At 68.0% G+C, this 50,371-nt stretch carries 43 protein-coding genes, 1 tRNA gene and 1 riboswitch; of the genes, 18 read left to right on the forward strand and 26 right to left on the reverse strand.

All coding sequences use genetic code 11. The features are described from left to right. The first annotated feature begins 201 nt into the window (after nt 1-201). Nucleotides 202-1,713, forward strand: coding sequence for a lysine--tRNA ligase (gene lysS, locus LG391_RS29970; protein ID WP_225771977.1), 1,512 nt, complete (start codon nt 202-204; stop codon nt 1,711-1,713). Nucleotides 1,714-1,934: 221 nt separating this feature from the next. Here lysS and LG391_RS29975 read toward each other — a convergent pair whose 3' ends face one another. From LG391_RS29975 to LG391_RS29995, 5 genes are all read right to left on the reverse strand, one after another. Continuing rightward, nucleotides 1,935-5,171, reverse strand: coding sequence for an error-prone DNA polymerase (locus LG391_RS29975; protein WP_225771979.1), 3,237 nt, complete (start codon nt 5,169-5,171; stop codon nt 1,935-1,937). Between the two features lie 343 nt (nt 5,172-5,514). Next, entirely contained in the window at nt 5,515-7,050 is a 1,536-nt protein-coding gene (locus LG391_RS29980) for a DNA polymerase Y family protein (protein ID WP_225771981.1), read from the reverse strand. Next, on the reverse strand, nt 6,965-7,702 hold the full coding sequence (locus tag LG391_RS29985; RefSeq protein WP_225771983.1) for an ImuA family protein: 738 nt from the start codon (nt 7,700-7,702) through the stop codon (nt 6,965-6,967). The genes LG391_RS29980 and LG391_RS29985 overlap by 86 nt, the downstream gene beginning before the upstream one ends. A 101-nt stretch (nt 7,703-7,803) precedes the next feature. After that, the gene (locus LG391_RS29990) at nt 7,804-8,178 is read right to left on the reverse strand and encodes a YciI family protein (protein ID WP_225771984.1); all 375 of its coding nucleotides are present in this window, start codon (nt 8,176-8,178) and stop codon (nt 7,804-7,806) included. A gap of 71 nt (nt 8,179-8,249) precedes the next feature. After that, nucleotides 8,250-8,675, reverse strand: a complete 426-nt coding sequence (locus LG391_RS29995) for a DUF5818 domain-containing protein (RefSeq protein WP_225771986.1) — start codon at nt 8,673-8,675, stop codon at nt 8,250-8,252. Nucleotides 8,676-9,004: 329 nt separating this feature from the next. Here LG391_RS29995 and LG391_RS30000 point away from each other — a divergent pair, with 329 nt between their 5' ends. Continuing rightward, nucleotides 9,005-13,870, forward strand: a complete 4,866-nt coding sequence (locus LG391_RS30000) for an NAD-glutamate dehydrogenase (RefSeq protein WP_225771988.1) — start codon at nt 9,005-9,007, stop codon at nt 13,868-13,870. Between the two features lie 97 nt (nt 13,871-13,967). On the opposite strand, the gene LG391_RS30005 is transcribed toward LG391_RS30000, so the two are convergent. Both LG391_RS30005 and LG391_RS30010 read right to left on the reverse strand, forming a co-directional pair. Next, nucleotides 13,968-14,459, reverse strand: a complete 492-nt coding sequence (locus LG391_RS30005; protein WP_225771990.1) for an Lrp/AsnC family transcriptional regulator — start codon at nt 14,457-14,459, stop codon at nt 13,968-13,970. A gap of 165 nt (nt 14,460-14,624) precedes the next feature. After that, nucleotides 14,625-15,347: a haloacid dehalogenase type II gene (locus LG391_RS30010; protein WP_225771992.1), complete on the reverse strand. Its 723-nt coding sequence runs from the start codon at nt 15,345-15,347 to the stop codon at nt 14,625-14,627. Nucleotides 15,348-15,548: 201 nt separating this feature from the next. Then, a riboswitch (cobalamin riboswitch) is annotated at nt 15,549-15,759 on the forward strand. A 109-nt stretch (nt 15,760-15,868) separates the two neighbouring features. Here LG391_RS30010 and LG391_RS30015 point away from each other — a divergent pair. Together LG391_RS30015 and LG391_RS30020 are read left to right on the forward strand one after the other, a co-directional pair. After that, nucleotides 15,869-17,119 carry an aromatic ring-hydroxylating dioxygenase subunit alpha gene (locus tag LG391_RS30015; protein WP_225771994.1) on the forward strand — a complete coding sequence of 417 codons (1,251 nt, stop codon included), beginning with the start codon at nt 15,869-15,871 and terminating at the stop codon, nt 17,117-17,119. 12 nt (nt 17,120-17,131) lie between these two features. After that, on the forward strand, nt 17,132-18,205 hold the full coding sequence (locus LG391_RS30020; protein ID WP_225771996.1) for a hybrid-cluster NAD(P)-dependent oxidoreductase: 1,074 nt from the start codon (nt 17,132-17,134) through the stop codon (nt 18,203-18,205). 4 nt (nt 18,206-18,209) lie between these two features. Here LG391_RS30020 and LG391_RS30025 read toward each other — a convergent pair whose 3' ends face one another. The 6 genes from LG391_RS30025 to LG391_RS30050 form a co-directional block, all read right to left on the reverse strand. Continuing rightward, nucleotides 18,210-18,791: an NAD(P)H-dependent oxidoreductase gene (locus LG391_RS30025; RefSeq protein WP_225771998.1), complete on the reverse strand. Its 582-nt coding sequence runs from the start codon at nt 18,789-18,791 to the stop codon at nt 18,210-18,212. A gap of 197 nt (nt 18,792-18,988) precedes the next feature. Next, nucleotides 18,989-20,395, reverse strand: coding sequence for an FAD-binding oxidoreductase (locus LG391_RS30030; protein WP_225772000.1), 1,407 nt, complete (start codon nt 20,393-20,395; stop codon nt 18,989-18,991). Further along, nucleotides 20,392-21,729, reverse strand: coding sequence for a cytosine deaminase (locus tag LG391_RS30035; protein ID WP_225772002.1), 1,338 nt, complete (start codon nt 21,727-21,729; stop codon nt 20,392-20,394). The genes LG391_RS30030 and LG391_RS30035 overlap by 4 nt, the downstream gene beginning before the upstream one ends. A 2-nt stretch (nt 21,730-21,731) precedes the next feature. Further along, a complete protein-coding gene (locus LG391_RS30040) occupies nt 21,732-22,598 on the reverse strand; it encodes an ABC transporter permease (RefSeq protein WP_225772004.1) in 867 nt (288 codons plus the stop codon). Beyond that, a complete protein-coding gene (locus tag LG391_RS30045; RefSeq protein ID WP_374200807.1) occupies nt 22,595-23,299 on the reverse strand; it encodes an ABC transporter ATP-binding protein in 705 nt (234 codons plus the stop codon). The genes LG391_RS30040 and LG391_RS30045 overlap by 4 nt, the downstream gene beginning before the upstream one ends. A 118-nt stretch (nt 23,300-23,417) precedes the next feature. Further along, nucleotides 23,418-24,440 carry an ABC transporter substrate-binding protein gene (locus LG391_RS30050; RefSeq protein ID WP_225772008.1) on the reverse strand — a complete coding sequence of 341 codons (1,023 nt, stop codon included), beginning with the start codon at nt 24,438-24,440 and terminating at the stop codon, nt 23,418-23,420. Between the two features lie 282 nt (nt 24,441-24,722). On the opposite strand from LG391_RS30050, the gene LG391_RS30055 reads away from it, so the two are divergent. After that, nucleotides 24,723-25,124, forward strand: coding sequence for a RidA family protein (locus LG391_RS30055; protein ID WP_225772010.1), 402 nt, complete (start codon nt 24,723-24,725; stop codon nt 25,122-25,124). A 145-nt stretch (nt 25,125-25,269) separates the two neighbouring features. Then, the gene (locus LG391_RS30060) at nt 25,270-26,070 is read left to right on the forward strand and encodes a creatininase family protein (protein WP_225772012.1); all 801 of its coding nucleotides are present in this window, start codon (nt 25,270-25,272) and stop codon (nt 26,068-26,070) included. Here LG391_RS30060 and LG391_RS30065 read toward each other — a convergent pair. Genes LG391_RS30065 through LG391_RS30090 form a run of 6 tightly spaced genes read right to left on the reverse strand, consistent with a single transcriptional unit; the run spans nt 26,067 to nt 30,239 of the window. After that, a complete protein-coding gene (locus tag LG391_RS30065; protein ID WP_225772015.1) occupies nt 26,067-27,314 on the reverse strand; it encodes an adenylate/guanylate cyclase domain-containing protein in 1,248 nt (415 codons plus the stop codon). The genes LG391_RS30060 and LG391_RS30065 overlap by 4 nt on opposite strands. Continuing rightward, nucleotides 27,304-27,693 carry a gamma-butyrobetaine hydroxylase-like domain-containing protein gene (locus LG391_RS30070; RefSeq protein WP_374200805.1) on the reverse strand — a complete coding sequence of 130 codons (390 nt, stop codon included), beginning with the start codon at nt 27,691-27,693 and terminating at the stop codon, nt 27,304-27,306. Before LG391_RS30070 ends, LG391_RS30065 begins: the two co-directional genes overlap by 11 nt. Before the next feature lie 4 nt (nt 27,694-27,697). Beyond that, nucleotides 27,698-27,946, reverse strand: coding sequence for a Trm112 family protein (locus tag LG391_RS30075; protein ID WP_225772016.1), 249 nt, complete (start codon nt 27,944-27,946; stop codon nt 27,698-27,700). Between the two features lie 27 nt (nt 27,947-27,973). Continuing rightward, the gene (locus tag LG391_RS30080; protein ID WP_225772019.1) at nt 27,974-28,633 is read right to left on the reverse strand and encodes an LON peptidase substrate-binding domain-containing protein; all 660 of its coding nucleotides are present in this window, start codon (nt 28,631-28,633) and stop codon (nt 27,974-27,976) included. A 13-nt stretch (nt 28,634-28,646) separates the two neighbouring features. After that, entirely contained in the window at nt 28,647-29,564 is a 918-nt protein-coding gene (gene trxA / locus LG391_RS30085; RefSeq protein WP_225772021.1) for a thioredoxin, read from the reverse strand. A 60-nt stretch (nt 29,565-29,624) separates the two neighbouring features. Next, nucleotides 29,625-30,239: a prolyl-tRNA synthetase associated domain-containing protein gene (locus LG391_RS30090; RefSeq protein WP_225772023.1), complete on the reverse strand. Its 615-nt coding sequence runs from the start codon at nt 30,237-30,239 to the stop codon at nt 29,625-29,627. A 168-nt stretch (nt 30,240-30,407) separates the two neighbouring features. Here LG391_RS30090 and LG391_RS30095 point away from each other — a divergent pair. From LG391_RS30095 to LG391_RS30125, 7 genes are all read left to right on the forward strand, one after another. After that, a tRNA-Gly gene (locus tag LG391_RS30095) sits at nt 30,408-30,482 on the forward strand. Between the two features lie 290 nt (nt 30,483-30,772). Then, a complete protein-coding gene (locus LG391_RS30100; RefSeq protein WP_225772025.1) occupies nt 30,773-31,075 on the forward strand; it encodes a hypothetical protein in 303 nt (100 codons plus the stop codon). Then, complete coding sequence (locus LG391_RS30105; protein WP_225772027.1) at nt 31,075-31,503, forward strand: type II toxin-antitoxin system VapC family toxin; 429 nt, start codon at nt 31,075-31,077, stop codon at nt 31,501-31,503. Before LG391_RS30100 ends, LG391_RS30105 begins: the two co-directional genes overlap by 1 nt. Before the next feature lie 298 nt (nt 31,504-31,801). Next, entirely contained in the window at nt 31,802-32,152 is a 351-nt protein-coding gene (locus LG391_RS30110; RefSeq protein ID WP_225772029.1) for a DUF2958 domain-containing protein, read from the forward strand. 366 nt (nt 32,153-32,518) lie between these two features. Then, nucleotides 32,519-34,465, forward strand: coding sequence for a ParB/RepB/Spo0J family partition protein (locus LG391_RS30115; RefSeq protein WP_225772030.1), 1,947 nt, complete (start codon nt 32,519-32,521; stop codon nt 34,463-34,465). Between the two features lie 337 nt (nt 34,466-34,802). Then, nucleotides 34,803-35,570, forward strand: a complete 768-nt coding sequence (locus tag LG391_RS30120; protein ID WP_225772032.1) for a hypothetical protein — start codon at nt 34,803-34,805, stop codon at nt 35,568-35,570. Nucleotides 35,571-35,963: 393 nt separating this feature from the next. Next, on the forward strand, nt 35,964-37,895 hold the full coding sequence (locus LG391_RS30125) for an ATP-binding protein (RefSeq protein ID WP_225772034.1): 1,932 nt from the start codon (nt 35,964-35,966) through the stop codon (nt 37,893-37,895). Between the two features lie 812 nt (nt 37,896-38,707). On the opposite strand, the gene LG391_RS30130 is transcribed toward LG391_RS30125, so the two are convergent. Further along, the gene (locus LG391_RS30130; protein ID WP_225772036.1) at nt 38,708-39,934 is read right to left on the reverse strand and encodes an IS91 family transposase; all 1,227 of its coding nucleotides are present in this window, start codon (nt 39,932-39,934) and stop codon (nt 38,708-38,710) included. 6 nt (nt 39,935-39,940) lie between these two features. After that, nucleotides 39,941-40,798: a site-specific integrase gene (locus tag LG391_RS30135; protein ID WP_225772038.1), complete on the reverse strand. Its 858-nt coding sequence runs from the start codon at nt 40,796-40,798 to the stop codon at nt 39,941-39,943. A gap of 276 nt (nt 40,799-41,074) precedes the next feature. On the opposite strand from LG391_RS30135, the gene LG391_RS30140 reads away from it, so the two are divergent. Together LG391_RS30140 and LG391_RS30145 are read left to right on the forward strand one after the other, a co-directional pair. Then, nucleotides 41,075-41,866, forward strand: a complete 792-nt coding sequence (locus tag LG391_RS30140) for an NYN domain-containing protein (protein ID WP_225772041.1) — start codon at nt 41,075-41,077, stop codon at nt 41,864-41,866. Between the two features lie 349 nt (nt 41,867-42,215). Continuing rightward, nucleotides 42,216-43,193 (forward strand): fatty acid desaturase, encoded by a 978-nt coding sequence (locus tag LG391_RS30145; protein ID WP_225772043.1) that lies wholly within the window; start codon nt 42,216-42,218, stop codon nt 43,191-43,193. 63 nt (nt 43,194-43,256) lie between these two features. On the opposite strand, the gene LG391_RS30150 is transcribed toward LG391_RS30145, so the two are convergent. The 3 genes from LG391_RS30150 to LG391_RS30160 form a co-directional block, all read right to left on the reverse strand. Further along, entirely contained in the window at nt 43,257-43,691 is a 435-nt protein-coding gene (locus LG391_RS30150; protein WP_225772045.1) for a hypothetical protein, read from the reverse strand. Between the two features lie 173 nt (nt 43,692-43,864). Then, on the reverse strand, nt 43,865-44,299 hold the full coding sequence (locus LG391_RS30155; protein ID WP_225772047.1) for a tetratricopeptide repeat protein: 435 nt from the start codon (nt 44,297-44,299) through the stop codon (nt 43,865-43,867). Nucleotides 44,300-44,918: 619 nt separating this feature from the next. After that, entirely contained in the window at nt 44,919-45,779 is an 861-nt protein-coding gene (locus LG391_RS30160; protein WP_225772050.1) for a transglutaminase family protein, read from the reverse strand. Between the two features lie 531 nt (nt 45,780-46,310). Between LG391_RS30160 and nhaA the strand changes: the two genes are divergently transcribed. Next, complete coding sequence (gene nhaA, locus LG391_RS30165) at nt 46,311-47,624, forward strand: Na+/H+ antiporter NhaA (RefSeq protein ID WP_225772052.1); 1,314 nt, start codon at nt 46,311-46,313, stop codon at nt 47,622-47,624. 187 nt (nt 47,625-47,811) lie between these two features. Here the strand turns inward: nhaA and LG391_RS30170 are convergent, their stop codons facing one another. Continuing rightward, nucleotides 47,812-47,970 carry a hypothetical protein gene (locus LG391_RS30170; protein ID WP_225772054.1) on the reverse strand — a complete coding sequence of 53 codons (159 nt, stop codon included), beginning with the start codon at nt 47,968-47,970 and terminating at the stop codon, nt 47,812-47,814. A 19-nt stretch (nt 47,971-47,989) separates the two neighbouring features. Then, entirely contained in the window at nt 47,990-48,490 is a 501-nt protein-coding gene (locus LG391_RS30175) for a hypothetical protein (RefSeq protein WP_225772056.1), read from the reverse strand. Nucleotides 48,491-49,172: 682 nt separating this feature from the next. Here LG391_RS30175 and LG391_RS30180 point away from each other — a divergent pair. Next, nucleotides 49,173-49,931, forward strand: a complete 759-nt coding sequence (locus LG391_RS30180; protein ID WP_225772058.1) for a hypothetical protein — start codon at nt 49,173-49,175, stop codon at nt 49,929-49,931. 125 nt (nt 49,932-50,056) lie between these two features. Beyond that, nucleotides 50,057-50,344, forward strand: a complete 288-nt coding sequence (locus tag LG391_RS30185) for a co-chaperone GroES (protein WP_225772060.1) — start codon at nt 50,057-50,059, stop codon at nt 50,342-50,344. Nucleotides 50,345-50,371: the final 27 nt, after the last annotated feature.

The following is a 50,371-nucleotide window of genomic DNA, read 5'->3' on the forward strand; positions in this document are numbered from 1 at the left end:
GGTACGGTGCCGGCTTCAATACGGAAGTATGACTCAATTTCTCATAAACAGGTGTGGAACATTCGGATATCGAAAACGCTTGCCGCCGCGAGAAGAGAAGGGGGCCATGCGCGGAACCGGCTTGCACCCCCGGGATGCGGCGGGTAGAGGACGCGATCCCCGTTCATCCGTCATGCCGTTTCCTGCCCTGGAGTCCCGATCATGTCCGACAGCGTCGAGAGCGTCCGCGCCCCGCACGACGATGCCGACAACCCGCTGAAGACGCCGCGGCTGGAGAAACTGCGGGCGCTGCGGGCGAAGGGGATCGACCCCTACCCCTATCATTACGAGAAGACGGCGGACGCCGTCGGGCTGCAGGCGCGCTATGCCGAGCTGCCGGCCGAGGCGGAAAAGCCGGAGGACGTGGTCCGCATCGCCGGCCGCATCCGGGCGTACCGCAACAGCGGCATGTTCATCGACCTGCACGACGTCAGCGGCAAGATCCAGGTGTTCTGCCACAAGGACTATGCCGACCCGGCGACGCAGGAGCTGGTCGGGCTGCTCGACATCGGCGACCTGATCGGCGTCGAGGGCTTCATCCGCCGCACCAAGCGCGGCGAGCTGACCATCAACGCCCAGCATGTCGACCTGCTGGCCAAGACGCTGCTGCCGCTGCCGGAGAAGTATCACGGCCTGACCGATGTCGAGGCGCGTTATCGCCAGCGCTATCTCGACCTGATCATGAGCGAGGAGAGCCGCGAGACCTTCCGCGCCCGCAGCCGGATCGTCGCCGACATCCGCCGGCTGATGCAGGATCGCGGCTTCCTCGAGGTCGAGACGCCGATGCTGCACCCGATCCTGGGCGGCGCCTCGGCCCGGCCGTTCGTGACGCATCACAACACGCTCGATATGGACCTGTACCTGCGCATCGCGCCGGAGCTGTACCTGAAGCGGCTGATCGTCGGCGGCGTGTCGGAGCGGGTGTTCGAGATCAACCGCAACTTCCGCAACGAGGGCATCTCGACCCGGCACAATCCGGAGTTCACGATGCTCGAGCTGTACCAGGCCTATGCCGACTACACCGACATGATGGCGCTGGCCGAGGACATCTTCGCCGCGGCGGCGAAGGCGGCGACCGGCGGCACCACCGTGACCTTCGGCGAGCACCAGATCGAGTTCGGCGGCCAGTACCGCCGCGCCCCGATGACCGAGCTGGTGAAGGAAGCGACCGGCGTCGACTTCCTGCAGATCGAGGGCGCCGAGGCCGCGCGGGAAGCCGCTCGGGGCCTTCAGCTCAAGGTCTCCGGCAAGGAGAATTGGGGCCAGGTGGTGGAGCTGGTGTTCGGCGAGACGGTCGAGCACACGCTGATCCAGCCGACCCATGTCACCGACATGCCGAAGGAGATCTCGCCGCTGGCCAAGGCGCACCGCACCGACCCGCGCCTGACCGAGCGGTTCGAGACCTATGCCAATGGCTGGGAGATCGCCAACGCCTTCTCCGAGCTGAGCGACCCGCAGGACCAGTATGAGCGCTTCGCCGCCCAGGTGGCGGCGCGCGACGCCGGCGACGACGAGGCCCAGATGATGGACCGCGACTACGTCACCGCCCTGGAATACGGCCTGCCGCCGACCGGCGGCATGGGCATCGGCATCGACCGGCTGGTGATGCTGGTCACCAACTCCGCCTCGATCCGCGACGTCATCCTGTTCCCGACCCTGCGGCCCAGGAAGTAGGGGCGTTCGGGCGGCCCTTCCATCCTCCCCCTCCCCTTGCGGGAGGGTAGGGGAGGGGGCTCTCGGCCCGATCCAGGCTGGCCACACCCGACGCCGTTTTCTGACTGACCATTTGCGCGCGGACGCGCGCAGACCCCCCTGCCCCCCTCCCGCAAGGGGAGGGGGAGAGTGAAAGCCTGGGCGGGCTGGTGATTGATGTTGCCAGGGCCATTGCTTGTCCGTCACTTGAAATCCCGGCTCTTCAGCGTCACCCGGTGGCCGCGTCCGGCGGCGGCGCGGGGGCGGCCCTGGGGCGCGGGGTCCAGCACGACCTGGTCGGTGCCGCGGGCCAGGACCGGCAGCTGGTCGCTCCAATCGACGAAGCGCTCGGCCACCACATGGATCACCATGTGCTCGCCCTCGCCCACCTTCTGCACCCGGCCTTCGCAGGCCAGCAGGCGGCCGGCATAGACGGCGCGGCGGTGCTGCTCCGACACATGCGACCAGACCACGATGTTGGCGGCGCCGCTCTCGTCCTCGACGGTGACGAAGATGGTGCCGTTGGAGGTCTGCGGCCGCTGCCGGAACAGCACGATGCCGGCGACGCGGATGCGCGCGCCGTCGCGGGTCTCGTCGTCGCGCAGGCTGCGCGCCGGGACGATGCCGAGCCGATTGAGCACCGGGCGCAGCAGCGCCAGCGGATGCCGCGTCAGCGACAGGCCGATGGTGGCATAATCCTCCAGCACCTCGAGGCCCGGCGGCAAAGGCGGCAGCTCTGCTTCCTGCTCCTCGAACAGCGCCAGCTGGGCGGGCCGGGCGGCGAACAGCGGCAGAGCCTCGCCTTCCACCCCGGAGACCGCCCATAGCCCCTGCTGCCGGTCGAGGCCCATCGACCCGAAGGCGGCGGCCTCGGCCAGCCGGTTCAGGGCGCGGGCGGAGACGCCGGCGCGGCGGGCGAGGTCGGCCGGCGAGGCGTAGCCGGCGCCGCGCCGTTCCACGACCCTCTGGCCCTCCTCCTCGTTCAGCCCCTTCACCAGGCGCAGGCCCAGGCGCACGGCATGGTCCTCGCCGCCGGTGGGTTCCAGGGTGCAGTCCCAGTCGCTGCGGTTGACGTCGACCGGCCGGATCTCGACGCCGTGCTCGCGTGCGTCGCGCACCAGCTGGGCCGGGGCGTAGAAGCCCATGGGCTGCGAATTGATCAGGGCGCAGCAGAACACCTCGGGGTAATAGTGCTTCACCCAGGCGCTCTCATAGACCAGAAGCGCGAAGGAGGCGGCATGCGCCTCGGGGAAGCCGTAGCTGCCGAAGCCCTTGATCTGGCTGAAACAGCGCTCGGCGAAGTCGCGCTCATAGCCGTTGGCGACCATGCCCTCGACGAAGCGCTTCTCATATCGGCCGATGGTGCCTTCGTTCTTGAAGGTGGCCATGGCCCGCCGCAGGCTGTCGGCCTCGGCCGGGCTGAACTTGGCGGCGACGATGGCCAGCTTCATGCCCTGCTCCTGGAACAGCGGCACGCCTTTGGTCTTCTCCAGCACCTCCCGGAGCTCGTCCTTCGGGTAGGTGATCGGCTCGATGCCATCGCGGCGGCGCAGATAGGGATGCACCATGTCGCCCTGGATCGGGCCGGGGCGGACGATCGCGACTTCGATCACCAGGTCGTAATAGGTCTGTGGCTTCAGCCGCGGCAGCATCGATTGCTGGGCCCGGGATTCGACCTGGAACACGCCGATCGAATCGGCCCGGCTCAGCATGTCGTACACGGCTTTGTCGGTCGGCCGGCGGCCCAGCTTCGGCCGTTCGCGGAAGTCCTCCGGATAATGCGCGTGCATCAGATCGAAGCAGCGTTTGAGCGCGGAGAGCATGCCGAGCGCCAGCACGTCGACCTTCAGCATGCCCAGCGCTTCGATATCGTCCTTGTCCCAGCAGATGACGGTGCGATCCTCCATCGCTGCATTCTCGATCGGCACCAGCTCGTCCAGCCGCTTGCGGGCGAAGACGAAGCCGCCGGTGTGCTGGCTGAGATGCCGGGGAAAGCCCATCAGCTCGAAGGCGAGATCCAGGGTCAGGCGCAGTCGGGGATCAGTCGGATCCAGCCCGGCCTCGCGCACCTGGCTCTCGTCCAGCCCGTCCATGCTCCATCCCCAGATCGAGCCGGTCAGGGCACTGACCATGTCCTCCGACAGGCCCATCGCCTTGCCGACGTCGCGCAGCGCGCCACGGGTGCGGTAGCAGATCACGGTGGCCGTGAGGGCGGCGCGATCGCGGCCGAACGTCTCATAGATGTGCTGGATCACCTCCTCGCGCCGCTCGTGCTCGAAATCGACGTCGATATCGGGCGGCTCATGCCGCTCCTCGCTGATGAAGCGCTCGAACAGCAGGTTGACCTCGGTCGGGTTCACCGCCGTGATTCCCAGGCAGTAGCAGACGATGCTGTTGGCGGCGGAGCCGCGGCCCTGGTTCAGAATGCCTCGGCTGTTCGCGAAGGCGACGATGTCAGCCACGGTCAGGAAGAAAGGCGCGTATTCGCGCCGGCCGATCAGACCCAGTTCCTTTTCGATCTGGCTGTGCAACTCGGCCGGCACGCCTTGCGGGTACAGCCTGGCCGCACCCTCCCAGGTCAGCCGTTCCAGACGATCCTGCGGGGGTTCGCCGTTCGGCGTGATCTCCTCGGGATACAGATATTTCTTGGACAGCTCATCCAGGTCGAAGCGGCAGCGCTCGGCGATCTCGATCGTCCGCTCCAGCGCATAAGGATGATCGCGGAACAGCCGCGCCATCTCGTCGGGCGTCTTCAGGTGCCGCTCGGCATTGGCCTCCAGCCGCCAGCCGGCATTGTCGATGGTGCAGTGCTCGCGGATGCAGGTCAGCGCGTCCTGCAGCCGCCGCCGCTGCGGCACGTGATACAGCACGTCGTTGGTGGCGACCATCGGTGCTCGGGTGCGGAAAGCCACCTCCCGCAGCTCCTCCAGCCGCCGCGCATCGTCGCCGCGATAGCGGTGGCTGGCCGCCAGGAAGACCCGCTTTCCCATGTCCGAGCGCAGCCGGTCGAGATGCGCGACGAAGCCGCCGTCGATCCGGTCGGGCGGCAGCACCGCCAGGACTTGGCCGTCGCTGAACGGCAGCAGGTCGGCGTGGTACAGCAGGCATTCGCCCTTCTTCGCCCGGAGATTCCCCTGGGTCAGCAGCCGGCACAGCCGGCCATAGGCGTCGATATCGGTCGGATAGCACAGCAGGCTCGGCGCATCGACGAAGTCCAGCCGGCAGCCAACGATGTAGGGGATGCGGCAGGCCTTCTGCCGGTTCTGGTCGCGATTGGCGGCGATATGGCCGCGCACGATCCCGGCCAGGCTGTTGCGGTCGGTCACCGCGATGGCGGACAGGCCCAGCAGGATCGCCGTCTCCACCAGCTCCGCCGGATGCGACCCGCCGCGCAGGAAGGAGAAGTTGGTGGTGACGTGCAGCTCGGCATAGGCGGTCATGGGACGGCCCTCCGCCAGGATTCCTTACCGAGTCCCCCCTCCCCTTGCGGGAGGGGGGCAGGGGGAGGGGTCTGCGCGCGTCCGCGCGCGAAAGGGATTTTTTCAGAATCCTCCTCACCGTCATTGCGAGGAGGCGAAGCCGACGAAGCAATCCAGAGGCCGTTGCGTGGGGTCCCTGGACTGCTTCGCTGCGCTCGCAATGACGGTGAGGGAGCAACGCTCTGCGGATACAGGCGCTGACGATATCGCGCCGCCGGCTCGGGACCCCGACAACCCCTTCTACCCCTCCCGCGAGGGGAGGGGGGACTCAAAATATGCAGCGCTCTGAGGACCACCCCGGCCATCAGTCGAACATCCCGTGCAGGTACCAGCGGGCGGTCTCGCCCTCGCGGTACAGACCGGCGCGGTAGAGCCAGAAGCGGCGGCCGGTCTCGTCCTCCACCCGGTAATAGTCGCGGATCATATCCGGCTCCGCCCGGTCCTGCGGCCGGGCCTGGCGCCACCATTCATAGGCGATGCGCTCCGGCCCGTCGGCACGGCGCACGCGGTGGGTCTTGCCGGCCCATTGGAAGCTGGTCGGCGGGTCGTCCGGGATCTGGGCGATCGCCTTGATCGGCTCCGGCCGGCGCAGGAGGCGCAGAGGGCGGATCCAGCTGGACGGCCAGGGCTTGCCCTGATCCGGGGCCAGCGGCGGGCGGGGGGCGACGCAGCGCTCGGGCAGGTGGCGCTCCACCGCGGCCGGACGCCAGATCCGGTCGAAGCCGATGCGGTTGCCGACGATGTCGACGAAGCCGGCCAGATCCGCGATCCCGGCGCTTTCGCCCTCCAGCGTGCTCAGGCCCGATTGGCGTCCCGCCACCGGCGCCACCCGGTCGGCGCGCAGCGTCGCGACCTCGATGCCGAAGCCGGGGTCGACCCGGTCCAGCCGGTCGGCCAACAGGCGCCCGACCCGCGCCGGGTCGCGCACCGGCAGGGCGGTGCGGATGGCGATGGTCTGGCAGCGGCCGTCGACCCTGTGGAAGGCGGCGATGAACTGCGCCGCGCCCATCATCCGCGCCTCCAGCCGGGCGCAGAGATCGGCGGCCAGCGCGGCGATGGCGCGCTGCAGGTCCTCCGGCGTGCCGATCGGCTCGGCGAAGGCCAGGCGGGCGAACCAGGGTGTCGGCGGCCGGCGGAAGCCGACCGTCTCCTCGGCCCGGCCCAGCGCCTGGTCCAGCCGCAGCAGCGGGCCGGCGCCGAAGCGGCGGGCCAGGCCGGCGCGCGGCGCCGCCAGCAGCTCGCCGATCCGGGTCAGGCCGATCCGCCGCAGCGCCGCGACCTCGTCCTCGCCCAGCCGCAGCGCCGCCATCGGCAGCGGGGTCAGGGCCTCGTGCTCGGTGCCGTCCGGCAGGATCCGCCGATCGGCCCGGTCGTAATGCGCCAGCGCCCAGGCGGCGCCGAAGCTGCCGGCGACGGCGATGCGGGCGGGCAGGCCCCGGCGTTCCAGCCGCCCGGCCAGGTCGGCCAGCAGCCCGTCCTCGCCGCCCCAGAGATGGGCGCAGCCGGTGATGTCGAGCCACAGCCCGTCGGGCGGGCAGGGGGCGACGGCGGGGCTGTAGCGGCCGGCCCAGCGCACCAGCCGGGCCAGGGCCCGGGCATCGGCGGCAGGATCGGCCGGGACCAGGGCCAGCGCCGGCAGCACGGCGCGGGCGTCGGTCGCCTTCTGGCCGGGCCGGATGCCGGCGGCCCAGCCGCGGCCGTCCACCGCCACCACCTGGCGCCGCTGCTCGACGGTCTCGACGATCGCGACCGGCTCAGCCGGCCAGGCGTCGGGAGGCGTGGTCAGCCGCAGCCGCGTGATCGGCCAGTTCGGCAACCACAGCGAGACGATCCGTCCCATCCTCGGTCTCCACGATCCAGCGGCCGGGCCGGCCGCCGCGGCTGTGGGTCAGAGCCAGCTCCCAGCGCGCCGGGCCGACCCAGGCGGTGGCACCGCCGCTCGGCGCCGGGGCCACGGTCCAGCGCGTCACCGCGGCGCTGGCAGCGGTGCGGCCTGGCCGCAGCGCGACCGGCCGGCGCTGCAGCAGGAAGGCGGTGGTGCCGTGCGCCTCGCAGGCCAGCTGCAGCCGCCGCTCGGCTAAGAGCTCGGCCCGCGCCGCCTCGGCCAGCACGGCGCCGAATCCGCGGGTGCGCAGCGCCTCCTCCGCCACCGCCAGGACGCCGGTCTCGTCGCGCGGCCGGACCAGGACCAGCCGGTCGGGATCCAGCCCCAGCGCGGCCAGGGCCGGCGGGTACAAATCGTCGGCCGCGGCGCACCACAGCACCGGCCCGCGCTTCTGCAGCCGGGCCAGGAGCCGCGCGGAAAAACCGGTGGCCGCCGCCCCGGCCGGATCGTCGCCGGCGCCGGCGATCCGGTGCAGCCGGCCGAGCGCCAGCCCGCCGCGCGGCAGGCGGTCATCGATCGGAGGCAGGGCGAGCGGCAGGACTCCCGGCTCCTCGACAGCGGATCCGTACCGGTTCAGGCGCTCGCGCAGGGCAGCGAGGGCGGACATGGCGGGGCATGGTTGTTCCGTATTTGTTCCAATATGAATCCACCGCCGAGCCCGAGAGTCAAGCCGGGTTGGGCCGCCCCATGAATCCGGGCGGCCCGCGGTCAGGCTGCGCGGGTGCCGGGCAGGAACAGCCGGACCGGCCGGATCTCGTAGCCGCCGGCGCCGGGATTGGCCTGCGCCAGGTCCTGGGCGATGGCCACCGCCTCGTCCCGCGACTCGCAGTCGACCACGTAGAAGCCGAGCATCTGCTCCTTGGTCTCGGCATAGGGGCCGTCGATCACCAAAGGCGGCTCATGGCCCTTCATCAGCGTGGTCGCGGCGCTGGTGAAGGCCAGCCGCGCCGCCGGGCCGAGCCTGCCCTCGGCGGCCAGCCGACGGTGGACGACGTCGAGCCGGGCCATGACCGCGTCGTCCTCCGCCTGGGTCCAGGCGCCGACGGCCTCTTCCGAGTTGTAGCAGAGAATGGCGTAGAGCATCCGGGCCTCCCCTTCCCGTGTCCGGGCGGGAGTATGCCTGAGTCGGGCTGCGCCGGCATCCCGGCTGGCGGTCAGGGCGTCGGCTGCACCACCACGGCGCCGGGGGCCACGGTCACGGCCGTGCCGCCGGCCGCCGGCAGATAGGCGCTGGTCATGACGTCGACCTTGTCGGCGCGGATCGTCTCCAGCGTCTGGCACAGCGACCATTTCGCGGTCGGGCCGGAGACGGTGACGCGGTCGCCGATCCGGACCGGGACGGGCTTGCCCTGGATCGCCACCTCGCTGCCGTCGTCGCGGCGCAGCACGGTGCAGGGCCGGCCGACCTGGAGCGTGCCGGTGTAGACGACGCTGATGCCGTCATGCCACTGGGTCGACACCTTCGGGAAATCGTAGGGCGGGATCTGGGCCTGCTGCTGGGCGGTCTGGCAGGCGCCCAAGAGGGTCGCCGCGGCGAATGCGATGAAGAGGGTCGGCGAGGGGCGATGACGGGTCGACAACACGCGCTCTCTTTCTCGTTTTGGCGGCGGAATCATTTCTTCCAATACGGTTTCTTCCATACAGGCGAAGCGGGGCCGCCGTCCAGCCGGCGTTACAAGCGAAGGTTCCGGACCAAAGACGGGTTATTTCAGACCGGATTGCGGGGACTTTGTGATCCGGTGTGTCCTAACCTCTGGAATTGTCTGACGAAATCGTCCGGGAATGCCCTCGAACCGTCACGGTTCGGCGGTTTCCTTTTGCCCGGGTTGATTGTATGCCCTTGGGGCCCTGATGCGGCCCGACACGGTTTCGAGAGGGGCCGGGCCGCACGCTCTCTGGAGTCTGCAGGATGTCGAAGGCCGATCAGCACAAGGCCGAAATCGTCGATGGCGTCGTGGCCCTGGCCAAGCAGCGGCTCGACCCGGCGAAGGGAGGAATGGCCGAGCGGTTCACCCGCCTGTACTTCCGCAACGTGCCGCCGCACGACGTGCTGCGCGAGGGCACGGACACCCTCTACAGCGTCGCCCTCGGACTGCTGCAGTTCGGCGGCGAGCGCCGCAAGGGCGAGGTCAAGATCCGGATCTTCAACCCGGTCTATGACGATTACGGCTGGCGCAGCCCGCACACCGTGATCGAGATCATCAACGACGACATGCCGTTCCTGGTCGATTCGGTGACCGCGGCGCTGTCCGAGCTGGGCCTGACCGTGCATCTGGTGGTCCACCCGATCCTGGCTGTGACCCGCGACGCCCAGGGCCGGCTGACCGATGTGCAGGATCCGGCGGAGGCGCCCGAAGGCACGCCGGCCGAGAGCTTCATGCATGTCCAGATCGACGAGCGCACCGACCAGGCGACGCTCGACCGGATCGCGGCGACGCTGCGGGCGGTTCTGGCCGATGTCCGCGCCGCGGTCGAGGACTGGGGCGCGATGCGCCAGCAGATCCGCGCCGTGCTGGAGGAGCTGGACCACGAGGCGCTGCCGGTCGACCCGGGCGAGACGCGCGAGATCATCGCCTTCCTGGAATGGCTCGAGGACGACCACTTCACCTTCCTGGGCTATCGCCGCTACGACTTCGCTCGCACCGAGGACGGGCTCGAGATCGCGATCGTGCCGGGCAGCGGCCTGGGCATCCTGCGCCAGCAGGATGTCTCGGTGTTCGACGGCGCCCGCCGCTACGACCGGATGTCGGAAGAGGCGCAGTCGATGCTGCGCAGCACGGCGCCCTTGACCGTCACCAAGGCCAGCCTGAAGGCGACGGTGCACCGGCCGGTGCATCTCGACGTCTTCACCGTCAAGATCTTCGACGAGGCCGGCGAGGTGGTGGGCGACCACATGTTCGTCGGCCTGTTCACCTCGGTCGCCTACAGCCGCAGCGCCCGCGACATCCCCTATCTCAGGGCCAAGGTCAGCCGCACCCTGGCACGCGCCGGGCTGGACCCGCGCAGCCATGACGGCAAGGCGCTGGGCCATATCCTCGACACCTATCCGCGCGACGAGCTGTTCCAGATCTCCGACGAGCAGCTGCTCGACATCGGCATGGGCATCCTGCACCTGCAGGAGCGGCAGCGGACGGCGCTGTTCGTGCGCCGCGACCCGTTCGGGCGCTTCGTCTCCTGCCTCGTCTACGTGCCGCGCGACCGCTACAACACCGATCTGCGCCACCGCATCCAGAAGATCCTGCAGAAGGCGTATGGCGGCCCGGTCACGGCCTTCACCACCCAGATGACCGAAGGGGCGCATGCCCGCGTCCACTTCCTGATCAAGACCGAGCCCGGCCAGGGCACCGACGAGCCGGTCGACGTGATCGAGGAGCGGCTGGTCGAGGCCGGGCGCAGCTGGTCCGACCTGCTGCAGTCGGCCCTGGTCGAGAAGAAGGGCGAGGAGCAGGGGCTGATCCTGCTGCGCCGCTACGCCGAGGCCTTCCCCGCCGGGTATCGCGAGGAGACCACGCCGGCCGCGGCGATCGTCGACATCGAGCGGATCGAGGAGATCGACGAGGACGGCGAGATCGGGCTGCACCTGTTCCGCCCGATCGAGGCGGCGCCGAACGAGCTGCGCTTCAAGCTGTACCACCGCGGCACGCCGGTGCCGCTGTCCGACGTGCTGCCGATGCTGGAGCATCTGGGATTCAAGGTGGTGTCGGAGCTCCCGACCGAAGTCAACATCCAGGCGATCGGCCAGGCCCACGGGCCGGTCTGGATCCATGATTTCGAGATGCGCAGCCGCAGCGGCGACCCGATCGACCTGAACCGCCTCAAGGCCGTGTTCCAGACCGCCTTCGAGCGGATCTGGACCGGCGACATGGAGGACGACCGGCTGAACCGGCTGGTGCTGGCCGGCGGGCTCGACTGGCGGTCGATCACGCTCCTGCGCGCCTACGCCAAGTTCCTGCGCCAGGCCCGCTTCGCCTTCAGCCAGGAGACGATCGAGGACACGCTGGTGGCGCATCCGGAGATCACGCGGGCGATCGTCCGCATGTTCGCCACCCGCTTCGACCCGGACCTGACCGGCGACCGCGAGGTGGCGATCCGCGGCCTGCTGGTCGAGATCGAGCACGCGCTGGACGCGGTGACCAACCTGGACGAGGACCGCATCCTCCGCCGCTACCTGAACCTGGTGCGGTCGACGCTGCGCACCAACTACTTCCAGACCGACGGCCAGGGCCGGCCGAAGCCGTATCTGTCGCTGAAGCTGGACAGCCTGTCGGTCGAGGAGCTGCCGTTGCCGCGGCCCTGGCGCGAGATCTTCGTCTACAGCCCGCGCATGGAGGGCGTGCATCTCCGTGGCGGCAAGGTCGCCCGCGGCGGCATCCGCTGGTCCGACCGGCGCGAGGATTTCCGCACCGAGATCCTGGGGCTGATGAAGGCGCAGATGGTGAAGAACACCGTCATCGTGCCGGTCGGCTCGAAGGGCGGCTTCGTGCTGAAGCGGCCGCCGGCCCCCTCGGCCGGGCGCGAGGCGTTCCAGGCCGAAGGCGTCGAATGCTACAAGATCCTGATGCGCGGGATGCTCGACATCACCGACACCATCGTCGGCGGCGAGACCGTGCATCCGGAGCGCGTGGTCCGGCATGACGAGGACGATCCGTACCTGGTCGTCGCGGCCGACAAGGGCACGGCCACATTCTCCGACATCGCCAACGGCGTCAGCCAGGACTACGGCTTCTGGCTGGACGACGCCTTCGCGTCGGGCGGCTCGGCCGGCTACGACCACAAGAAGATGGGCATCACCGCCCGCGGCGCCTGGGAATCGGTGAAGCGCCATTTCCGCGAGCTGGGCACCGACATCCAGAGCCAGGACTTCACCTGTGTCGGCGTCGGCGACATGTCGGGCGACGTGTTCGGCAACGGCATGATCCTGTCCGAGCACACTCGCCTGCTCGGCGCCTTCAACCACCTGCACATCTTCGTCGACCCGGACCCGGACGCGGCGACCAGCTTCGCCGAGCGCAAGCGACTGTTCGACCTCGGCCGCGGCTCCTGGGACCAGTACGACGCGGCGAAGCTGTCGCCCGGCGGCGCGGTCTATGAGCGCAAGGCGAAGTCGGTGAAGCTGTCGCCCGAGGTCCGCGCCCGCTTCGGCATCGAGCGCGAGACGGTGACGCCGAACGAGCTGATCCAGGCGATGCTGAAGGCCGAGGTCGACCTGTTGTGGTTCGGCGGCATCGGCACCTATGTGAAGAGCAGCCGCGAGAGCCACGCCGATGTCGGCGACAAGGCGAACGACGCGCTGCGCATCAACGGCCGCGACGTCCGCGCCCGGGTGATCGGCGAGGGCGCCAATCTCGGCGTCACCCAGTTCGGCCGCATCGAATACGCCCGCATCGGCGCCGGCGGCTCGGGCGGCAAGCTGAACACCGACTTCATCGACAACTCGGCCGGTGTCGACACCTCGGACCATGAGGTCAACATCAAGATCCTGCTGGGCGCCGTGGTCCAGGCCGGCGACCTGACGCTGAAGCAGCGCAACCAGGTGCTGGAGAGCATGACCGAGGAGGTCGGCCAGCTGGTGCTGCGCGACAACTACCTGCAGAGCCAGGCGCTGTCGCTGGCGGTCGGCGAGGGCTTCGAGGTGCTGGACCAGCAGGCCCGCTTCATGCGCGGGCTGGAGAAGGCGGGCCGGCTCGACCGCGTGATCGAGATGCTGCCGACCGACGAGGAGCTGACCCAGCGCTCCGGCAACCGCGAGGGGCTGACGAGGCCGGAGCAGGCGGTGCTGCTGGCCTATGCCAAGATCACCATCTACGACGCGCTCCTGGCCAGCGACCTGCCGGACGACCCGGCGCTGGTCGACGACCTGGTGCTGTACTTCCCGACGGCGCTGCGCGAGCGGTTCAAGGACGCCATCCCGCACCACCGGCTACGGCGCGAGATCGTCGCGACGCACGTCACCAACAGCATGGTGAACCGGGTCGGCGCCACCTTCGTGTCGGAGCTGGCGGACAAGACCGGCATGGGCGTGGCCGATATCGCCCGCGCCTATCTGATCGTGCGCGACAGCTTCAGCCTGCGCGACATCTGGGCGGCGGTCGAGGCGCTGGACAACAAGGCCCAGGCGCAGGCCCAGATCCGGGCCATGCTGGCGACGCGGCGGCTGATCGAGCGCAGCGTCGCCTGGATCCTGCGCCAGCAGGGCCGCGGCCTCGACATCAGCCAGGACGTGGCGCATCTCAAGCCCGGCCTGGCCGAGCTGGAGAGCCAGCTGGACGCCGCGATCTTCGACGACGCCCGCGCCGTGATCGACGCCCGCGCCCGGGGCTTCGTCGAGGCCGGCTTCCCGGAGGATCTGGCCCGGCGCGTCGCCCGGCTGAACCTGTGGGCGGCGGGGCTGGACATCATCCGCATCGCCGACCAGGCCGGGCGCGGCGTCACCGAGGTCGCTTCGGTCTATTTCGAGGCCGGCCGCCGGCTGGGCCTGGCCTGGCTGCGCGACGGCGCCAGCCGGATGCCGGCCAGCAACCACTGGCAGAAGCAGGCGGTGGGGGCGATCGTCGACGACCTGTACACGCTGCAGGCCGACTTGGCGGTCCGCGCCCTGCAGGACGCGCCGGCGGGCGCCGCCGGGGCCGATGTGGTGGAGGCCTGGGTCGGCCACCGCCGCGCCCCGGTGGACCGGATCGACCAGCTGGTCTCCGAGCTGAAGGCGCTGGACCAGGTCGACCTGTCGATGCTGGCCGTCGCCAACCGCAACCTCCGCGGCTTGGCGACGGGGTGAGGGCGGAGGCGCCCTTACTCCTCGTTCATAAGGGTATGTCTTTTTTAGTCCCCTCTCCCCTTGCGGGAGGGGGACTCAAAGAAGTCGCGTCGAAGAGCTACTCCGCCCGCAGCAGTTTCTGCAGCGGGGCGGCCTGGCGCAGGATCGGCGACTTGATGACGATGTAGCTGAAGTACTTCTCGATGCCGAGCCGCCGGTCCAGCAGCGCCTCCATCACCTGCTGGTAATGGGCGATGCTGCGGGTCAGGAAGCGCAGCAGATAGTCGTAGCCCCCGCTGACCATGTGGCACTCCAGCAACTCCTCGACCGTGGCCAGGCCGGCCTCGAAGCGGATGAAGTCCTCGCGCCGGTGGTCACTCAGCGTCACCTCGGTGAACACGGTCACGGTCTCGGTCAGCTTCGCCAGGGCGATGCGGGCGCCGTAGCCGGTGATGTAGCCCGCCGCCTCCAGCCGCTTCACCCGCTGCAGGCAGGGGCTGGGCGACAGGCCGACCGCGTCGGCCAGCGCGGCGTTGGTGATCCGCCCGTCGGCCTGCAGCCGGGCCAGGATGGCGATATCGATCCGGTCCAGCTTCGGCGCGCCCGTCATCCTTCCCTCGTTCAACCCGTGCCGGCAGCACCCGGGGTCTCGCCCGAACGTCGATCCGGTGAGTCAGCTGGCGTGGTTTCCGAGAACCGGAGCGCAGCGGACATAGGTCCGTGAGCACCGGAAGCGCAGGAAACCGCGTCAGATGGCCGCCGGGCGGCGTTCGGGCTAGCCCCGCAGCGCCTCCTGGTGAGCTTTGGCAAGTTCCGCCATGCTGGTGAAGCGGAAATCGACCTTGGGCTCGGTCGCCGGCTTCATGGTGGCGCCGAAGCCGCCCTCGGCGTGGCGGCGGTGGATCCAGCAGGTGGCCAGGCCCGCCGCCGTCGCCGGCTCGTGGTCGTGGAACAGGCTCTCCGCCGTGTGCAGCACCTCGCCCTTGGCGATGCCCATGCCGCCCAGCTTCTCCAGCATGTAGTCGAAGTTGCGCGCCGACGGCTTGTAGCTGCCGATGTCCTCGGCGGTGAAGATGGCGTCGAACTCGACCTGCAGCCGGACGTTGCTCAGGGCGAAGCTGGCATTGTCGACATTCGAGAGGATCGCCAGCTTGTAGTACTTCTTCAGGTACTGCAGCGCGCCGGCGGTGTCGGCGAAGGCCGGCCAGTCCTTGATCGAGCGGCCATAGGCCAGCGCCTCCTCCCAGCTCGCCGCCACGCCCCACTCCTCGGCCAGGCGCTTGTAGACGATCGCCAGCAGCTCGCTGTAGCGCCGCGCCGGGGTCCAGCGCTGCTGCGCCGATTCGTGCCGGGCATGGGCCTCCAGGATCTGGTCGCGGGTCAGCGGCGCCTTGGCGCGGGCGGTCAGCGGCGCCAGCCCGTTGACCATGCCGGTCTCCCAGTCGATCAGCGTGCCGTAGCAGTCGAAGGTCAGGATCTTGAAGTCGGTCAGCTTCATGGCGGGTCTCCGGTTTCGGTCTCCCCGATTATCCGCGGCCGCGCCGGCAGGGGCTGCGCATTCGCGTTCCGCGGCCGGCAGAGGCTGGCGCGGCGCGGCCGTCCGGCAGCAGAAAATGCCGAGTCGCAGCCGGTCCGGGATGGGTGTCGCAGCCGCGTCATGGCGTGTCGGCTCTGGAGCGTGCGGGGCCGCGGAGTCGCGCCATGATCCCCGCCAAGAGGTGCCGGCCGATGCCGCCGATCAGAAGCGGCGGGCCGGAGAATTGGGAAGCCGGTGAGACTCCGGCGCTGCCCCCGCAACGGTGACGGCGGTGAAGGTGCGGCAGGGGCCACTGGAGCGATCCGGGAAGGCGCCGCACCGGGCCGGGAAGCCCGCCGGAGCCCGGAAACCAGCCTCGACGGAGTCTGTTCGGTGATCGCGGTGGGCGGTCGGCGGGCATGTTCGCGACGGGCCGGTCCGGTCCCCGAGCGCGCGTACCCGGATGCCACATCTGCGACCGTGCCCAGAGGAGAGGATCGGGTATGGAAGCGCGTTCGGCCATGTTGATGGATCTGCTCTCCCGCGCGCCGGGCTTCAGCCTGAAGCGGGATTTCTACACCAGCCCCGCCTATCACGCTCTGGACCTGGAGCACATCTTCTACAAGGAGTGGCTGTTCATCGGCCATGCCTGCGAGGTGACGCGGCCGGGCGATTTCCTGACCGTGCAGATCGGCGAGTATCCGGTGATCGTGGTGCGCGGCCGCGACCGCGCCATCCGCGCCTTCCACAATGTCTGCCGCCACCGCGGCTCGCGCCTGTGCACCGACGAGCGCGGCTCGCGTCCTCGCCTGGTCTGCCCCTATCACCAGTGGACCTACGACCTCGAGGGCAAGCTGATCTTCGCCCGCGACATGATGGACGCGATCGACCCGGCCGAATTCGGGCTGAAGCCGGTGGCCTGCCGCGAGGTCGGCGGCTGGATCTTCCTGTCGCTGGCCGACCAGCCGCGCGACTTCGAGCCGTTCCGGCGCATGGTCGAGCCCTACATGGCGCCGCACTTCCTCTCCGAAGCCAAGGTCGCCCACAGCTCGACCATCGTCGAGCGCGGCAACTGGAAGCTGGTGATGGAGAACAACCGCGAATGCTACCACTGCTCCGGCAACCATCCGGAGCTGTGCCGCGTCTTCTCCGACCAGCCGACCCTGACCAGCGGCCAGAAAGGGATGGAGGAGAACCCGGAGATCCTCGAGCACTGGCAGAGCTGCGAGGCGATCGGCCTGCCCAGCCGCTACCAGATCTCGGACGACATGCAGTACCGGGTGATGCGGGTGCCGTTCATCAACGACGCCCATTCGATGACCATGAGCGGCCAGCCGGCGGTGAGGCGCCTCCTGGCCGACTTCCCGACCACCAGGCTGGGCTCGATGCTGCTGTACCACTACCCGAACAGCTGGAACCACCTGCTGGCCGACCATGCGCTGAGCTTCCGCATCCTGCCGATCAGCCCGACCGAGACCGAGGTCACCACCAGATGGCTGGTGCACAAGGACGCGGTCGAGGGTGTCGACTACGACCTGCAGGCGCTGACCGAGGTGTGGACCGCGACCAATGACGAGGACCGCCGCATCGTCGAGGAGAACCAGCGCGGCATCCTGTCCCCGGCCTATGAGCCCGGGCCGTATTCGCGGATGCATGAGGGCGCGGTGATCCAGTTCGTCGACTGGTACGCCGACACCATCACCCGCCGGCTCGGCGGCGGCACCGCCGCCACCCCGATCCGCGACGTGGCGTAAGGGCGGCGGGACGTGCCCGGCCCTCTGACCGCCACGCCGAAGCTGTGGAACGCGAAGACCGCGCGGCTGCGCTGCATCGGCATCCGCGAGGAGGCGCCGGACGTCCGCACCTTCCGCTTCGAGGCGGAGGACGGCAGCTGGTTCTCCTACCGCCCCGGCCAGTTCGTGACGCTGGAGCTGCCGGTGGGGGCGGAGCCGGTGCTGCGCACCTACACCCTGGCCTCGACCCCGTCGCGGCCGCACCACGCCAAGATCACCGCCAAGGTGCAGCCGGGCAGCGTCGCCACCCGCTGGCTGTTCGACCGGCTCAAGGTCGGCGACGCGCTGACGGCGCATGGCCCATCCGGCCGCTTCTCGCTGCTCGACCACCCGGCCGAGCGCTACCTGTTCCTGTCGGCCGGCAGCGGCGCCACGCCGATGATGTCGATGGCGCGCTGGCTGTTCGATACCGCGCCGCAGACCGACGTGGTCTATGTCCATTTCGCCCGGCGGCCGCAGGACCTGCTGTTCCGGTCGGAGCTCGGCTACATGGCCGAGGCGGCGTCCGGCCTGCGCCTGCGCTTCGTCGTCACCGGCGCGCCGGCGGGCGAGGGCTGGGCCAGCGGCCGGCTGGAGCGGGCGCTGCTGTCCGCCCTGTGCCCGGATTTGGCCGGGCGGACGGTGTTCTGCTGCGGCCCGGACCGGTTCATGGACGCGGCCAGGCGCGTGGCGGGCGAACTCGGCGTGCCAGCGGCGCGCTGGCATGAGGAGAGCTTCGGCGCCACCCCGGCGCCAGTGCCCGTCGCGGCCCCGGTCGCGCCGCCGCCCGCGCCGGCGGGGGAGGGGATGCAGGTAGCCTTCACCCGTTCCGGCCGCAGGGCGGCGGTGCTGCCGGGCCAGACCGTGCTGGAGGCGGCGGAGGGCTGCGGCCTGCGCATCCCGACCGCCTGCCGCCAGGGCCTCTGCGGCACCTGCCTGGTGCGCAAGCTGAAGGGCGAGGTGCGGATGGAGCACAATGGCGGCATCGCCGACGACGAGATCGCCGAAGGCTGGATCCTCGCCTGCTGTTCCCAGCCCGAGACCGCGCTGGTCGAGGTGGAGGTTTAGCCGGCTACAGCCGCTCCGCCGCCGCGACCACCTTGGCCAGGAAGGCGTTGCGGTCGGCGTCGCTGGCCCGGTTCATGCCGTAGAGGGCGAGGTAGCGCACCGGCGCCCAGGGGCGGATCAGTCCGCGCAGCCAGCGCCGCACCAGCTTGCGCGGCGGGTCGCCCATCAGCAGCGACGCCCAGCGCGTGCCGCCATAGGAGACCACGGCGGTCAGACTCCGGATGTGCTGCAGATTCGGATAGGCCCGGCCGTCGCGCATGACAAAGGACACGCCGGGCAGCATCACCCGGTCGAACCAGCCCTTCAGGATCGCCGGGAAGCCGAAATTCCACACCGGCGCCATGATCACCAGCGCCTCGGCCCGCAGCAGCCGGTCGACATGGGATTCCACCGGCCGGCGGTTGGCCGACAGATCGTGGTACTGCAGCCGCTCCTCCCGGGTCAGGATCGGATCGAAGCCCGCGGCATAGAGGTCGCAGTCGTCGACCTCGTGCCCGGCCCGACGCAGCGCGTCGACCATCGCCTGGTGCAGCGCGGCGTGGAAGCTGGTCTCGACCGGATGCGCGAACAGCACCAGCACGCGCATCGGTCAGGTTCCGCCGGGCGGAGAGGCCGGAGCCGCCCCCTCACCCGAAATCGCTGCGCGATTTCGACCTCTCCCCGGGGGAGAGGTGAACGAGTGCCGCGTCTCTTCCCCTCTCCTCGGGGAGAGGGAGGGACCCATTCGCGTTGGCGAATGGGAGGGTGAGGGGGACGGCGCCGGCCAATAAGGACGAACCATCCTCACCCCGTCGCCTGCAGCCCCGGGAACAGGTAGATGCGGCCGGAGTTCAGGTCGTAATCCGGGTCGTCCCAGCCGATCATCTTGCCGGGGTTCAGCAGGCCGCGCGGGTCGGTCTCGCGCTTGAACTCCAGCTGCACCGCGTCGGTGCGCTTCATCCCGCCCTCCTCCAGCGTGTAGCGGTGCGGGTTGAAGATAAGGCAGCCATGGTCCTCGTGGATGCGGATGATCTCGTCCAGCCGCTCCTCGGTGGTGAAGCGCACGATCGGCAGGCCGGAGCAGGTAACGTTGCCGTCGAAGCGGATCACCTCGAGATGCCCCGGCACCTCGTCGCCGAAGATCCGGGTCATCTCCTCGACCAGCCGCAGATGGTCGGGGAAGGGGTACAGCACCTGCAGATAGGTGATGGTCGGATCGATCTTGATCGCCCGCAGCGTGGTGTGGTTCCAGGTCAGCTCGTAGAGCGGCGGCAGGCCGCGCTTCTCCTGGTCCGTCGCGGTGTCGGCGCGGAACAGCACCTCGCCCTTCGACCGCTTCATGAAGGCCTCGAAGCCGCCCATGGCGAAGTCGGCCACCATCAGCAGCGCCACCGACTGGTCGCGGCGGATAAACTTCCGGTGCTTCAGGAAATAGTCGTGCGGCACCGGGGCGGCGACCGGCGCGATCTCCTTCAGCAGCAGCCCGTCGGCCCGGCCGATCTCCTCGCAGAAGCGGACCGCGTCCATCCAGTCGTCGAAGCCGACGACGACGTCCACCCACTCCGGCGCCGCGGCCAGCGGGATCTCGACTTCGGTGATGATGCCGTTGGTGCCGTAGGCGTGCAGCGCCTTCAACAGGTCCTCGCCGGTCAGGTCGAGGATGCGCGGCTCCGCCTCCATGGTCACGAGCCGCACCCGCATGACGTTGCCGAGGTTGCGCAGGCCGCCCCAGCGGATCGACCCGACGCCGCCGGAGCCGCCGGCCAGGAAGCCGCCGATCGTCGCCATCCGGTAGGTGGAGGGGAACAGCCGCATCTCCTGCCCGACCCGGGCCCGGGTCTGCACGTCCATCTGGGCCAGCACGGCGCCGGCCTCGGCCGCCACCGCGCCGGGGCGGATCGCGGTGACCCGGTTCATCCGCGCCAGGTTCAGCACCATGCCGCCCGACAGCGGCATGGCCTGGCCGTAATTGCCGGTGCCGGCGCCGCGCGGCGTCACCGGCACGCCATGGGCATAGGCGGCCTTCAGCGCCTGCACCACCTCGGCTTCCGAGGTCGGGGAGACGACGAGGTCGCCGGTGACATGCTCCAGCTGCCGCTTCAGCACCGGCGAGTACCAGAAGAAATCCTGGCTCTTCTGCTTCACCAGCACCGGGTCGTCGGTGACCCGCAGCCCCTCCAGGTCGCGCTTCAGCGCCGTGAGGTCGGTCATGCCTGCTCTCCTTCGGGCGCCAGCAGCGCGTCCAGCTCGCGGTAGTCCGGCGGGGTGGTGTCGATCGCCCGGCCGTTCCGGACCACGATCCGGTCGGCCTGGGGGCGGGACAGCAGCTCGGTCCAGCTGCGGGCGCGCAGCAGCACCAGGTCGGCGCCGCCGCCCGCGGCCAGGCGGCCGAGATCGGGCCGGCCCAGCACGGCGGCCGGGGTCGCGGTCACCGCCCGCGGCCAGTCGCCGACCGGGTGGTCGAGATGCAGGATGCGCGTCGCCTGGGCGTAGACCTCAAGCGCGTCGAGATCGCCATAGGCGTAGAACGGGTCGCGGGTGTTGTCGGAGGACACCATGACGGGAATGCCGCGCGCCTTCATCTCGTGCAGCAGCGTCACGCCGCGCCAGCGTGGCGTGGTCCCGGCCTTTCGGTCCTGCAGATACATGTTGCACATCGGCAGCGACACCACGGCGAGGCCGGCCTCGGCCACCAGGTCCAGCGTGCGGTCAATGACGTCGTCCGGCTGCCGGGCCAGGGAGCAGCAATGGCCGACCAGCACCCGGCCGCGGAAGCGGTGGCGGATCGCGGCCTCGGCGATCAGCGCCAGCGACCGCACCGCCGGGTCGCCGGTCTCGTCGGCATGGACGTCGAGGTCGAGGCCGTGCTCGATCGCATGGCGGAACAGCCGGTCGATGCCGGCCTCCAGCCCCGGCACCGGATAGGCGACGGCGCCGAGAATGCCGCCATGGGCGCGCACGGTGCGGCTGAGGTCGTCGAAATACGCATCCTCCAGCACCCGGTCGATGCCGACCAGGGCCGAGCCCTGCAGCTCAATCCGCCCGGCCCATTCGTCCCGCAGCGCGGCGAAGACCGGCCAGGAGACGCCGTGCTGCGGCGGGTCGCTGTCGATATGGGTGCGGATCAGCCTTGTGCCGTGGGCGAAGGCGCAGCGCAGGCTGAACTCCATCCGCGCCCGCACATCCGCCGCCGACCAGTGTGCCGCCCGGTCCGCCCGCACGGCGGCGAGCGCACCGTCGAAGCTGCCGTCCGGGTTCGGCCCGCGCGGCCAGATATGCCCCTTGTCGAGATGGGTGTGCGCCTCGACCAGGGCCGGCCACACCATGCCGCGGTCCAGGTCCAGCGCCGGCAGCGCCGCGCCGTCGGGGTCGGGGCCGCCGGCCGGGCGGATCGCGGCCAGCGTGCCGCCGTCGATGGTCAGGTCGGCCCGCGCCAGCCCGTCGCGGTCCGGCGCCAGATCCGTGCCCTCGACCAGGCAGGCCGGCACGGTGGCGTTGGTCAGCCGGTAGCGCCGGGCGTCCGGCAGGACAGCAAAACCGGGCATGCTCAGTTCTCCCGCCGGATCGCGCTTTCATGCCAGCGCCGCAGCAGCAGATGCGACACCAGGCTGGTCAGGGCGAAGATGGCCAGGCCGGTCAGGGTGATCAGGATCAGCGCCGCGAACAGCCGCGGCACGTTCAGCCGGCGCCCGGCCTCCAGGATGCGGAAGGCCAGGCCGGACTGGGCGCCGGCCGACCCGGCCGCGAACTCCGCCACCACCGACCCGATCAGCGCGAGGCCGCCGCCGATGCGCAGGCCGGTGGCGAAATAGGGCAGCGACGCCGGGATGCGCAGATGCAGCAGCGACTGCCAGCGCGACGCGCCATACAGCTCGAACAGGTTCAGCAGGTTGTGGTCGGTGCTCTTCAGCCCCTGGGTCATGTTCGACAGGATCGGGAAGAAGGCGACGATGAAGGCGCAGATCAGCAGCACCGATTCGGTCGACGGCGCGTAGATGATGATCAGCGGCGCGATCGCCACGATCGGCGTCACCTGCAGCACCACGGCATAGGGGTAGAAGGCCAGCTCCAGCCAGCGCGACTGGACGAACAGGATGGCCAGCGCCACGCCGCCGACCAGCGCCGCGGCCAGGGCGGCGAAGGTGATGGTCAGCGTCACCGCCAGGGCCGAGGACAGGATCGGCCAGTCGCTCACCATCGTGGCCGCCACCTCGGTCGGCGCCGGCAGGATGTAGCGCGGCACCTGATAGGCGGTGACGTACCACTGCCACAGCGCCACGAAGGCGGCGAAGGCGGTCACCGGCACAGCGATCCGCGCCGCCAGCGCCCGGATGCGGCCGGGGTCGGCCCGCCGGGCCTCGGCGATGGCGGCCTCGTCCTCGGCCGCGCCGGTCTGCAACTCGATCTCAGTCATCGCTGCCCCGCCGCCCCCATGATCGCCCGCATCAGCGCGTCCGACACGGTGCGGCAGCGCTCGTTGTAGGGCGTGGACATCCGGTATTCGTTGCCGCGCGGATAGGAGGCGTCCACCGCCACCTCCTCGATCACCCGGCCCGGCCGCGCCGCCATCACCACGATCCGCGACGACAGGTAGACGGATTCGAACACCGAATGGGTGACGAAGACGATAGTCCAGTTCTGCCCCTGCCACAGCCGCAGCAGGTCGTCGTTCAGCTTGATCCGGGTGATCTCGTCCAAGGCCGCAAAGGGCTCGTCCATCAAGAGCAGCTTCGGCCGTGTGACCAGGGCCCGGGCGATCGACACCCGCATCTTCATGCCGCCCGACAGCTCGCGCGGATAGGCGCCGGCGAAGCGGTCGAGCCCGACCATCGCCAGCGCCTCCATCACCCGGTCGCGCGCCGCCGCCCGCGACAGGCCCTTCAGCCGCAGCGGCAGCCAGACATTCCTGAACACCGTGGCCCAGGGCATCAGCGTCGGCTCCTGGAACACGAAGCCGACCTCGCCGTCCGTCGCGGCGCGGCCCCCGTTCGGCCAGCGGATCGCGCCGGCGGAGGGCGCGCCGAGGCCCGCGATCAGCCGCAGCGCCGTCGACTTGCCGCAGCCGGAGGGGCCGAGCAGGCTGACGAACTCCCCCTCCCGGATGTCGAGCGTCATGGCGGAGAGGGCGAGGGTGCCGCTGGCGAAGCGCTTCGACACCCCGTCCAGCGACACCAGCACCCGGCCGCCCTCGGCGGCGTTCTGCCCGGGCGTGGCCAAGGCGACCGAATCCACCTCAGCCGCCGGCCAGCGTCTTGTAGACATCGAGGCCGATACCCTTGCACACGAAGCGGTTGGTGAAGGCCTTGCCCACGTCCAGCCCGGCCTCCAGCACGCCGGCCTTGACCATGCTGTCGTAGAAGCGCTGGTACCGCTCCGCGCTCTGGCAGCCGATGCCCTTGGCCTCGGCGTCGCCGGCGATGATGATGTGCTGGGCCTTGAGCTGCTCGCGCCCATAGGCCAGCTGCTCGTCCGTCATCTCCGGATTGTCCTTCTTGATCAGGGCGTTGGCCGCCGCCGGGTCGCCGAAGAGATAGTTGTACCAGCCGATGATCGAGGCATCGACGAAGCGCTGCACCAGGTCCGGGTTCTGGTCGATCAGCGACTGCTGCACCGCGATGGTGGTCGAATAGGCCTCGTAGCCGTTGTCGGCGAGCAGGAAGACCTTGGGCTTCCAGCCGGCCTGCGCCTCGATGTCCCGTGGCTCGGAAGTCAGGTAGCCCTGCTGGCCGGATCTCGGGTCGGCGATGAAGGGGGCGGGGTTGAAGGTGTAGGGCTTGTACTGTTCGTCCCGGAAGCCGGGATAGGCCGATTTCAGCCAGCGGAAATAGGTGTCGTAGCCCTCGCCGGACAGGAACAGCGTGTCCAGCTTCGCCAGGTCGCCGATGGTCTCGATCCGCCGGTCGGGATGGGCCATCAGGATCTGCGGGTCCTTCTGGAAGATGGCGGCGACGTTGATCACCGGCACGCCTTCCTTGACCGAATCGAAGGCGTCCAGCGTGCCGCCCATGAAGAAGTCGATCTGGCCGGCCACGAGGCGCGCCCGGTTGGCCGCCTGCGGCCCGCCCATGACGATGGTGACATCGAGGCCGAACTTGGCATAGGTGCCGTCCGCCACCGCCTGGTAGTAGCCGCCGTGCTCGGCCTGGGCCAGCCAGTTGGTGCCGAAGCTGACCTTGTCGGCCGCCGAGGCCGCACCGACCGACAGCGCGGCCGTCAGCCCGAGGGCGAGAGCGAGGACCCGTCCGAAAAGTTGCATGAAGCCGATCCCTATGTCGTTTTTTTATGCCGCAGCGCCAAAGACGACAGGAAGCAACGGCCGTGCCATCCGCCTCCGATTGGAAGAGGCGCCGCGGCCGGCCGGCGATCCGCGGGGTATCGTTCCCGCCGGGCGCCGGACGGCGGTGCGCCGCGGCCGACGCCCTTCCCTCCGGTTGCCCAACGAATGGGCAGCCTAGTCCAGTTTTCCGGCACGCGGCAACCTTGCGCCGGCCCGTCGCCGGTCCTACGGTTTCCTGCCTTTTCCGGGAGACGAATCCCCTTGTCGCGCCCCATCACCCCGGCCGGAATCCGGCCGCCCTTCGCCCGCTACAGCCATGCCGTCGAGGTGCCGGCGGGCAGCCGCCTGGTGGTCTGCTCCGGCCAGCTCGGCATCGGCCCGGACGAGGCGGTGCCGGACACGGTCGAGGGCCAGGCCGAGCTGTGCTTCGAGAACATCCGGGCGATCCTGGCGGCGGCGGGGATGGACCTGTCGCACATCATCCGGATCAACGCCTTCGTCACCGGGCGGGAGCATCTGAAGGGCTACATGGCGGTGCGCGACCGCGTCGTCGCCGACCCGCCCCCGGCCTCGACCCTGATGATCGTCTCCGGCTTCTCCCGGCCGGAGTTCCTGGTCGAGGTGGAGGTCATCGCCGCTGGGCCGGCAGAGGCCGTTGAATGACCTATTTTGTTGTCATGCCCGGGCTTGACCCGGGCATCCAGAAGGTGTCGACGCTCTCTGGATTGCCGGGTCAAGCCCGGCAATGACAGCAAAGGGATGGACCGGTCTCTTCCCTCCGATGCCCGCCGCCTGAAAGGACTCACCGATGCTGCCGAAGCGTTACTGGTACGAGATGACGACGCTCGACTTCCGGGAGGGATCCGAGGGCTGGATCGCGGTGCAGCCGGTCTGCGCCATCGAGCAGCATGGGCCGCACCTGCCGGTCTACACCGACACCTGCATCGCCGAGGGCATGGTGCGGCGGGGGCTGCAGCTGCTGCCGGCCGACCTGCCGGTGACCTTCCTGCCCACCCAGGCGGTCGGCAAGTCGAACGAGCACATCGCCTCGCCCGGCACCCTCACCCTGTCCTGGGAGACGCTGACGCAAGTCCTGATCGAGATCGGCGAGAGCGTGCGGCGGGCGGGGCTGCGCAAGCTGATCCTGATCAACTCCCACGGCGGCAACGTGCCGATCCTCGACGTGGTGGCGCGCGAGCTCAGGGTCCGGCACGGCATGCTGGCGGTGCATTCGGCCTGGTCGCGCTTCGGCAACCCGGACGGGCTGTTCCCGCCCGAGGAGTCGACCTACGGCATCCATGGCGGCGACATGGAGACCTCGGTGATGCTGCATCTGCGCCCCGACCTGGTGAAGATGGAGCTAGCCGAGGATTTCCGGTCGACCCAGCTGGACTTCATCCGGGAGTTCGCGCATCTGCGGGCGCATGGCGTGTCGCAGTTCGGCTGGATGGCGCAGGACCTGAACCCCGGCGGCGCGGTCGGCAACGCCGCCAACGCCACGGCGGAGAAGGGGCGCCAGGTCGTCGACCACCAGGCCGCCGCCTTCGTCGCCCTGTGCCGCGACGTGCACGGCTTCGACCTGTCGCGGCTGTGGGAGCTTGGCGCCTAAGCCGGCGTGAACACCTCGACCGGCACCCGCACGCCGCGCAGGGTCTGCGGGCCGAGGCAGCGGAACAGCTGCGGCGCCGCCAGCGCCTCGACGAAGCGGCGGCTGACCACCATCGGCACGCCCAGCGCGCCGCACAGGGTCTCCAGCCGGGCGGCCTCGTTCACCGCCGGGCCGATGATGGTGAAGTCCAGCCGCTGGCCCGAACCGACATTGCCGTACAGCACGTCGCCGACATGCAGCGCCACGTCCAGCGTCAGCACCGGCGCGCCCGCTTCGGCCCGGCGGAGGTTGATCGCGGCGATCCGCTCCAGCGCCTCGGCCGCGGCGGCCAGCGTCCGGCCGCAGGTCTCCGCCGGATCCGCCTCGGCGAAGGCGAAGGTGGCCAGCAGGCCGTCACCCATGAACTTCAGCACCTGCCCGCCGCGGGCCTCGACCGGCGTCGCCAGCGCGTCGAGATAGTCGTCCAGCATGGCGACCAGCTGGTCCTGCGGCAGGGCATCGGCCAGGGCAGTGAAGCCGCGCAGGTCGCCGACCAGGATCGCGGCCGAGATGGTCTCGACCGAGCCGCGGCGGATCTCGCCGTCCAGCACCCGCCGGCCGACGTCGCGGCCGAGATAGGTGCCCAGCACGGTGCGGAAGGCGGAGAGATCGATGCCGGCGCGGATGGCGGCGCCGAACACCGGCATCAGGTCGTCGAGCGCCCGCACCTCGGCCTCGGTGAAGCCGCTGGGCCGGTCGGTCGCCAGCGTCACCGAGGCGCCGGTGCGCAGCGGGTGCAGCGTGCCGTCGAAGCCGAAGGGGATGATGAAGCAGAGATAGTCGGTGGCGCCGGCATCGCGGAACTCGGCCAGGACCGGGAAGCGGTCCACGCCCTCGCCCCGTTCCAGCCGGTAGCGGGTCAGCGGCACGATGTCCTCGGCCTTGGCGGCGGCCGGATCGGCGGCGGCTTCCCGGGCGGCCAGCACCGCCTCGTAGATCGGGCTGGGGCTTGCGATCCTGCCCCAGGAGCCGTGGCCGTACTCCTCCCTCTCCCGGACGCCGTCGCGGGTCCAGATCAGGCCGAACGCCTCCATCTCCGGATGCAGGGTGGTGGCCGAGAGATAGGCCCGCCACAGCGGGATGCCGGCTTCGAGCAGGCCGTCGGCGAAGCCGCAGGCGACGTCCTGCACCGGCCCGGCCATCAGCGCCTGGTTGCCCAGCCAGCGCCGAAGGCGGGCCAGGGCGGCGGCGGTCCTATCGATCACGCGACAGGCCGCGCGCTTCCAGCGCGGCGAGATAGGCGCGCCACAGCTCGTCCTGCCGGGTCGCCAGCTCGTGCAGCCAAGTCCAGGAATAGATCCCGGTGTCGTGGCCGTCGTCGAACACCAGCCGCACCGCATAATGGCCGACCGGCTCGACCGCGGTGATGGCGACGTTGCGCTTGCCGCCGACGATGGTCTTCTGCGACGGGCCGTGGCCCTGGACCTCGGCCGACGGGCTCTCGACCCGCAGCAGCTCGGCCGACAGGGTGACGTGCAGCCCGTCGTCGAAGCGCAGCTCCAGCACGCGCTCGGCCCGCTTCAGCCGGATCTCGACCGGCCGGGCGGCGCTGCCGGTCAAAGGCGGGCTGCCCATGTCGGTCATGGGGTCAGCGCCGCGCGTCGGGGTCGAGCGGCCGGGCCTCGTCGATCAGCATGATCGGGATGCCGTCGCGGATCGGATAGGCCAGCCGCGCCTGGTCCGAGATCAGCTCCTGCGCTTTGGCGTCATAGCGCAGCGGCGCCTTGGTCAGCGGGCAGACCAGCATCTCCAGCAGCCGCGGGTCGACCGCCGTCGGGCTGCTGGGGGCGGGGCTGCTGGAACCGGCTGGGCTGCCGGAATCGGATGTATCGCTCATGGGCACGGGGTCCGGGAACAGGGGCCGTCAGTGGCGCACGCGGCCGGCATGGCCGCCATGGATCGCCATCCGGATGATCGATAGCATGACTTGGGTGCGCTCGCAGAGATCCTTCGCCTCGAGCAGCGCCTGCTTCTCCTGCGGCTCGAACGGGCAGATCATGGCCAGCGAAGTGACCAGGCGCTCGTCCGGGGTCTGGCCGATCGCCTCCCAGTCGGCCGACAGGCCGGCGATACGGAAATAGTCGGTCAGGGCCCGGTTCAACCCGGCGCGGTCGATCTCCGCCGCAGACGGCTCGGCCATGTCGGCGGCGAAGCCGGTCCAGCCCGGCCGCACCCGGCGATAGCCGCGCCGCTCCTCCAGCTCCTCTTCGACCCGGAACCGGCACAGCCCGGTCAGGGTGATCAGGTAGCGGCCGTCATCGGTCTCGTCGAAGCTGGTGATCCGGCCGGCGCAGCCGACGGCGTAAAGCGGCGGCGGCGCCGCGCCCCAGTTGCCGGGGCGCGGCTGGATCATGCCGATCATCCGGCCGCCGGCCAGCGCATCCTCGACCATGGCGAGGTAGCGCGGCTCGAAGATGTTGAGGGGCAGGAGGCCGCGCGGCAGCAGCAGGACCCCGGGCAGGGGGAAGACCGGCAGGTCGGTGCCGAGGTCCTGGAAGGCGGGCGCGCGCGGCCCCCTCTTCATGTTTCGATCCGGCTCATGAAAACAGGAGCGAGGACAACCGACGCCGGCCGGACAGGGTCAGGGGGTCGGTCGGGCCCAGCGCCTCGAACAGCTTGACCAGCTGCTTGCGCGCCGCCTGGTCGTTCCACTCGCGGTCGCGGCGGAACAGCTCCAGCAGCTCGTCCACCGCCGCGTCCTGCTGGCCGGCGCCGTAGAGGGCGGTCGACAGCTCGTAGCGGGCCTCATGGTCGTTCGGGTTGGCCTCCAACCGCTGCCGCAGCCCGGCCAGGCCGGCGATGGCGGCGGCGCTCTGCTCAGCCAGCTCCAGCGCGCTCTTCGCCGCCAGCACGTCCGCATGGCGCGCCAGATCGGGGCTCAGGCTCTCCAGGAACTGCTTGGCCTGCTCGGTCTCGCCCAGCGCGATCAGGCAACGGGCCAGGCCGGCCGCGGCGGCCGCGCTGTCCGGGGCATGCGCCAGGACATGCTGGTAGATGCCGGCCGCCTCCTCGATGTTGCCGCTGTCGAGCACGCTCTTGGCCTCGGCCAGCAGCTGGTCGACATGATCGTGGGCGTCGTGCCCGGCCAGCTGCACCAGCTTGTCGATGAAGCTCTTGACCTGGCTCTCCGGCACCGCGCCCATGAAGCCGTCGACCGGGCGGCCCTGGTAGAAGGCGTAGACCGTCGGCACCGACTGGATGCGCAGCTGCGCCGCCAGGGCCTGGTTCTGGTCGATGTCGACCTTGACCAGCCGGACCTTGCCCTGGGCGGCCTGGACCTGCTTCTCCAGGATCGGGCCCAGCGTCTTGCACGGGCCGCACCAGGTGGCCCAGAAGTCGACGACGACCGGCACCTCCATCGAGGCCTCGATCACGTCGGCGCGGAAGCCGGCGGTGTTGCTGTCCTTGATCACCGGTGCGGCGCCGCCGGAAGCGGCATTGAGAAGGGCGTCCATGGCGTTGTCCCAGGTCTGGTATTGATCTGTGCCGAAGGCCGGCGGCGGCAAGCGGCGGCGTCAGCCGCCGGCAGGCGCATCCTCCGCCGATGGCGTGATGGTGGCCGGCTCCGCCGGCAGGGTGACGGAGTCGAGATCGACGATATGGGGTTCATGGCCGCAGCTGGCAATGAAGGCCAGCAGGCCGGCCGGCTCGATCGCCGTGGTCATGGTGTTGACCAGCGGATGGAAGTGCAGGGTGCCGTGCCGCATCATGTCGGCGTCCAGCACGATCGTCACCCGCCGGGCGTCGTCGTTGATGATGGCGAAGGGCGTGACCGAGCCGGGGGTGACGCCCAGCGCCTCCATCAGCCGGTCGGGCGAGCCGAAGGACAGCCGGCCGGATCCCAGCAGCTCGCCCAGCGCCTTCAGGTCGACGCGGCGCTCCTCCTCGCAGACGACGAGCCATTCCTGGCCCTTCTTGTTGCGCAGGAACAGGTTCTTGGAGTGCCAGCCGGGCAGCAGGCCGCGCAGGTGGCGCGATTCCTCGACCGTGAACACGGCCTCGTGCTCATGCGTCGCGACCTCGACGCCGAGCGAGCGCAGCCGGGCGAACAGGTCCGCCGAGGTCGCGCAGGGGCGGGCTGCGGCGGCGGGCAGGGACGATTCGGGGGCGGTGCTGTCGGGCGCGGTCATGGGCGGTGTTATACGAGCCCGCAGCCGCGCTTCCAAGCCCGCCCCGGCCGTCGCTTCGCCGCGGTGTCGCGCGGCGCGAAAAATTTCCGCATTTAGATGCTTGCAAATCCCGCGGCATCGGATATAACCCGCCACCTCGACGGGCGCTGCGGCGCCGACGACGCCAGAGCGGGCGTAGCTCAGGGGTAGAGCACAACCTTGCCAAGGTTGGGGTCGAGGGTTCGAATCCCTTCGCCCGCTCCAGTTTCTTCCAGGAAAATCAGTGACTTAGCGAACGCCCTCATGGGCGTTTTCTGCTTCCCCGGCCTCGCTTGTCCAAGCGGGGAAGCAGGGGGGAAGCAACCGGACGCATGTTGCAGCGCACCCTGATGCCGCTGTGACGCCGGTCGTCTCCAAGCCCGACTCGCCATCTTGCCTCCATCAACTCGGTCCAGAAGCCGTGCGTGCGATCGTCCGGAGGACGCGACGCCGGTGCTCATTTGCATCCCAAGTTTGGTCTGGATATATTACGGGAAATTGCCTGGAGAGCAAGTGTGGCCAGCAACTCGCAACGTCGCGCCATCCGGGAGTACCGGTCCCGTCTCACCGCTCGAGGCCTGGCGCGCTTCGAGGTGCTGGGCCTCGACACCGACCGCGACCTGATCCGGTCTCTCGCGCGCCGGCTGGCGGAAGGCGGTCCGGAGGCCTCTCGGCTCCGCGCCGTGGTGAGCCAGGGTATCGCCGGCGAGGCGCCGAGCAAGGGCGGCATCCTCGCCGCGCTGCGCCGTTCGCCCCTGGTCGGAGCGGATCTCGACCTGCCGCGTCCCCGTGAGGAAGGACGCCAAGTCAATCTCTGATGCGCTATCTCCTCGACACCAACATCATCAGCGCCATCGTCAGGCCGATCCCGCCGGAGGCGCTCGTCGTCTGGATGGCCGAGCAGGTCGACGAGGATCTCTTCATTGCGTCCCTGACCGTGGCCGAAATCCGACGCGGCATCCTGGAGAAGCCGGCGGGACGCAAGCGCGATCAGCTCGAGGCTTGGTTCGCAGGGCCGGAAGGTCCCTCGACCCTCTTCGCGGGCCGGATCCTCCCCTTCGATGAGAAGGCGGGCCTCATCTGGGCAAGGCTGATGGCCGAAGGCACGGCCGCGAGGCGGCCGCGCAGCGCGCTCGACACCATCATAGCCGCGGTCGCCGAGGCGAACAGCTGCATCGTCGTGACCGACAATGAGAAGGATTTCGCGGGGGTCGAGGTCCTCAATCCGCTGCGGACTACAGAATAACCACCGGTCCGTCGGATCTGGCTGCGGCTGCCGAGACACGGCGCACGGCCTCTTCTTCACGGCATCTGCCGGCGGCTTGGCTCGCCGCATATGCCTCTGGTCAGCTTGCGACAGGCCTCGGTGAACTGGGCTGCTTGCCTCAATGATCGCCCCGTCGCGGGCTTCCGACGCTGGCCGGCGCTGCCGCGGCGTCAAGCCCAGCCCGCACCGGACCGTGTTGGGCCTGACGCCGCGGCCGTTGGCGCCGGCCCTTCGCCTCCTCGCCCTCGATCGGAGGGCGATCGCAACGGAGGCAACCATGTCCCATCCCCTCATCACCGACGCGCAGCGTGCCGAACTCCTCGCCAACGGCGCCCGCACCGCGGCCGGTGAGACGATCGACCCCTATCCCGTCGTCAAGCTCTTCACCCCGGACGCCGGCGCCACCTGGCTCTTGACGGAGCTCGATCCGGCCGACCCGGACCTCGCATTTGGCCTTTGCGACCTCGGCCTCGGCTTTCCCGAACTCGGTTCGGTCCGGCTCTCCGAGATCGTCGCCGTTCGCGGCCGGCTCGGTCTGCCGGTCGAGCGCGACCTGTTCTTCCGGGCCGACCGGCCGCTGAGCCGATACGCTGAGGAGGCGCAGCGCCTCGGTGTCATCCGGGCCTGATGCGCCTGTCCGCGCCCCGCCTTCGGGCAGGGCGCTTCTTTCATGTCCGCCGTTCCGGATCTCAGGCCATGCGGCGAGCGGGACGGTACAGCCATCGCCGTGATCGCTGTGCACACCGTCCCGCTCGAAGTCTATCCCCGACGGCGCGGGGTGGGCGTCGCTTGCCTGTAGGCCCGCCGCGCCGATCCGCAACGCGCTGACGCGCGTCCTCCACTCCGTTCCGGCCCGGACGCTCATCCCGCGCACCGCCACAACCGCTCCGACCGGGTGCGGACCGCCTCCCTCGGCGGGCCTGCCGGCCGCTCTCCGCCGCCCACCCCGCCGTGTCGGGGAAAGGCGCGGTGGTCTTGTCAAAGGAGAGCGACCATGACGACGATCATTCGCGATATCCCGCTGTCGAAGCTGGTGCCCTCGGCGCACAACGTCCGCCGAACCGGGCGGGAGGCCGGGATTGAGGAACTGGCGGCGAGCATCGCCGCGCACGGCTTGCTGCAGAGCCTGTCGGTCCGGCCGGTGCTGGACGGGGAAGGAGCTGAGACCGGCAAGTACGAGGTGATCGGCGGCGGCCGGCGCCTCGCCGCGCTCAAGCTGCTGGTCAAGCGCAAGCAGGCCCCGAAATCCGCGCCCGTCCCCTGCGTCATCGTCGAAGGGGAGGGCGAGGAACTGTCCCTGGCCGAGAACGTGGTGCGCGAGAGCCTGCATCCAGCCGACCAGTTCGAGGCTTTCAAGCGGCTCGTGGACGAGCACGGTTTGGGTGCGGAGGAGATCGCCGCCCGCTTCGGCGTGACGCCGCAGGTGGTGCGGCAGCGGCTGCGGCTCGGCGCCGTCAGCCCGAAGCTGATGCAGGTCTATCGCGAGGGCGGGCTGGCGCTGGAGCAGTTGATGGCCTTCGCCGTCACCGAGGACCACGACCGCCAGGAGGACGCCTTCGCCCGCCTGTCCTGGAACCGGGAGTCCGGCTACATCCGGCGGATGCTGACCGAGGGGCATGTCTCGGCCCGCGACCGCCGGGCCGTGTTCGTCGGCGCTGCTGCCTATGAGGAAGCCGGTGGAGTCATCGTCCGCGATCTGTTCACCGAGGACGGCGGCGGCTGGTTCGAGGACGCCGACCTGCTCAACCGGCTGGTGCTGGAGAAGCTGGAACGGGTGGCGGAGGACATTCGGGCCGAGGGCTGGAAATGGGTCGAGGTCTATATCGACTACCCCTATGCCCACGGCCTGAGCCGGGCCTATCCGCAGCCAGTGGAGCTTCCGCCCGAGGATCAGGCGAAGCTCGATGCGCTGTCGGCCGAATGGGACGAACTGGCCCAGCAGTATGACGGGATCGACGATCTGCCGGAGGAGGTCGCTGCCCGTCTCGATGCTCTGAACGCCGAAATCGAGCGGCTGTCGGCGCAGCGGCATGCCTATGACCCGGAGACGATCGCGCGGGGCGGGGCCTACGTGGTGCTGGGCCATGACGGCGCCGCCCGGATCGAGCGCGGCTTCGTCCGGCCCGAGGATGAGCCGAAGGCGGAGAGTGCGGACCTCGCTGCCGAGGAGGCGGACATGCACGGAGCGGACCCGGAGACGGTGGTGGACGAGAATGAGGGCGATCACGACCCCGACAAGCCGCTGTCGGACAGCCTCGTCCGCGACCTCACGGCGCACCGGACGCTAGGGCTGCGGATCGCCCTCGGCGAGAACCCGGACGTCGCGCTGCTCGCTGTCACGCATGCGTTGGCGGCACGGACGTTCTACCGGGGCGAGGACGACGGTAGCTGCCTCGACATCCGTCCGAACTCGGCCTTCCTGAGCGGGCATGCGGACGGTATCGCCGACACGGCTGCGGCACAGAAGCTTGGAGAGCGCCACGCCTCTTGGGCCGCGCAGATGCCGGCGGATGTGGCCGATCTGTGGGAGTTCGTCGTCGGCCTCGACCACGACAGCCGGATGGCCCTGCTTGCGCATTGCGCGGCCCTGACCGTGTTCGCGGTGCGCATCCCCTGGGATCCGCGGCCGAAGGCGCTGGCGATGGCGGATGGATTGGCTCAGGCGCTGGCTCTCGATATGTTGGCGTATTGGTCGCCGACGGCGCGGAGCTACTTCGGGCGGGTCACGAAAGCGCACATCCTTGCCGCCGTGCGCGAGGGCGTTTCGGATGAAGCGGCCGATCGGATGGTCGGCATGAAGAAGCAGGAGATGATAGAGGCCGCGGAACAGCTTCTGACCGGAACCGGCTGGTTGCCCGTGCAACTGCGGGCGCCCGAGGCGGTGCCGAGCGGGAGCGTCGGCCCAGCCGATGGCGAACGATACGCGCACGCCGCTGAATAGAAACATACCGGGGCCGCCGAGCGGCCCCGCCTTCTTTCGAGATGCATTTCGTGTCAGGAACGGTCCGCCTGCAATGGGCCGGTTTGTCCCCATTGCCGCCATTCTGAGGCTGTCCGTAGCGCTCCGAACCGGACGTCTGCCGGCGCTGCGGCGGATCCCGAAACCGGCCGTCAAGGCAGGGGCTGGTTCGTCCCCTTTGCTGTCATTCGAAACCGGTTCAGGATGCTCCGAACCGGACATTGCCTGTCGTTGCAGCGGCTCTCGAAACCGGGCCCAAAGGCGGAGGCCGGTTCGTCCCCATTTCAGGGATTAGGAATAAGCTAGTCGAGGTGAGCCCATGAACGAACAGCCGAAGTTCAATGTCGAGGACGAGTTCGCGGAAGCCATCAGGTCGATCGGTGGCTTCCGCGTCACCGAGTTATTGGGCATGTCGCCTGGACACCCTAATGCTGACTTCGCATTCCCTGCCGACTCCGTCGTCGCCGAATTAAAATGCTTGGACAAGGATCAAATCAACGACGCGCGAATTATCGAGAAGGCATCGGAATTGTACGTTGAGGAATTAGTCGCCGGAAGAGCACCAGTGGTGGCTTTTGGCGACGTCCATATGACTACAGCCGGCTTCTCGGAGGAGCACGTGCGCAAGATAGCGGGCCTTTACCGGGTTCCCGTCGAGCGCGTGGTGAAAAAGGCTGCGGTGCAGATCGAAAATACCGTTGGCCCGCTCGATATTTCCGAGCCAATCGGCTTCCTCCTGCTCGCGAACGACAACCATTCCGCGCTCGATCCCGCGCACATGGCAGCGCTCGTGAATGAAATATTGGCTAAGCCCGATTACTCGAGCATCGACATCGCAATCTTGTTCTCGGGCAACCTAGCCGCCGCCTTTCCTGGTTCATCCCACCGGGTGGACTACTGGATTGTTATTGGTCGCCGAACAATAACACCAGAATTGCATGAATTTATTGTAAGATTGCGAGAGGCTTGGCTGTCGAGGCTGGAAATTATTTTTGGTAATAAGAGGTCCTACGCGGGGCCAGGGGACATGCAGACCCTTATTAATCTTGAAACCCGACGCGACACTACTCTCGGAAAATTTCGGTGACAGCGCACAATTTTGACACCACTCCATAAGTCCATAAGCGAGTGAGCGAGTGAGCGAGTGAGCGAGGCTGATCGACGGCTAGGTACTCGCCGGTCGACCCTAGTGTATGATCGCGCTAACCCCAGCAATGGCGAGACCCTAAAAGTGCACTCTCACCGAAATTCCCGCTTCTGGTAGCCGAGCCATCGTCCGTCCGGAGGCATGGGCACAACGACCTGCTCCTGGCGCGCTCCAGCTTGGCTACGGCCGAGAAGAGGCCGCGTCAGATTGGCCGGGCCGGCATAGTGTCGAATTCCCCCGCCTTGATCCATGTCCACTTCGGAGAACCGACGGCGATACCTGATGGACGAACCGCTAAGCGCAGGATTAAATACGCTCATTTGGGGAACGGGTATGGCACAGCAAGAAGTCCTTTTTGATCAGCGATTCCTTGACAAACATGCAGGGGCTATAATCTCCGACCCCGCAGTGGCCATTGTCGAGCTGGTGGCCAATGCCTGGGATGCATACGCCTCCGCGGTCGAGATTACTTGGCCCAACCGGAAGAGCGGGACTCAGTTTTCGATCGCCGACAATGGCAAGGGCATGACAGCCCAAATGTTCGAGCGCCGATGGCGGAAGCTCGACTATAACCGAATTGCGGAAGAAGGAGGGACCGTCACCCCGCCGACGGAACTAGAGGAGTTCCCGCCGCGCAAAGCATACGGTCGGAACGGGCGTGGCCGACACGCGGCATTTCGCTTCTCCGATCCCTACACCGTGCGTACTTGGCGAGACGGCATCGAAGTCACCTTCGAGGTGCGGCGCGGCACGACCAGTCCGTTTGAGATCATGCTCCTCAACAAGCGAGAAGGTGTCGACGGGCACGGCACAGTCATATCGGCCACCTCCATCTCGGATGGGGTGGCGATGTCGGCGGAAGAAGCCAGGGAGGTGCTCGGGACACGGTTCCTTGCCGACCCGAACTTCAGAGTTTCAGTGGACAGCGTGGTGGTCACCTTCGATGACGTCCCGAGGCTGAGGCTCAAGGAGGTGGATGTCGACGTGTCACCGTTTGGATCGGCGCACTTGATCTTCGTCGACACAGTGAAAGCCGATCGTACAACCCAACAGCATGGAATCGCATGGCGCGTAATCAATCGCTTGGTCGGAACGCCTGGGTGGGTGGCGTTCGACCAGGAGCGGGTCCTGGATGGGCGAAAGAGTGAAGCGAAGCGGTTTCAGGTGATCGTCACAGCTGATTTCCTTGAGGATTCGGTCCTCCCGGATTGGACCGCTTTTGATCCGCAGAGCGCTGCCTGGAGGGCGGCGAGGACGGCGGTTCATGATGCCATCCGTGACTTCCTCGCAACGTTCACGGCGGCGAAGCGGCAGGAGACCAAGGAGAGCGTCAGAGAGAGCCTTGCAGACACGGTAGTTCGGTTACCTCCTGGCGGGCGCGCTCGCTGGGACGGCTTTGTAGATGCCGTGGTGGACACCTGTCCAAGCATCACACCGGACGAGATCAAGCAAGTCGCAGAAGTTCTTGCGAATCTTGAGCTGTCGACAAGCAAGTATGCGCTAATCGGGAAGCTGCAGGAGCTGCCACCTGGAGATCTGGATGCGCTGCATAAGATTCTGGAAGACTGGACAGTGGCTCTGGCAAAGGATGCTTTGGACGAGATACAAACAAGGCTCAAGCTTGTCGAGGAATTGGATCGTAAACTTCGGAGCGAAGCATCTGACGAGGTACGAGATCTCCAACCTCTGCTTGAGAAGAGCCTTTGGGTTTTTGGGCCGGAGTTCGAGTCGCTCGAATTTACCAGCAACCGGGGCATGACCACGGTTATCCGAGAGATCTTTGGGGCCAAGGACCAAGGTAGCCTTCTCCGACCCGACTTCGTGATGCTGCCGGACGGATCGGTCGGCCTGTACAGCCGAGACTCCTACGACGAGCGTCATGAGGTGAGCGGTGTGGCACGGCTGGTCATTGCGGAAATCAAACGGCCCGGTGTCCCCATAGGCAGCCAGCAAAAGGATCAAGCCTGGAAATACGTTAAGGAATTGATCCATCGAGGCTATGTCACTCGGCTCACCAATGTGGACTGCTTTGTACTCGGGTCCCAGATTGAAGTGGCAGAATCAGGAGAGCGCAGGGAGTGGGACGGTCGCGTTGTTATTCAACCTCTTCTATACAACGCCTTCATTAGGCGCGCTGAGGCTCGGATGCTTGGCCTGCGGAGCAAGCTCATTGAGGCGCCGTTCCTTAGAGAACACGGGATAGATGGCGCGGCATTCCTGAATCAACCAACCCCGCGTCAAGGCGCCTTGGATCTCACGCGGTAAGCCGAACCAAATTTCATTGCCGCAGCCACTATGTCGCCTCGCTGTGGGCCGACTGGACCATGCGCGTCGGAATGTCTACTGGGTGGCAATGAGTATAGCTTCGGGTTGATCTGCAAGGCCCAGGCATTGGCAAAGGGCGAAGGGATGTGATTACGAGGTCCGTGAGGGCCAGAGGGCTTTCGGCTTCACAAAATCGGCATTCCGCACCCAGAGCCGCCACCATCCGATCGGCGAGGGTTCACGGGATTAGGAACGCGATCACCAACGAAGACGGCGATCGCCATCAGTGGTGGCAGACGAGACGGCTTGCGACCAACAGCCCTCTGTGTCCGCAATCGGGATACCGCCTCAATGACCGCTTTGGGCGCAACCAAGACCACCCACCTGCCCGTAAATTGCTGAATCCGTTGAGTTTGGGTACGTCCGGAGTTGGGACGGCGGTGGGGTGACCGCAAATGTTTAGGGCTTCGGATGCCGGCCCTGGCGCGGGAGGTTGTGCCGGGAGCGGGGCCGGCGTCCGAAGGCCTTCAGGGGAGGAAGCCGCGGTCAGCCCGAGCGGTGCCGGCCGGTTGAGGCGGGACTATGGGGATTGCGTCTCGCGCCGGGTCCCGAGCGGTGGGCGGGCGGGCGATGACGGGGGCGGCCAGCGCCGGCCGGGGGCGCCCGGAGCGGTCGCGGCGCGGGTTGAGCCGGGGGCGGGGCCGAGAGACCGACGGGTTCAGAGGCTGTCGGTGGCGTGAGGCGCAGCCGGGCCGGAGCCGTGGCCGAAGGGTGACGGCGTCGCAGGCTCGGGCGTGTCGGCGCGGCGGCATTCATGAGGTGTCGAACCAGAGAGGGAGGCCGGCGGCGATGCGCGGCGCGCGGCCGTGACCGAAGCGCTCGATGATGCGCATGCGTCCGCCACAGCAGGGGCAGGTCGGCAGGGCCATGACCTCCGGCTCGGCTGGTTCGGGGGCGTCGTCGGCCGGCGCGGCGGGCTCGTTGCCGGCCTGTTCGGCGATCAGGGCCCGGAGGTGGTCGAGGTCGACGGCGTGGGAGCCCTTCGCCAGGAGGCCGTAGTGGCGGATGCGGTGGAAGCCCGGGGGCAGGACGTGCAGCAGGAAGCGGCGCAGGAACTCGTCGGGACTGAGGCTCATGGTCTTGAGCTTGGTCGCGCCGGTGGCGGGGTCGGCGGCGCGGTAGTCCTTCCAGCGGAAGCGGACGGCATGGTCGTCCAGGCTGACGAGACGGCTGTTGGCGATGGCGACGCGGTGGGTGTAGCGGGCGAGATAGGCGAGGACGGCGGCCGGCCCGCCGAAGGGCGGCTTGGCGAAGACGACCCATTCGGCCCGGCGCAGCGGCGCCAGGTGGGCAGCGAAGGCCGCGGAGGCCGTGAGGTGGGCGAGGTCGCCGAAGAAGGCGAGCCGGCCCTGGGCGTGGGCGGCGGCGAGCCTCTCCAGGAAGAGCCGGCGGAACAGGCGCGAGAGCACGCGGACAGGCAGGAAGAAGCCCGGTCGGCAGGCGACCCAGCGCTCGCTGTCGGGCGAGAGCCCGCCGCCGGGGACGATGCAGTGGACGTGGGGATGGTGGGTCAGCGCCGAGCCCCAGGTATGCAGCACCGCGACCAGGCCGATGCGCGCCCCCAGGTGCCTGGGATCGGCGGCGATGGTCTGCAGGGTCTCGGCGGCAGCCTTGAACAGCAGGTCGTAGACCACGGCCTTGTTGTGGAAGGCGATGGCGGCGAGCGGAGCCGGCAGGGTGAAGACGACGTGGAAGTACGGCACCGGCAGCAGGTCGGCCTCGCGCTCGGCGAGCCAGGCCTGGGCTGCCGAACCCTGGCATTTGGGGCAGTGGCGGTTGCGGCAGGAGTTGTAGCTGACCGCCAGGTGCCGGCAGTCGTCGCAGCGGGCGACGTGGCCGCCGAGGGCGGCGGTGCGGCAGGCCTCGATGGCCGACATGACCTTGAGCTGGCCGAGGCTCAGATGGCCGGCATGGGCGCGGCGGAAGGCCTCGCCATGGGCGCGCAGGATGTCGGCCAGCTCCAGGGCTGGCCGCGGCACGGCCGGTCAGGCCGGCGGCGGCCGGAGATGGGCCAGCGGGCTCTGCACCGCGCCGAGCGTCTTCAGCGCCACCCGGGTGTAGAGCGCGGTGGTGTCGAGCTTCTTGTGGCCGAGCAGAACCTGGATGACGCGGATGTCGGTCTTGCGCTCGAGCAGATGGGTGGCGAAGGAGTGGCGCAAGGTGTGCAGCGAGACCCGCTTGTCGAGCGCCGCCGTCGCCGCCGCGGCATGGCAGGCACGGTTGAGCTGACGGGTGGTGAGCGGCTGGGCCGGATCGCGGCCGGGGAACAGCCAGCCCCGGGGCCGGGCCTCCCGCCACCAGGCCCGCAGCAGGTCCAGCAGGTCGGGCGCGAGCATGACGTAGCGGTCCTTGCGGCCCTTGCCCTGCTCGACCCGGACCAGCATGCGGGCGGAGTCGATGTCGGAGACCTTGAGATGCACGATCTCCGAGGCGCGCAGGCCGCAGCCATAGGCGACGCTGAGCGCCGCCTTGTGCTTCAGGCCGGGGGCGCAGTGCAGCAGCAGCGCCACCTCCTCGGGGCTGAGCACGACCGGCAGCCGCTCGCCCGTGCGCACCGTCGCCAGCCGCTCACCGAACGCCGGCCGGCCGAGCGTGACCTTGCAGAAGAACCGCAGCGCCGAGACCGCGAGGTTCATCCTGCCGGGCGAGGCGCCCTGGGCCGCCAGATGCAGCTGGTATCGCCGCAGGTCCTCCGGCTCGGCCCGGTCCGGCGAGCGGCCCAGGAACCGGGCGAAGTCGGCCACCACCCGGACGTAGTCGTGCTGGGTCTTCGGCCCGAACTGGCGGATGCGCATGTCCTCGATCATCCGCTGGCGCAGCGGGCTCATCGGCGCAGAGCTCATCGAACTCTCCTGTCTGCAGAGGGATGGACCCCTGATTCAGACAGGACCCGCGATCAGCGCCCAGGCCGGCTCAACTCTCCGCCCACGCCGCACGCCCATGCCGCGGCAGCGGCTTCGTCCAATGGCGCTTCTCAGCCTGCTTCTAGCAGTCTCAGCCCGGACGGTGATGATGCGAGTGGAAGGCCTGACATCCAGCCCTTCACCGGCTGTGCCATTGGGCCTATCCATGACGGGACGTCCTGAGCTGCGGGGCCATGCCAAGCGGAGGTTCAGACTATGGCGGAAGAGCGCCTGCCCAGATTTGCCATTCTCATTGATGCCGACAACACCTCGCCGCGCATCGCCGCTGGGTTGTTCGAAGAGGTCGCCAAGTTCGGCGAGGCGAGCGTCCGACGGATCTACGGCGATTTCTCAGGCCAGCGTCTGAAGTCCTGGGCCGACATCCTGCAGAAATATGCGATCGACCCGTACCAGCAGTTCGCCTACACGACGGGGAAGAACGCGTCCGACATCGCCCTCGTGATCGACGCCATGGATCTGCTGCACAGCGGCCGGTTCGATGGGTTCTGCCTGGTCTCCTCCGACAGCGATTTCACGCGCCTGGCATCCCGCCTTCGCGAACAGGGGGCCGATGTCTATGGCTTTGGCGAGCAGAAGACCCCCGAGAGCTTCCGGCAGGCATGCCGCAGGTTCATCTATACCGAGAACCTGCTGCCGGAGGCGCAGGGGGCCACGCCCGCGGAAGAGCCTTCCCGCCGGCCTCTCGAGCCTCCCAGCGCCGCCATTCCGATTTTGCACAAGGCCATCGCGCAGATGGAGACGGAAGACGGTTGGGTGGGCCTGGGCGCTGTGGGGCAGCGCCTCGCGAATATCGCCTCGGACTTCGATCCGCGCACCTATGGCTATCGGAAACTCAGCGATCTGGTGCGAAAGACCGAAGCGTTCGATCTCGATCAGCCGGAGGGCCGGGCCATACGGATCAGGCCGCGACCGACTCCATCGTCCGGAACTTCCAGCAAGGCGACGGCCGGAACGCGGCGCGGCCGAGGCCGGACATCCAAGCAGTGAAGCCATCCGAACGGCAGGCGCCTGCTGCCGGCCATCTCCAACTGCGGATCTCGGGCGGTTAAAATCATCGTCTTCGTTCCTATATCTGATAAGTCGACCTAGATTTGTTCGGCCAGCTCTCAAAGCTCGTGATCGAGCGCCGAGCTCAGCTTCCGTACCTTTCGAAGTTTGACCGCTGCTGTTGTGGAGCGCTGTTTGTCGTCTCATTGCTCGCGGCAATTCTCACGGACACCACCGCCCGATTCTGCCGGGCAGTTCATGGACAAACATGCAAAGCACTCCCAACCCGAAGCCCGTGACGGCACGGTCGCGCCCGCCGCTCGACGCCGACGCGGCGCTGCGGGCCGAGGTGGCCCGCTTCCGGACGCCGAGCCTGCCGAGGGCGGTCTGGCAGTTGGCCTCGACACTCGCCGGCTTCGTCGCGGTCTGCGCGGCGATGTATGCCAGCTTCGGGGCATCGTACTGGCTGACGCTCGGGCTGGCCGTGATCGGGGCCGGCCTGACCGTCCGTCTCTTCATCATCCAGCATGATTGCGGGCACGCGTCGTTCTTCGGCTCGCGCCGCGCCAACGTGGCGCTCGGCCGCCTGTGCGGGCTGATCACCTTCACGCCCTTCGCGAATTGGCGGCGCCAGCATGCGGGGCATCACGCCGTCTGGAACAATCTCGACCGGCGCGACAGCGGCGTGGACATCTACTCGACCTGCCTGACGGTCTCGGAATACCACGCGCTCGCGCCCCGGCGCCGTTTCCTGTATCGGCTGAGCCGGCATCCGGTCGTCACCGGGCTGCTGCTGCCGCCGCTGGTCTTCCTGTTGCTCTACCGGCTTCCGTTCGACACGCCGAAGGCATGGCGCCGGGAGCGGCTGTCGGTCCTCGCCACGAACGCCGGCATCGCCGGTCTCTTCGGCGGCCTCGGGCTCGTCCTGGGGTTCGAGCGCGTGCTGCTGGTCCAGCTGCCGATCCTGATGATCGCGTCGATCATCGGCGTCTGGCTGTTCGCGGTTCAGCATCGTTTCGAAGAGACGCTGTGGCAGCGGGATGCGGAGTGGACGTTCGGCGCGGCCTCGCTGCAGGGCTCATCCTATCTGAAGCTGCCGCGGATCCTGCAATGGTTCACCGGCAATATCGGTTTCCATCATATCCACCACCTCAACCCGCGCATCCCCAACTACCGCCTGCCGGCCTGTCACGCCGCGATCCAGGAACTGCGCGCCGTGCCGAGCCTGAGCCTGTGGGATGCCCTGCGCGCGCCGTTCTTCGCTCTTTGGGACGAGAAGCGGCAGCGGATGGTCGGGTTCCCGGCCGCGGCCGTCAGCCGAACCTGATCACGGGCGGCTGAGATCCGGCCGCGGCGGCCGGCGTCGGATCGACCGTCCCCCGTCGGCCGATCACCAGGCCACGACAAAGGCGGCGAACAGGACGCCGACGACGATCGCGACGATCCAGGACGGCGCCCGGGGGTTGGTCGCCGCCCAGTATCGCCAGCTTTCAAGCAGCCGATCGAGCGGGCGGGGCGCAGGCCGACCCGGTGCTTCTCCCGGTCGCGGCGCGGAGCGTTCGTCTCCCGGCCCACCGGCTTTCACGGAGTCCGGCGACGCGCCATCCCGCAGCAAGGCCGCGGAAAGCTCGTCCGGATCCACGGTGACGACCTGGACCAGCTCGCCGCTCCCGGGCCGGCCGGGCAGGCGGATCATCGTCGCGATCCGCCGGTGGACGGGAGGCGACGAGCCGTCGAGCAGCTCCTCGTCCGTCTCCACCGTGTAGGTTCCGGGCAGCTGCGGCCCGTCGATGCCGCTCAGGGTGAACGGCCGGACGAAGGTCACCGTCCTGCTGCTGGCCCGTAAGGGTCACTCGCGGCTCCTTGCTCTCGCCGATCGATCTTCCGGTGTCGGCGCCCGCCACGCCTGCGGCTAGGCGAAGGCCCGGACCGCGGCGTAGACGACGATCAGCACCACGAGGGCGATCGGAATCACGACGGGCGGGACGAACCAGGCCTTCATTGCGGTGTCCTTTCGAGACCCGGTGATAGTCCTGCCGAGGGGACCCTCGCCTCTATCCTGGGTCTCCAGACCAACGCGTGGCGATGCGCCTGCGCGATTTGCGGAGCTGTCAGGTGCGAGGCGACGCGCTCGTAACCCGACCGGGCATTTTGCCGGCGGGCGCCGGACAGTCCCTCCGCCGCCAAGAGAAACCACGTGCATGCCTGCAGGGCATCCTTCGACGCATACGAGTCCTCGACATAGAGTTCGGCCAGCCGGGCCTGCGCTCTGGGCAGACCCTGCCGCGCCGCGCGCGACAGCCATCTGATGGCATCCGGCCGCTTGCCGTCGATGGCGTTGACGTCGTCACCCTCGCGATTGCCATAGATGAGGCCGAGGTTGAATTGCGCGACGGCATCTCCCCGGGCTGCATCGCAATGCAGACGCTTCATGCTGTCGATCCTCATGATGCCACCTTGATATTGGCGTGTGCCGCTTTGGCCCCCGGACGCATGGGCGACCTGACACGCGGATCGCAGGATACCCGAGAAAACCTTCGCGCCATGGCGGTATCGGGGAGGGGCTGGGAAGGCGCCGGTGATCTCAGCAGCGCGTGCGTGTAGCCTCTTCAGCCGCGACCATTTTTCTTGTGCAAATGGAGAAAGCGAGCGATCCGCTCCTTCAACCGCATCGCCGACATCGCGCGTCGATACAGCATGATCGAACAGTGCACGTCGTATATGCGTGGGCAAATCATTCCATTTCAGGATGACTGCCGCTCCAAGCCGCCGCAGAACGCGGTCTTCGTTGTCGCCGAAGGCCGCCTCATCGTGGCGCGGCTGATGTGGCCCCCGCCTTCGCCTTCCCATCTTGAGAGAGCTGCGATCAGTTGGCTCTTTGGTGTTGATCTATCCACTTTATGAGGGACCGTTCACTGTATATGGTGCCGCTCTGGTGTTGTTACGACGACAAACTGCGGGTGCCCCTTCCAAGCGATCCGGTTGTCCCGACCATTTTATCGATTGGTCCCGCTCACCGATTCTTTTTCTACGCAGGTGACCCGACGCCTCGTCACATCGATGACGTGACAAGGACCTCGACTGACAAGCCTTGGAAAGCATCGGTCATTCCCACGAAACTGCCGGCCACCGGCATGGCCTGCCGAATATGGCGGGCGACAGCGACGGGGATCAGATTAAGCCCGCCGACTCTGCGGTTCGTCGGATCGAAGGTGATCCACCCCGCACCCGGAACATAGACTTCCGCCCAGGCGTGGGTCGACCCTGCCCCCGGACTGCCCTGGTCCGGATTGTAGATATAGCCGGAGACGATCCTCGCCCCGAAACCGAGATTGCGTGCCGCCTCGACGAAGAGCACCGCCAAATCCCGGCAGGATCCCCAACCGCGATCCAGAGTAAGGGTCGGCGACTGGGTGCCCTCGTCCTCCCGGCTTTGATAGCGGATCCAATCCGCGACGCCGGCGCTCAGGTCCTTGAGCAGCGCAAGGGTATCCGTCGGATTGGCGCGGATGAACCCCCGCGCCCAATCGCGCAACTGCCACGCTGGGTCCGGATATTGCTGGATCGCGAGCGCACCGAGGTCGGCCCATTCATCGTCAGAATATCGGAAAGGGTATGAGAGGGCAGAGGCGGCAATGTCGAAGACCGGCCACGGCGTGCCGTTGAGCTGAAGCTCCGCGACGCTGTTGACCACGAGATGATCGGCCATGGTCTGAAATGTGGCTGTCGCGATGGCATTGCCATAGACATCCTGCGCCCAGGTCATCGCCGCGGTAGGTGTCACAGCCACATCGCTCGACATCAGGCGAAGATCGCGGCTCTCACGCGGACGAAGCATCAGCCGGTGCGGCCCAAGGCTCACCGGCTGGCAATAGCGATAGGTCGTCTTGTGTTGGATCCTGAGCGTGATCAAGGGAAGCTCCAACCTGAGTGTCGATGCGGGCGCTGCTCGATGGACCCGCCTTGCCGCCCGCCGGTAGCGGTCGAGTGCCCGAAGCTCATCAATGCGTCGGCGGTGGCCGCCCCGCTGGCGTCCGGTTCGGGGCGCTGCGGCAACGTCCGGCAGTGGCGGATATCATTGAAGATGTCGGTTTCTGATCGAGGGTCGTCTGCCGCAGGTCGATGTGGCCCGGTCGCCAGATCAGACATATTGCGGGACGCAGTCGGAACAAGCTCCGAACTGGAATATTGATGGAGCGAGCCGCGTTGAAATTTCCGATGGTGAGATTTGCTTCGCGCTGAAAGCGCCGGACCGACCTTGCATTGCAGGATCAAACGACGACAACGACAACGCCAAGAGATGGAATAATCGGTCGGCCACCGATCCTGGTGGCTTACCCTGCCAGACGGCTTCGTACATTCTGCGGTAGCACTGGGCGCAACTGCGGCTTGCTCTTTTGCCTGTCGGGTGACCGCAGGAACCGACCACGAAAGTCTGAACACCATGAACCGCAGCCTTGAGCGGCTTCCCAAGGAATCGGTGGACCGGTTTACCAAGCCGTTCACGCAGTTCCTTCGCATTGAGGCGACGGCCGGTGCCGTTTTGCTGCTTAGCGCCCTTCTGGCCCTGGTTCTCTCCAACTCCCCTTGGTCGACGTCGTTTCTCGCGGTATGGGACATGCAGGCCGGTTTCCGGCTGGGCGACTTCGAGTTCTCTCGCTCGTTGAAGCACTGGATCAACGACGGGCTGATGACGCTGTTCTTCTTCGTCGTCGCGCTCGAACTGAAGCGCGAGATGGTGTTGGGGGAATTGCGCAATCCGCGCATGGCGGCTCTGTCCATCGCAGCAGCTCTTGGCGGAATGATCGTGCCGGCGGGTCTCTTCCTGTCGCTTGAGGGCGGCGGCAAAGGCGCCCACGGCTGGGGTATCGTCATGGCGACCGATACCGCCTTCGTGATCGCCTGCCTCGCGATCCTTGGATCCCGCGTTCCGCAGAGCTTGCGGCTGTTTCTCCTGTCGCTGGCGATCTTCGACGACATCGGTGCGATCGTGGTGATTGCGATCGGCTATGGCGGCGCTTTGGATTGGGCAGCTCTCGGGATGGCGGGTCTGGGATTTGCAGTGGTGGCGGGGACCGCGCGCCTCGGGGTCCGGAGCTTCCAGGTCTACTTCGTGATCGGCGGAGCGATCTGGCTAGCCCTGGACGCATCGGGCATCCACCCGACGCTTGCGGGCCTTGTCCTTGGTCTGATGACCCCGGCGCATAGTTGGGTGAGCGACAATCGCCTGCGCGCGATTCTGAATCGCGTGGTCGCCTATCCTCCGGGCAACAGCTGGAGCGGCGATACGACGAACCGGCGCGATCTCCGCCGAGCGAGCACCGCTTCCCGTGAAGCCTTATCTCCCATCGAGCGTCTCGAGATTATCCTTCATCCTTGGGTGGCATTCACGATCATGCCGCTCTTCGCGCTAGCGAATGCAGGTCTGGCGATCTCCCCCGAAGACATTGGCGGAACCCTCGGGATTGCGATCTTCGCCGGTTTCGTGTTCGGCAAGCCGATCGGCGTGATCACTTTCAGCTGTCTGGCAGTGAGCCTCCAATTTGCAGCACGCCCGCCCGAACTGCCTTGGAGCGTTCTGGCAGCAGGCGCCCTCTTGACCGGCATCGGTTTCACGATGGCGCTGTTCATCGGCGAATTGGCCTTCGATTCCAGCCTGCTCAACTCGGCCAAACTGGGTATTCTGGGCGCGTCGGCCGCCTCCGCGGCATGCGGAATGTTGGCATTGGCATGGCTGACGTCTCCGGCCAAGCGGTGACCAGGATCAGACCGATCATCGGCCGCACCGGTTTTCCATTCGGCGTCGTCGTCCGCCCGGCGTGCCATGCAGCTCATAGGAGGCGCCCCTATCTTGGATCCCCAGAGGCCTCCGTCGTCGATGACTACAACCTCGAGCTTCAGGTAACTCGCGATCCCGACCGTCGCGCCGCCCGCTTGCTCGGCCGTCAGCAGGCCACCCTCGGCGTAATGATGAAATGAGGGTTTGCGTCGCTGAACGAGGGCGCGACGATGAGGCCGATGATCCTGCCCGCATCTGCCTTGACGGTGAGAGTGACAGCGCGCTCGACTGGCTGAGAGATCTTCCTGAACGTGCGCATCTCCATGTTCCTATCTGCGGGTCAATCACCAGCTCAGCACCAAGGCGGCGAAAAGCACGCCCCCGAGTATCGCGATGATGCCGGCCAGCCCCATAGGGTGCCGCTTCGCCCAGAACCGCCAGACTTCATAGAGCCGGTCGGTCGGGCGAAAGGCTCCCTGCCGGCCATCCGTCTCACCGGAGCGGGTCTCAGATCCCTGGAGGGCTCCTTGCGGCGTGCCCTCTTGGCGGCTTTCAGCGGGCGCTCCCTGTGCGCAAGCGTCATCCGGAGGATCAGCGTCTCGCGCCAACGCCGCTGCCAATTCATCGGGATCCACCACGACGACCTGAACCTGCTCCCCGGTCCCCGGGCGTCCGGCCAGTCTGATCATCGTCGAGACCCGCCGATAGGTGGGAGGGGGCGAGCCCTCGATCCGTTCCTCGTCGGTCTCGACAGTATAGGTCCCTGGTGATTGCTGTCCGCTGATTCCGCTCAACGTGAACGGCCGCACAAAGGTGACGGTCCCGCTATGGGTTCGCAGGGTCATCGGGATTCTTCCAAGGGCGCGGCCCGCCTCCTCACCCGCTACAGGAATGCTCGCGACGCGACGTAGAGGATGCCCAGCAGGATGAACCCCGCGGGAATCACGATCGGTGGAACGAACCAGGCTTTCATGGCGCGTACTCTTGATACTCTGTGGTCCTGCCAAGAAGCAGGCCCATCAGGAGCGCCCTTCGATCGGGCGATGTCGCCAGCCGACTGATCCGTCACACACGGTCGACGATGTTCAGCGGCTCACCCTCAAGAGATGGTGCGGCTCCGAGGCTATTGCGACCGAAATCGTCGTCAATTCCTCCTGCCCTGGCGCTGGACTCGCGCAGAAAATACTACTTTTCAGTGCATAATTAACGAAACACAACCATCGCTAAATACATCATCTGCGTCGGAATGAAGTTTCTACACAAGCGTCCGTCAGTCGTATTATGCCGAAACGCGGTCGGTATATTTTTTGGCAATCTGGAATATATTTTAAAATCACTTGATATTTACATATTAGATTCCCACGTACAATTCGGGATTGCGGCCTCACTGAATGGCGTTACGCATCCAGCTCAAACGGCATCCTGATCAAGGGCGCCGGCGCCCGCCCTCCCTGTCGAGCAAGATTGAACTGGGAACGATCGCGTCCTGCTTCGCAGGGAAGCGATATCCCATCACAAGGAAAGATCATGGGAAACATCATGTGGCGCGAGAGCCCCTACTGGCCGGACGAGCCGGTGCCGAGCGACTCGCCGCGCGATGCCGAACTGGATCGTTCCGCGGAAGAGCGCAGCGAAAACGAAGGAATGGCCGAACACCTGGGGAAGTCGCAGGATCCGGCAGGCTGGGAACTGGATCGGGCAGCGCGCATCGGAGGACAAGGAAGCGCCATCCACGCGTCTGGCGGACCAGTCACCGGCATAGACCATGGTCATGCCCGGAGGCGATATGGCGCGGTCGAGAACACCGATCTGGAGAGACGTGTGCTCGCGCATGAGCAGATCCTGCAGGCGCTGATCGCCCATATGGCGGAAACCGAGCCGGAGTTCATCAACCGCTTAAATCGCGCGTTCAACAATCCGGACCATCTGAGCCGTCGCGAGCACGATTATACGGACACCGCGCAATACGCCGAACAGTTCGTCCGCGAGGTGATCCGTCTTGGAGAAGGGGCGGGGAAACCAGCCGTCCCCGCCAAGCAGCCGGCAGGCCCGCTTCTGCGCGCATCGACTGTGGAGCATGATGGCGAGCAACATGGGATCGTCCCGACGGTGTTCCTGGTGGCCCACCAGGCCGGGAGATGGACAGTGACCAGGGACGGGCAGTTCTACGGTCATTACTTCGCGGGGAAACCGGCTCAGGACGCGGCGCAGGCCGCGATCCGTGCCATCATCGCGAACGGCGGATCGGCGGTCATGACCCGCCCGCGGCCGCGCGAGGCCGGCTGACGAACGACTGAGCTCGTTCGTTCCTGCATCAGCGCGACGGCAAGACAGAGATCGGCGACGGGGAAGCCTGCTCCCTGCGCCGCAACCAAGTTGCTTACTGCACAGTTCATCAAAGGATTCAGGTGATGAGATTCCGCCCATTGCACGACCGGATCGTGGTCCGCCGCATCGATGCCGAAGCCAAGACCGCAGGCGGGATCATCATCCCCGACACCGCCCAGGAGAAGCCGCAGCAGGGCGAGGTCGTGGCCGTCGGCCTTGGCGCACGGGATATGAATGGTGTGATCCAAGCGCTCGATGTCGGCGTCGGCGACCGCATCCTGTTCGGCAAATGGTCCGGCTCCGAGATCCGGCTCGAGGGGGTCGACTACCTCGTGATGAAGGAGAGCGACGTGATCGGCGTCGTCGCCTGATCCCACCCGCCTCCCACATCCCCCCTC

This window comes from Inquilinus sp. Marseille-Q2685 (assembly GCF_916619195.1).
In the GTDB taxonomy this organism is placed as follows: Bacteria; Pseudomonadota; Alphaproteobacteria; order DSM-16000; family Inquilinaceae; genus Inquilinus.

Coding starts and splice junctions, on each gene's coding strand:
- lysS (WP_225771977.1), top strand. CDS start 202: ATGTCCGACAGCGTCGAGAGCGTCCGCGCCCCGCACGACGATGCCGAC.
- LG391_RS29975 (WP_225771979.1), bottom strand. CDS start 5,171: ATGACCGCCTATGCCGAGCTGCACGTCACCACCAACTTCTCCTTCCTG.
- LG391_RS29980 (WP_225771981.1), bottom strand. CDS start 7,050: ATGGGACGGATCGTCTCGCTGTGGTTGCCGAACTGGCCGATCACGCGG.
- LG391_RS29985 (WP_225771983.1), bottom strand. CDS start 7,702: ATGTCCGCCCTCGCTGCCCTGCGCGAGCGCCTGAACCGGTACGGATCC.
- LG391_RS29990 (WP_225771984.1), bottom strand. CDS start 8,178: ATGCTCTACGCCATTCTCTGCTACAACTCGGAAGAGGCCGTCGGCGCC.
- LG391_RS30000 (WP_225771988.1), top strand. CDS start 9,005: ATGTCGAAGGCCGATCAGCACAAGGCCGAAATCGTCGATGGCGTCGTG.
- LG391_RS30005 (WP_225771990.1), bottom strand. CDS start 14,459: ATGACGGGCGCGCCGAAGCTGGACCGGATCGATATCGCCATCCTGGCC.
- LG391_RS30010 (WP_225771992.1), bottom strand. CDS start 15,347: ATGAAGCTGACCGACTTCAAGATCCTGACCTTCGACTGCTACGGCACG.
- LG391_RS30015 (WP_225771994.1), top strand. CDS start 15,869: ATGGAAGCGCGTTCGGCCATGTTGATGGATCTGCTCTCCCGCGCGCCG.
- LG391_RS30025 (WP_225771998.1), bottom strand. CDS start 18,791: ATGCGCGTGCTGGTGCTGTTCGCGCATCCGGTCGAGACCAGCTTCCAC.
- LG391_RS30030 (WP_225772000.1), bottom strand. CDS start 20,395: ATGACCGACCTCACGGCGCTGAAGCGCGACCTGGAGGGGCTGCGGGTC.
- LG391_RS30035 (WP_225772002.1), bottom strand. CDS start 21,729: ATGCCCGGTTTTGCTGTCCTGCCGGACGCCCGGCGCTACCGGCTGACC.
- LG391_RS30040 (WP_225772004.1), bottom strand. CDS start 22,598: ATGACTGAGATCGAGTTGCAGACCGGCGCGGCCGAGGACGAGGCCGCC.
- LG391_RS30045 (WP_374200807.1), bottom strand. CDS start 23,299: ATGACGCTCGACATCCGGGAGGGGGAGTTCGTCAGCCTGCTCGGCCCC.
- LG391_RS30050 (WP_225772008.1), bottom strand. CDS start 24,440: ATGCAACTTTTCGGACGGGTCCTCGCTCTCGCCCTCGGGCTGACGGCC.
- LG391_RS30060 (WP_225772012.1), top strand. CDS start 25,270: ATGCTGCCGAAGCGTTACTGGTACGAGATGACGACGCTCGACTTCCGG.
- LG391_RS30070 (WP_374200805.1), bottom strand. CDS start 27,693: ATGACCGACATGGGCAGCCCGCCTTTGACCGGCAGCGCCGCCCGGCCG.
- LG391_RS30075 (WP_225772016.1), bottom strand. CDS start 27,946: ATGAGCGATACATCCGATTCCGGCAGCCCAGCCGGTTCCAGCAGCCCC.
- LG391_RS30080 (WP_225772019.1), bottom strand. CDS start 28,633: ATGAAGAGGGGGCCGCGCGCGCCCGCCTTCCAGGACCTCGGCACCGAC.
- trxA (WP_225772021.1), bottom strand. CDS start 29,564: ATGGACGCCCTTCTCAATGCCGCTTCCGGCGGCGCCGCACCGGTGATC.
- LG391_RS30090 (WP_225772023.1), bottom strand. CDS start 30,239: ATGACCGCGCCCGACAGCACCGCCCCCGAATCGTCCCTGCCCGCCGCC.
- LG391_RS30105 (WP_225772027.1), top strand. CDS start 31,075: ATGCGCTATCTCCTCGACACCAACATCATCAGCGCCATCGTCAGGCCG.
- LG391_RS30110 (WP_225772029.1), top strand. CDS start 31,802: ATGTCCCATCCCCTCATCACCGACGCGCAGCGTGCCGAACTCCTCGCC.
- LG391_RS30115 (WP_225772030.1), top strand. CDS start 32,519: ATGACGACGATCATTCGCGATATCCCGCTGTCGAAGCTGGTGCCCTCG.
- LG391_RS30120 (WP_225772032.1), top strand. CDS start 34,803: ATGAACGAACAGCCGAAGTTCAATGTCGAGGACGAGTTCGCGGAAGCC.
- LG391_RS30125 (WP_225772034.1), top strand. CDS start 35,964: ATGGCACAGCAAGAAGTCCTTTTTGATCAGCGATTCCTTGACAAACAT.
- LG391_RS30135 (WP_225772038.1), bottom strand. CDS start 40,798: ATGAGCTCTGCGCCGATGAGCCCGCTGCGCCAGCGGATGATCGAGGAC.
- LG391_RS30140 (WP_225772041.1), top strand. CDS start 41,075: ATGGCGGAAGAGCGCCTGCCCAGATTTGCCATTCTCATTGATGCCGAC.
- LG391_RS30155 (WP_225772047.1), bottom strand. CDS start 44,299: ATGAAGCGTCTGCATTGCGATGCAGCCCGGGGAGATGCCGTCGCGCAA.
- nhaA (WP_225772052.1), top strand. CDS start 46,311: ATGAACCGCAGCCTTGAGCGGCTTCCCAAGGAATCGGTGGACCGGTTT.
- LG391_RS30170 (WP_225772054.1), bottom strand. CDS start 47,970: ATGGAGATGCGCACGTTCAGGAAGATCTCTCAGCCAGTCGAGCGCGCT.
- LG391_RS30175 (WP_225772056.1), bottom strand. CDS start 48,490: ATGACCCTGCGAACCCATAGCGGGACCGTCACCTTTGTGCGGCCGTTC.
- LG391_RS30180 (WP_225772058.1), top strand. CDS start 49,173: ATGGGAAACATCATGTGGCGCGAGAGCCCCTACTGGCCGGACGAGCCG.
- LG391_RS30185 (WP_225772060.1), top strand. CDS start 50,057: ATGAGATTCCGCCCATTGCACGACCGGATCGTGGTCCGCCGCATCGAT.